The sequence below is a fragment of the Rossellomorea sp. YZS02 genome (genome assembly GCF_033963925.1).
GTDB lineage: Bacteria > Bacillota > Bacilli > Bacillales > Bacillaceae_B > Rossellomorea.
Genome location: NZ_JAXBLY010000012.1, coordinates 115344 through 158212 on the forward strand (window position 1 = coordinate 115344; position 42869 = coordinate 158212).

Annotated in this window: 41 protein-coding genes and 2 riboswitches (1 of these 43 only partly in view); of the genes, 13 read left to right on the plus strand and 28 right to left on the minus strand. The window is 41.3% G+C overall.

Going from position 1 to position 42869, the window contains the following annotated elements; genetic code table 11:
- Positions 1-628, minus strand: partial view of a GntG family PLP-dependent aldolase gene (locus SLH55_RS13295; protein WP_320323627.1) — the 5' portion only. It extends 389 nt beyond the left edge of the window; the window shows 628 of its 1017 coding nt (coding positions 1-628); it begins with the start codon at positions 626-628; its stop codon lies off the left edge, out of view.
- Between the two features lie 226 nt (positions 629-854).
- On the opposite strand from SLH55_RS13295, the gene SLH55_RS13300 reads away from it, so the two are divergent.
- Positions 855-2111: a helix-turn-helix transcriptional regulator gene (locus tag SLH55_RS13300; protein WP_320323628.1), complete on the plus strand. Its 1257-nt coding sequence runs from the start codon at positions 855-857 to the stop codon at positions 2109-2111.
- Positions 2112-2328: 217 nt separating this feature from the next.
- Here SLH55_RS13300 and SLH55_RS13305 read toward each other — a convergent pair whose 3' ends face one another.
- Complete coding sequence (locus SLH55_RS13305; RefSeq protein WP_219169856.1) at positions 2329-2964, minus strand: DUF421 domain-containing protein; 636 nt, start codon at positions 2962-2964, stop codon at positions 2329-2331.
- A gap of 121 nt (positions 2965-3085) precedes the next feature.
- On the opposite strand from SLH55_RS13305, the gene SLH55_RS13310 reads away from it, so the two are divergent.
- The 6 genes from SLH55_RS13310 (at position 3086) to SLH55_RS13335 (ending at position 10224) form a co-directional block, all read left to right on the plus strand.
- Entirely contained in the window at positions 3086-4318 is a 1233-nt protein-coding gene (locus SLH55_RS13310; RefSeq protein WP_219169854.1) for an aminopeptidase, read from the plus strand.
- Between the two features lie 226 nt (positions 4319-4544).
- Positions 4545-5381, plus strand: a complete 837-nt coding sequence (locus SLH55_RS13315; protein ID WP_219169852.1) for an alpha/beta hydrolase — start codon at positions 4545-4547, stop codon at positions 5379-5381.
- A 122-nt stretch (positions 5382-5503) separates the two neighbouring features.
- Entirely contained in the window at positions 5504-6697 is a 1194-nt protein-coding gene (locus SLH55_RS13320) for a class I SAM-dependent rRNA methyltransferase (protein WP_219169850.1), read from the plus strand.
- Between the two features lie 178 nt (positions 6698-6875).
- On the plus strand, positions 6876-7403 hold the full coding sequence (locus SLH55_RS13325; protein WP_219169848.1) for a D-glycero-alpha-D-manno-heptose-1,7-bisphosphate 7-phosphatase: 528 nt from the start codon (positions 6876-6878) through the stop codon (positions 7401-7403).
- Positions 7404-7561: 158 nt separating this feature from the next.
- The gene (locus SLH55_RS13330) at positions 7562-9478 is read left to right on the plus strand and encodes a DUF294 nucleotidyltransferase-like domain-containing protein (protein ID WP_219169846.1); all 1917 of its coding nucleotides are present in this window, start codon (positions 7562-7564) and stop codon (positions 9476-9478) included.
- On the plus strand, positions 9478-10224 hold the full coding sequence (locus tag SLH55_RS13335) for a PolC-type DNA polymerase III (RefSeq protein WP_219169844.1): 747 nt from the start codon (positions 9478-9480) through the stop codon (positions 10222-10224). Before SLH55_RS13330 ends, SLH55_RS13335 begins: the two co-directional genes overlap by 1 nt.
- A 66-nt stretch (positions 10225-10290) precedes the next feature.
- Here SLH55_RS13335 and SLH55_RS13340 read toward each other — a convergent pair whose 3' ends face one another.
- The 14 genes from SLH55_RS13340 to SLH55_RS13405 all read right to left on the minus strand — a co-directional run bounded on the left by SLH55_RS13340 (position 10291) and on the right by SLH55_RS13405 (position 22881).
- A complete protein-coding gene (locus tag SLH55_RS13340; RefSeq protein WP_219169842.1) occupies positions 10291-11553 on the minus strand; it encodes a glutamate-5-semialdehyde dehydrogenase in 1263 nt (420 codons plus the stop codon).
- An 86-nt stretch (positions 11554-11639) separates the two neighbouring features.
- Positions 11640-12755, minus strand: a complete 1116-nt coding sequence (gene proB / locus SLH55_RS13345; RefSeq protein WP_219169840.1) for a glutamate 5-kinase — start codon at positions 12753-12755, stop codon at positions 11640-11642.
- A gap of 117 nt (positions 12756-12872) precedes the next feature.
- Positions 12873-13718 carry a pyrroline-5-carboxylate reductase gene (proC, locus tag SLH55_RS13350; RefSeq protein WP_219169838.1) on the minus strand — a complete coding sequence of 282 codons (846 nt, stop codon included), beginning with the start codon at positions 13716-13718 and terminating at the stop codon, positions 12873-12875.
- Between the two features lie 454 nt (positions 13719-14172).
- Positions 14173-15126 carry an LCP family protein gene (locus SLH55_RS13355; RefSeq protein ID WP_320323629.1) on the minus strand — a complete coding sequence of 318 codons (954 nt, stop codon included), beginning with the start codon at positions 15124-15126 and terminating at the stop codon, positions 14173-14175.
- A 172-nt stretch (positions 15127-15298) separates the two neighbouring features.
- Complete coding sequence (locus SLH55_RS13360) at positions 15299-16018, minus strand: ATP-binding protein (protein WP_320323630.1); 720 nt, start codon at positions 16016-16018, stop codon at positions 15299-15301.
- Positions 16015-16500 carry an ECF transporter S component gene (locus SLH55_RS13365; protein WP_320323631.1) on the minus strand — a complete coding sequence of 162 codons (486 nt, stop codon included), beginning with the start codon at positions 16498-16500 and terminating at the stop codon, positions 16015-16017. The genes SLH55_RS13360 and SLH55_RS13365 overlap by 4 nt, the downstream gene beginning before the upstream one ends.
- Positions 16490-17080, minus strand: coding sequence for a cob(I)yrinic acid a,c-diamide adenosyltransferase (locus SLH55_RS13370; protein WP_219169833.1), 591 nt, complete (start codon positions 17078-17080; stop codon positions 16490-16492). Before SLH55_RS13370 ends, SLH55_RS13365 begins: the two co-directional genes overlap by 11 nt.
- A 15-nt stretch (positions 17081-17095) precedes the next feature.
- Positions 17096-17524 carry a bifunctional adenosylcobinamide kinase/adenosylcobinamide-phosphate guanylyltransferase gene (locus SLH55_RS13375; RefSeq protein WP_219169831.1) on the minus strand — a complete coding sequence of 143 codons (429 nt, stop codon included), beginning with the start codon at positions 17522-17524 and terminating at the stop codon, positions 17096-17098.
- Positions 17476-18105 (minus strand): histidine phosphatase family protein, encoded by a 630-nt coding sequence (locus SLH55_RS13380; protein WP_219169829.1) that lies wholly within the window; start codon positions 18103-18105, stop codon positions 17476-17478. The genes SLH55_RS13375 and SLH55_RS13380 overlap by 49 nt, the downstream gene beginning before the upstream one ends.
- Complete coding sequence (locus SLH55_RS13385) at positions 18063-18851, minus strand: adenosylcobinamide-GDP ribazoletransferase (RefSeq protein ID WP_320323632.1); 789 nt, start codon at positions 18849-18851, stop codon at positions 18063-18065. The genes SLH55_RS13380 and SLH55_RS13385 overlap by 43 nt, the downstream gene beginning before the upstream one ends.
- The gene (locus tag SLH55_RS13390) at positions 18848-19402 is read right to left on the minus strand and encodes a bifunctional adenosylcobinamide kinase/adenosylcobinamide-phosphate guanylyltransferase (protein WP_219169825.1); all 555 of its coding nucleotides are present in this window, start codon (positions 19400-19402) and stop codon (positions 18848-18850) included. Before SLH55_RS13390 ends, SLH55_RS13385 begins: the two co-directional genes overlap by 4 nt.
- A 35-nt stretch (positions 19403-19437) precedes the next feature.
- A complete protein-coding gene (locus tag SLH55_RS13395) occupies positions 19438-20898 on the minus strand; it encodes an adenosylcobinamide amidohydrolase (RefSeq protein ID WP_320323633.1) in 1461 nt (486 codons plus the stop codon).
- Positions 20895-21953: a FecCD family ABC transporter permease gene (locus SLH55_RS13400; protein WP_219169822.1), complete on the minus strand. Its 1059-nt coding sequence runs from the start codon at positions 21951-21953 to the stop codon at positions 20895-20897. The genes SLH55_RS13395 and SLH55_RS13400 overlap by 4 nt, the downstream gene beginning before the upstream one ends.
- Positions 21916-22881 carry an ABC transporter substrate-binding protein gene (locus SLH55_RS13405; protein ID WP_219169821.1) on the minus strand — a complete coding sequence of 322 codons (966 nt, stop codon included), beginning with the start codon at positions 22879-22881 and terminating at the stop codon, positions 21916-21918. The genes SLH55_RS13400 and SLH55_RS13405 overlap by 38 nt, the downstream gene beginning before the upstream one ends.
- Before the next feature lie 136 nt (positions 22882-23017).
- A riboswitch (cobalamin riboswitch) is annotated at positions 23018-23218 on the minus strand.
- A 208-nt stretch (positions 23219-23426) separates the two neighbouring features.
- On the opposite strand from SLH55_RS13405, the gene msrA reads away from it, so the two are divergent.
- On the plus strand, positions 23427-23960 hold the full coding sequence (msrA, locus tag SLH55_RS13410) for a peptide-methionine (S)-S-oxide reductase MsrA (RefSeq protein WP_320323634.1): 534 nt from the start codon (positions 23427-23429) through the stop codon (positions 23958-23960).
- Positions 23961-24015: 55 nt separating this feature from the next.
- Positions 24016-24171, plus strand: a complete 156-nt coding sequence (locus SLH55_RS13415) for a hypothetical protein (RefSeq protein ID WP_320323635.1) — start codon at positions 24016-24018, stop codon at positions 24169-24171.
- A 281-nt stretch (positions 24172-24452) separates the two neighbouring features.
- Here the strand turns inward: SLH55_RS13415 and SLH55_RS13420 are convergent, their stop codons facing one another.
- Complete coding sequence (locus SLH55_RS13420; protein WP_320323636.1) at positions 24453-25508, minus strand: C45 family peptidase; 1056 nt, start codon at positions 25506-25508, stop codon at positions 24453-24455.
- Positions 25509-25737: 229 nt separating this feature from the next.
- Between SLH55_RS13420 and SLH55_RS13425 the strand changes: the two genes are divergently transcribed.
- Positions 25738-26961, plus strand: coding sequence for an MFS transporter (locus SLH55_RS13425; RefSeq protein WP_320323637.1), 1224 nt, complete (start codon positions 25738-25740; stop codon positions 26959-26961).
- A 48-nt stretch (positions 26962-27009) separates the two neighbouring features.
- On the opposite strand, the gene SLH55_RS13430 is transcribed toward SLH55_RS13425, so the two are convergent.
- On the minus strand, positions 27010-27867 hold the full coding sequence (locus SLH55_RS13430) for a S1 RNA-binding domain-containing protein (RefSeq protein WP_219169813.1): 858 nt from the start codon (positions 27865-27867) through the stop codon (positions 27010-27012).
- Between the two features lie 202 nt (positions 27868-28069).
- A riboswitch (purine riboswitch) is annotated at positions 28070-28170 on the plus strand.
- 81 nt (positions 28171-28251) lie between these two features.
- On the opposite strand from SLH55_RS13430, the gene SLH55_RS13435 reads away from it, so the two are divergent.
- The gene (locus SLH55_RS13435) at positions 28252-29544 is read left to right on the plus strand and encodes an NCS2 family permease (protein WP_219169811.1); all 1293 of its coding nucleotides are present in this window, start codon (positions 28252-28254) and stop codon (positions 29542-29544) included.
- A 60-nt stretch (positions 29545-29604) separates the two neighbouring features.
- Here the strand turns inward: SLH55_RS13435 and SLH55_RS13440 are convergent, their stop codons facing one another.
- Both SLH55_RS13440 and SLH55_RS13445 read right to left on the minus strand, forming a co-directional pair.
- A complete protein-coding gene (locus tag SLH55_RS13440) occupies positions 29605-30819 on the minus strand; it encodes an MFS transporter (RefSeq protein ID WP_257475182.1) in 1215 nt (404 codons plus the stop codon).
- Positions 30820-30938: 119 nt separating this feature from the next.
- Positions 30939-31454, minus strand: a complete 516-nt coding sequence (locus SLH55_RS13445) for a YhcN/YlaJ family sporulation lipoprotein (RefSeq protein WP_219169808.1) — start codon at positions 31452-31454, stop codon at positions 30939-30941.
- Between the two features lie 136 nt (positions 31455-31590).
- On the opposite strand from SLH55_RS13445, the gene SLH55_RS13450 reads away from it, so the two are divergent.
- A complete protein-coding gene (locus SLH55_RS13450) occupies positions 31591-32319 on the plus strand; it encodes a ZIP family metal transporter (protein ID WP_219169807.1) in 729 nt (242 codons plus the stop codon).
- A 45-nt stretch (positions 32320-32364) separates the two neighbouring features.
- On the opposite strand, the gene SLH55_RS13455 is transcribed toward SLH55_RS13450, so the two are convergent.
- From SLH55_RS13455 to SLH55_RS13465, 3 genes are all read right to left on the minus strand, one after another.
- The gene (locus SLH55_RS13455; RefSeq protein WP_320323638.1) at positions 32365-34296 is read right to left on the minus strand and encodes an endonuclease MutS2; all 1932 of its coding nucleotides are present in this window, start codon (positions 34294-34296) and stop codon (positions 32365-32367) included.
- A 427-nt stretch (positions 34297-34723) separates the two neighbouring features.
- Positions 34724-35152 (minus strand): DUF4395 domain-containing protein, encoded by a 429-nt coding sequence (locus SLH55_RS13460; RefSeq protein WP_219169805.1) that lies wholly within the window; start codon positions 35150-35152, stop codon positions 34724-34726.
- 151 nt (positions 35153-35303) lie between these two features.
- Positions 35304-35489 (minus strand): YkvA family protein, encoded by a 186-nt coding sequence (locus tag SLH55_RS13465; protein WP_308807582.1) that lies wholly within the window; start codon positions 35487-35489, stop codon positions 35304-35306.
- Positions 35490-36014: 525 nt separating this feature from the next.
- Between SLH55_RS13465 and abc-f the strand changes: the two genes are divergently transcribed.
- The gene (gene abc-f, locus SLH55_RS13470) at positions 36015-37616 is read left to right on the plus strand and encodes a ribosomal protection-like ABC-F family protein (RefSeq protein WP_320323639.1); all 1602 of its coding nucleotides are present in this window, start codon (positions 36015-36017) and stop codon (positions 37614-37616) included.
- Positions 37617-37669: 53 nt separating this feature from the next.
- Here the strand turns inward: abc-f and recQ are convergent, their stop codons facing one another.
- From recQ to SLH55_RS13495, 5 genes are all read right to left on the minus strand, one after another.
- A complete protein-coding gene (recQ, locus tag SLH55_RS13475) occupies positions 37670-39799 on the minus strand; it encodes a DNA helicase RecQ (protein ID WP_219169799.1) in 2130 nt (709 codons plus the stop codon).
- A gap of 126 nt (positions 39800-39925) precedes the next feature.
- Complete coding sequence (locus tag SLH55_RS13480; RefSeq protein WP_320323640.1) at positions 39926-41527, minus strand: amidohydrolase; 1602 nt, start codon at positions 41525-41527, stop codon at positions 39926-39928.
- A 118-nt stretch (positions 41528-41645) separates the two neighbouring features.
- Entirely contained in the window at positions 41646-41780 is a 135-nt protein-coding gene (locus tag SLH55_RS13485; RefSeq protein ID WP_320323641.1) for a hypothetical protein, read from the minus strand.
- A 155-nt stretch (positions 41781-41935) separates the two neighbouring features.
- Complete coding sequence (locus SLH55_RS13490) at positions 41936-42151, minus strand: cold-inducible protein YdjO-related protein (protein ID WP_034758928.1); 216 nt, start codon at positions 42149-42151, stop codon at positions 41936-41938.
- A gap of 218 nt (positions 42152-42369) precedes the next feature.
- The gene (locus SLH55_RS13495; RefSeq protein ID WP_219169797.1) at positions 42370-42501 is read right to left on the minus strand and encodes a YuzL family protein; all 132 of its coding nucleotides are present in this window, start codon (positions 42499-42501) and stop codon (positions 42370-42372) included.
- Between the last annotated feature and the right edge of the window lie 368 nt (positions 42502-42869).

Here is a 42869-nt window from a genome sequence, read left to right on the forward strand (position 1 = left end):
CAATGATTGAACCTATAGGGGCGCCCAATCCTTTAGTTAAGCAAATTTGAATGGTATCACAATGATCCGTGAATTCCCTGACATCTCTGCCACTTGAAGCCACTGCGTTAAAGAGTCGTGCACCATCAACATGTACAGGAATGGAGTGTTTCCTCGCAATGGCATGAATGGCTTTCATATTTTCAGGTGAAACAATGGCCCCTCCTGCACGATTATGTGAATTCTCCAGGCATATTAAACCTGTTTCCGGAAAATGTTGATCTTCCGTTCGAATAGCAGTTTCAATTTCTTTAGGATCCATTTCTCCATTGATTCCTTCAATTGTCCTGGTTTGAACACCTGCTAAAGCTGCAACCGCACCTGATTCATAATAGAAAATATGTGAATTTGTTTCTAATAGAATTTCATTTCCCGGCCGTGTATGGGTTAAAACGGCAATTTGGTTCCCTTGTGTACCACTTGTGACAAATAAAGCCTCCTCCTTACCCAGTATCCTGGCGGCTTCCTTTTCTAGCTTTAGGACGGTAGGATCCTCACCGTATACATCATCCCCGACTTCAGCCTCGTATGCTGCCCTTCTCATTTCTTCCGTTGGCTTTGTAACTGTATCACTTCGTAAATCAATCATTGTGAGACTCCTCCTCTAATACGTTTGTTACATTCATTATACCAAAGGGAATGGATTGGCGATGGTCTCGATTTGACCATCACCATGAACATAACACCATACCAATTACCTACAAAAAATTATAATTATAGGAATATTCAAAACTTTTATCCTTTTTTTATGTTACTATTTTAATAATCTGTTCCATAACACAGTGTCTAATGTCTAGTTAGAGGAGAAGACTCAAATGACGATCGGTTCAAAAATCCGTTTTCACAGACATAAAAGGAAGTTAACCCAAGAAGATTTAGCAAAAGGAATCATTTCCATATCTTACCTTTCCAAACTGGAAAATAATCAAGTGACCCCGTCAAATGACATCATCAACTTGCTTTGTGAGCGGTTGGGTGTGAATAATCTGCTAGACCGTCCGAATCATTTGAACAATCTTCTCGAAAAATGGAACCACGAATTACTATGGAACAATACCGCTAAAGCCGATTCCACTCAAAGACTCATCATGAAAGATCTTGATGAGACCGATGACTTGATGACGCATTTATTTTATAGAATCCTATGCTTCCGCGTACAACTAATAAAAGGAAACCTTGAAGAAGCTCTGAAACACATGGTCCATGTTCAATCTAATTATAAAGAACTTACGGATACTTTGAGATTTTATTACCACAAATATAAAGGGAATTATTATTACCTTTTGGAAGAGTACAAAAAAGCCCAAGGAGAATTAAAAGAGGCGGAAACTTTTTATGTGCTCGGTAATGTCGTAAATGAAGAAGAACGAGCAGATTTATACTATTTGTACAGTCTGGTTCTGGCCCGTTTGAACATGTACCGTTTAGCCATTTATTATGGGGAAAAATCGCTTTCCATTTTTCAGGGAGTATATTATCAGAAAAGATGCGCCGAGGTACATCTCCTATTAGGTATCTGTTATCGGAGAATTCGCTATAGTGAGGAAGCTTTAAAGCATTATGAATGGGCGAATTTCATTTCTCACTCCATTCAATATACCTCCTTACTTTCAAAAGTTGAGCAAAACCTGGGGTACCTAAAATCTTTTATGAAAAAAAGTGACGAAGCAATCCAGCATTACTTGAAAAGCATAGAATTAAAAGAATCCGACGAAGAAGGGAAACTCTACTCTATTCTCTCACTCGTCAAAGAATATTATAAGATGAATCAATTTTCCAATGTTCATTTCTGGTTGCCTAAAGGGTTGGGACTTTGTTCCAAAGATAAGTACCCGGATAAATACTATCAGTTCTCTTATTATCAATTTGCATTAAATGATTTCCCTCCTGGATTCGAGATGTTTATGAAAGAGTACGCTCTCCCCTTCTTCAAGAAGAATGGTTCCCATTTATTATACGCGGAGTATTCTACGTTTTTCGGACAGTATTACCAGGGGGTCAGAAAATATAAGCTTGCTGCATTTCATCTAAATGAAGCTAATATCATTTATGAAGAAATGTTGACTTTATAGGAGGTGAAGACAATTGAAAGAACTAAGAAAATTAGTGATCATCATTAGCCTTACGGCGATGGCCCTTGCCGGAGTTGTAGTAGTCAATTCTAATGAAGAAGAGTTCCCACCATTTTCAAGTAAATTATAAGATTTAAAAGGGCTGGCATCTGTATAGGGCCAGTCCTATATTCTAGCTAAAGTATAAGTGCATTAAACCGAGACACCTCTATGTACCCTACTTCAATTCTTCAGGTGGCTCTATGGAATGGTACCCTGTGCTCACTTCATCAAACAAATCGTTTGCGGCATTTAATGGTTGGGATTGCGTACGCGATACTTGGCAGCCGGTTTGAGTCGGCCTCAATAATAGGGTAAGCGCCTGTATTTCCTGTTTCAATAAATTTATTTCTTCTTTCGTTGCAGGTTGTTTATTTTGTTTTAGGATAAACCCCAATTGTCCACTGGGTTCGAGAGTGGCTTCTTCTACGTCTGAAATGGAACGAATTTGATTTTGTCGCAATTTCATTTCCAGCTGATCCACGGTTAATCTGAGTTTTTTTAACGTATCCCTCTGCAGTTCACCATCCTTTATCACGAGTTTAGATCTTCCCGTGATCAGTTTTTCCAATCCATCAATTTTGATTTGTGCATACTCCATTACAACAAGAGACAGAACCAGAACCAACCCCACCATTAATGTAGACCAAACTCCTTCACCTGCAATCGGCTGGACGAGCAAAGAGCCGATTCCGATCATGATGACTACTTGAGCCAGACTCATTTGTGAAATCGACTTCCTGCCTGCTATTCTTAATAAGAGTGTACCTCCTACAACAAGAATGACCGCCTGCCATAAAAGATTGAAATCCATTCCTTCACATCCTTTTTAAAGCTAGCATTAGCTTTTGATTAAAAATCTATATTATTCAATGAAATTTTCTGACAAAAGAGATATAGTTATTGATGAATACATATTTAAGGGGGATAACCAAATGGAACATTCATTTGAGAAAAACTTAGAAAGATATGCAGATTTAATCGTGCAGGTCGGATTGAACCTGCAAAAGGATCAGGAACTGCTGATATCAGCACCCATCACCTCATACGAGTTTGTTCGACTGGTTACCGAGAAAGCGTATGAAGCCGGTGCCGTCAACGTATTGACCGACTTCTATGATGAAGAGCTGAAAAAAATCCGCTTGGAGAAATCCTCTGAAAAAGGGTTGAAAACGTTTCCTGATTGGAAGGCAAAAGGATATATCGAAATGGCAGAAAACAATGTCGCTTTACTAAACTTAGCAGCCCCGAACCCTTCTCTCCTAAGAGATACAGATCCTACACGGGTTGCCTTGTTGAACAGGACTTCAGCCGAGGCTATGAAAGACTTTTCAGCTTATATCGGCGGGGGGAAAATAAGCTGGTTAATCGCAGCCATCCCAACAACTGAATGGGCTCAGACCGTTTTCCCCGAACTTCCAAAAGAAGAGGCTTTCAATAAACTATGGGAAAATATCTTTTATACAACCAGAACAGATCAAGAAAATACCGTGAAACTCTGGGAGGCCCATATCCATAACCTGAATAAAAAAGCAAACCGTCTAAATGAAGGAAAATATAATAAACTTCATTACAAAGGTCCGGGTACAGATCTGACCATCGAATTCCACCCGCAAACCAAATGGATCAGTGCTCAATTCACCAATGATAAAGGCATCCCGTTTGTGCCGAATCTCCCAACGGAAGAAGTGTTTACAATTCCAGTCAGATATGGAGTAAACGGTGTAGTTTCAAGCACAAAGCCGCTTAATTACAGCGGTACGCTTATAAAGGATTTTTCATTAACCTTCAAGGAGGGTAAAGTGATTGAATACTCAGCTGAAGAAGGCTATGAAACCCTAAAGAACCTTCTTGAAACGGATGAAGGAGCATCATACTTGGGCGAAGTCGCGCTAGTACCTCATGACTCCCCTATTTCAAACACAAACATCATTTTTAATAATACGCTTTTTGATGAAAATGCATCCTGTCATTTAGCCCTTGGCAGAGCCCTTTCCGTATGTGTCGAAGATGGTAAGTCCATGACAGCTGAACAACTAAAGGAAATCGGCTACAATGAAAGTATGATTCATGTTGATTTTATGATCGGATCTGCTCAATTGAATATTGACGGTGAAAAAGCAGACGGTACAATCGAGCCAATCTTTAGAGCTGGTGACTGGGTTTAAAATTTGCTTTCTATGGCAGAATAACGTTAAAGGCTTAAATGTTGCACATTTAAGCCTTTTTCTTATGGAATCCTCTTCCCTCTCCAATTATTTCGCCGATAAAAGAACACAGTACCAATAATGGAAAAAGTTACATAGAATATGACAAATAAATTTCTTTTTTAACATATTCAATACTTCACGTATCCATTACAATGGAAGTATAACATTTTAAGGAGCGATTTTCTTGTCAGTAAAATATAAACGATCCTTTCTTTGGAGCGGGCTATTCATTATTGCCTTCCTCATTTTATATACAATCTTTCGTACTACAAATGTACAATCCCGTGAAAAACCGTTAACCGCAGAGGAAAGATACCCTACAGTATTTGTGCACGGTTATAAAGGTACATATAATTCATTCAGAACAATGCTGGACCGTTTTGAAAATCAGCACGGCTGGGGGCAAAAAACGTTGGAAATCACGGTGTCCGATTCTGGGAGTGTCAGATACAAAGGTTCTATACCTGACAACCCCACTTCCCCACCACTTGTTCAAGTCATTTTTGAAAATAATCGGGCTTCACTTGATAAACAAGGGATTTGGCTGGAAAATGCCTTGAAACTTCTGCATCATCAATTTAATGTGTCCAACGTCAATATTGTTGCACATTCAATGGGAGGACTTGCTTCAACGAAATATCTTGAAGATACAACCGATAGCCCGTTTGTTCCGAAGACCCATAAATTCATTACGATCGCAACTCCTTTCCAGGGTGTCACTAAGGACTCATATGATCAAATCAATACTGGTGCTGCCGTGATTGATTTAAAACCTGAATCACGAGCATTGAAGGAATTATTCATCAATCGAAATATGATCCCTTCAGATATCGAGGTATTCTCCATAGCAGGGTCTGGAGATGACGTAGTAAATGTACAGAGTGCATTAGGAAGTGAATTTATTTTCGAGAAGAACACCTTCCAGTCTCAAATTGTTTATGATCCATCCATTTCCCATAGTGGCTTACACGAGACCGTCAAAGTCGACCGGCTTGTAGGAGATTACTTATGGAGTGAATAATCAAGTACTGCTTCCCTCTAAGGAAAGAAATCATCCTTAGGGGGATTTTCTTATGCAGTTGCGTAAATCACCTTTACGTTCTATACTACACAAGACTAAACCAATAGGTTAGGATGAGTTGAATGACAAAAGAAATAATAGTGAAATCACACCCTAAGTACATATCACAGTTCCAAAAAGGGTTTCCCCTATTAAATAAAGAAAATGTGACAACGTCTATACAGGATTTACAAGATGGAGATATTATCAGACTTGTCGACAACAACAATCATTTCATTGCGAAAGGTTATGCCGGGATCCAGAATAAAGGAATCGGCTGGCTTTTAACCTGGAAAGAACATGAAGACATCGATAAAGATTTCATATGTAAGAAGCTTCAAGCTGCCATCAATCAACGTCTTCACTTCTACTATAGCGAGGATACGACTGCATTCAGAATATTTAATGGAGAAGGGGATGGTTTCGGTGGCTTGACTATAGATTACTTTGATGGATATTATCTCATTCAATGGTACTCAGAAGGAGCCTATTCTTTTCATGAAGAAGTAATGGAAGCGTTAAGGGAATTGACAGATTTTAAAGGTGTGTATCAGAAAAAAAGATTCGCACAAGAAGGGAAATACGTTGAAGAGGATGACTTCGTTGAAGGAACACGCCCAACTTTCCCACTCCTCGTTAAAGAAAATGGTGTGAAATTTGCGATCTATTTAAATGATGGAGCAATGGTTGGTGTATTCCTTGATCAAAGGGAAGTTCGAAAGAAAATACGTGACGCGTACTCTGAAGGTAAAAGGGTTTTAAATACATTCTCCTATACCGGTGCCTTTTCTGTTTTCGCTGCTCTCGGTGGCGCCATTGAAACAACAAGCGTTGACTTGGCAAATCGCAGCTTAAGTAAAACAATCGAACAGTTCAGCATCAATGACATCGATTATGAAGCTCAGAATATCATTGTTGAAGATGTCTTTAAATACTTCAAATATGCTATAAAAAAAGAACTGTCTTTCGATTTGGTCATATTAGATCCACCAAGCTTTGCACGTTCAAAGAAACATACATTCAGTGCTGCAAAGGACTATAAAAATTTATTGAAGGAAGCGATTGCCATCACTGAAAAGGGCGGCACCATCGTGGCTTCCACAAACTGCAGTACCTTCAATATGAAGAAGTTCAAAGGCTTTATCCAGACAGCATTTAAAGAAACAAATGGGAAATATGAAATCCTCGAAGAATATACGCTTCCAGAGGATTTTAAAACACTGAGGCAATACAAGCAAAGCGATTATCTAAAGGTCGCTTTTATCCGCAAATTATAAAGGATGTGATCCGGAGTCAGCACCGGATCACCTTCTGATTTTATAATAAGGAAATGCATGAATGAAATGTTATATAAACAAATGACAGAATACTCTGTTATTATTTCCTCGGAAACCGCAAAAACCGACAGGGAACACAAACTTCCTGATGAATTTTATCGAACTAGGGGGATTAATGATGAAGAAAGCGATTTTTCTTGACCGTGATGGTGTTATCAATGAGGTAAAAACCGATAGAGTGAAGTTCGTCAATACTCCAGAGCAATTTTATTTCCTCGAAGGAGTTCAGGAAGCCGTGAAATTATTATCAGATTCAGGCTTCCTCCTTTTTGTCGTGACCAATCAAGGTGGCGTTGGCCTAGGGTTTCTTTCTCATGATGATCTACAATTAATTCATGCTCATATGGTAAATGAATTGGAAAAAGCGGATGGATTTATTCAGGAAGTTTCCTGTTGTACCCATAAACCTAACGCGGGATGTCTATGCAGAAAGCCTGAACCCGGGATGATACTCAAACTGGCTGAAAAATATGACCTCGATCTTAGGAAATCCTATATGGTCGGTGATCGTGAAGTAGACATAGAAGCCGGAAAGAAAGCAGGATGCACGACCATTTTGCTTAACAAGATCCCTTCTCCTACAGATGCTGATTATATATTTCCTGATTTATTAAGTGCTTCTGAATTCATTGTGAAGGATCATTAAATGATTTGCCCCCTGCCTATCCTCCCACCGCCCTTTATCACCTTGTACCAGAAATTTTTAAGATGTTTTCATATTTGAATAGAACTCGTTTTTTCATTTCAAAATAGGGAATTCTATGATAAAGTACTATGGAATCAGATCGAACGGGAGGTTTTCGGGTGAACCAGCAGGAATTACTACAAATTATACGGGATCACTATCCCTTTGATGTGCTGTCTCTTGAACAGTTAAATTATATTATTACCGGCTCCACATACACGACCTTCAAGAAAGGTGAATTTCTATTTCATGAAGATGAAACGGTTGAAGAGCTTGATATATACTTTCTCGTCTCTGGTCTTGCGAAGAATGTGCTTCATAGGTCAAGCGGGAAACAATACTCACTCCGGTTTTATTACCCGGGTGACTTGATCGGAATCATGATCATGCTCACGAGTGGGCAGATGACTTTTTCGGTACAGGCAATCGAAGACTGCACGGTTTTCCGTATTCAAAAAGACCGGATTTTAGACATTATGACTAAAAACAACGATTTTTCAAAGATTATCTTTGAAAGCATCGGCAATCGAATGAAGACTCTTTACGATGAAATAAAAGTTAAATCTGCCACAGAAACCGACGATGAAAACATCAACCTTTTCAGGACCAAGGTACATACTCTGATGGATAGCCCTATTTTCATGGATGGGAATGCCACCGTAATTCAAGCTGCTCAAACGATGAAAAAACATGATACATACGGCTTGGTAGTGGTGAACCAAGATAAAAAAATGGAAGGTATCCTTACCCAGCGGGAAATTCTTTCATATATTACTAATCCAGGTGTCTCTGATAAAATAAAGGACTGGATGAAGGAAAAACCTTTCTGGATCAGGGATGAATCCTTTGCTTATGAAGCCCTTTCCTACTTCAAGCATGAGGAAGTGGATTTTGTCCCCATCATTCGCAATGATGTCGTCGTTGGTGTGCTTACCAGTACGTCTTTCCTCAATATTCAGGATTCAAATTATCTTGATCTTTCATATAAGATTCAAAAGGCTGTTACAAATGATGAATTGGTTGAACTTGCTACAGTAAAGAGTGAGACCTTTCAACAATTCATCCAAGACTTATTGATTCAAGACAGTTTTGGTTTTGATATCTGTGAAGTCATTTCAAACTATAATGATCGTCTTCACCGGAAAATCATTCAATTGAGTGAAAAAGAAATGAGGCAGGAAGGGTATGGTTCCGCTCCTATCAATTATTGTTTCATCGTGATGGGCAGCCAGGGTCGGAGTGAGCAGGGATTCCATACCGATCAGGACAATGGCATCATTCTTGATGACTATAATCATTTATCTGACTTAAAGAAGGTAGATCACTATTTTCAAGCGTTTACGGAGAAGTTAAATCAAAAGCTTGCTGCTTGTGGTTTTCCTGAATGCACGGGGGGAATTATGGCTAAGGAGCAAAAGTGGAAAAGATCCTATACAGATTGGAAAAAAGCAATCGATGAGTGGCTTCAGGAAATGGACGCACAGGAAATCCAGAATATCACGATGTTTTATGACTTCCGTCCAATCTACGGCGACTACTCCATTGCTGAGGAAATACGAAATTACCTGACAGAAAAGTCAAAACGATCCCTTAATATGCAACAACTATTACGAAAAGATGCCCTAAGATTCAAGCTTCCGGTCGGACCGTTGGGACGTGTCAATCTTAAGCCTAAAAATCATTTATTCAACATTAAGAAGTCCGGCCTTTTGCAAATTGTGAATATGATTCGAATCCATTCTGTCAAATATGGTATTAAAGAAGTCAATACGATCAAAAGGGTACAGTCATTAAAAAAATTACAAGCCTTTCACCCAAGAGATGCAGAAAATGTAAAAACAGCCATGCACATCCTCCTTTCCTTAAGGACAAAACAGAATCTTTTGGAACTTAGTGAAGGAAAACCATTGAGCAATGATATAGATGTCCGGACCCTTTCGAAAGAAGACCGTCAAAAATTAAAGGAATCTATCCAGATTGCCAATCGACTCCAGCAGGTAATGGAAATCAGTTTTAACAGGAACCGGGTGGTTTAATGGATGATATAGGCATTAATGTAGGCTATCGTATACTTAAGTATTATTTATGGCAGCAATTTTTCTTTCGTTATCAAGTAAAGAAGGAAAAAGAAAAGCTATCCTATCATAAGCTGTCACGTGCCCTTAAACAATTTGAAGAAGAAAAGCCGACGCTACAGAAGAAGCACTTATTTCATTGCACCTTTACCATATTTGACCTTGAAACCACTGGTTTCTTTCCTGAGGTGGGAGATGAAATCATTTCCATAGGGGCTGTTAAGGTGGAAGAAGGGAAAATCCAGAAAGATCATACTTTTTACCAGGTGATCGATCCCCTTCAGACCGTATCGCGAGAAACGAAACGATTCACAGGGCTAAGACGAAAAGATTTCTTAAACGGTGTGACCCTGCCGATAGGATTGGAGCGGTTTTTAGAGTTCAGTAAGGGGACGATTCTCGTCGCTCACCCTGCAAGCTTTGACATTAATTTTCTTCAAAAAAGGATCAGTAAGTGGGAACTACCATCGTTTGATCCCGAATTTGTCGATTCATTTGCACTTGCCAATAGCTTACTTGACAGAGATGACTGCTACTTGGATGTATTAGTGAAGACATTCAATATTCAGGACAGAACCAGGCATCATGCTCTAAATGATGCCATCATGACAGCAGAAATCTTCGAAAAGCTCCTGAACATCTGCTATCAAAAAGAGGTTCATACGATACGGGGGCTACATGAATTCCTTCTAGACGAATCGGGCTAAGTATGAATAATGTTCAACACTAAAAAAACCGCATGAGGAAATCCTCATGCGGTCTTTTCTGTTTGATTATCGAATTTGTCCTGTTCCATGCATCATATACTTTACTGTTGTTAGAGCCGGCAGCCCCATTGGACCTCTCGCATGAAGTTTCTGTGTAGAAATTCCGATCTCGGCACCGAATCCTAATGCTCCACCATCTGTGAAACGAGTGGAAGCATTATGGTACAGAGCTGCTGCATCCACAAGCATCATGAATTTCTTCGCAGTTTCACTGTTTTCAGTGACGATGGCTTCAGAATGCTTCGTTCCATATTGTTCAATATGTTCAACAGCTTCATCCAATGCAGTCACAATTTTAACGGCAATATCCAAGCTTAAATATTCGTTCGCCCAGTCCTCTTCACCTGCAAGCGTTGCATCTGAAATTGCCTCTACCACTTTATCATCTCCGTGAATAGAGACATGATGTTCTTTTAGTTTTTCCACAAAAGCATCTCTATTCTTATTGAACCATTCTTCGTGCAGGATGACGGTTTCCGCTGCGTTACAGACTGCCGGACGATCTGTTTTCGCATTAATGATGATATTTAATGCCTTTTCGACATCAGCTTCACTGTCAATATAAATGTGACAATTCCCTACTCCCGTCTCAAGAACAGGAACCGTAGCATTGTTGACAACCGCATTGATTAAGGCTCCGCCTCCACGGGGAATTAATACATCAATATGTTCTTTCATTGTGAATAATTCACTGGTTGCACCGCGGTCTGTCGTATTGATGAATTGAACGGCACCTCTTGGAATATCGGTTTGTTCCAACGCCTCATGCATGACGTCCACAATGGCTTTATTTGACGTGATGGCATTTGAGCCACCCTTTAATACGATGGCATTACCGGATTTTAGTGCAAGACCAGTAGCGTCCACCGTCACGTTCGGGCGGGCTTCATAGATCATCCCGATGACACCAAGGGGCACAGTCACTTTTTGCACTTGCAGCTGATTTTCAAGAGTCCAATCTGAAACCACTTTCCCTGTTGGATCATCGAGGTCGGCTACTTGGCGAAGACCGTTTGCAAAGTCTTCAATCCGTTCTTTTGAAAGGGACAGACGATCCATAAAGGCAGCTTCAAACCCTTTTTCCCTTCCTCTCTCAAGGTCCAATTCGTTTTGCTTTAGAATGTATTCGTAGTTGGACTCCAAATGGTCGGCCAGGATATGAAGTGCCTTATTTTTTTGCTCAGTTGAGAGCATACTAAGTGTTTTAGAAGCTTTTTTAGCCAGTATCGCTTGTTTTTTTACATCGGTTTTTTCTACAGTTAAAGTCATCAAATACCTCCTGTTTATTTTAAAACAACGCTTTTCGTTTGCATTCGTGATTGTCAGGGTTTCTTGATTCGTCCCGTATCGATAATTTATACCCCTACTGGAATAGGCACTTCTACATGACAGACAAGTTGATCTATTTCCACAACAATTTCATCTGCTTTAATATTTTCGGGGTTCTTTAGCTTTCCTGAACGATAGTTGACGATTCCAAGCCCGACTTCCTCATGGCGATTATCGAGAATTCGCACGACGGCACCTTTATCGAACCGTCCCTTTACAGTATAAATGTCTTCAATGGTCAAGCTTTCCTTCTGTTCTAATATGCGGTCTTTGGCGTCAGCATCAATGGTGATTTCACCTTCTGGTCCTGAATTGAACGCAATCCATTGCTTTTTAGAGTCAAGGTTGACGGAATCTTCCGTCGATTCGAAATAGGTTCCTTTCGCCGTGTGCTGAACAGCATCATAGATGACGTTGGCGTTCCCAGATTTACCGAGGAATGCAGGGATGCCGGAAGCCATTGTAATCTTAAAGGCATCAATCTTGGATCTCATGCCTCCAGTACCGACGGCGCTGCCAGGTTCTCCTGCCATCTCTTCAATATCTTCTGTAATTTCAGTCACACTCTCAAGTAGTTCAGCATCTGGATTTTTGCGTGGATCTGAATCATATAATCCATCAATGTCCGATAGAATGATAAGTTGATCAGCATCAACAAGTGCTGCGACTTTCGCAGATAATGTATCATTATCTCCAAACTTCAAACGGTCGATCGTTACGGTATCATTTTCATTCACAATAGGAATGATACCTCTTTCAAGTAGAACATTGATCGTATTTCTGGCATTGTTATATCTATCTTCATCAGAGAAATCACTACGAGTGATCAGAATTTGAGAAGCAACGTATCCGTTTGAAATTAACAGATCGGAATATGCTTCTATTAATAGTCCTTGACCGATTGCAGCTGCAGCTTGCTTCTCAGGTAACGAACTTGGACGTGTCAAACATCCCAACTTACGGTACCCCGCAGCGACTGCTCCTGATGAAACCAACAATACTTCATGACCGTCGTCCTTTAAACGGACAACTTCATCAACAAGGCGCTCAAGCTTTCTGCGGCTCATTTCTCCATGTAAGCTTGTCAATGAACTACTTCCAATCTTAATGACGATACGTTTCTTCTGGTTATCTTGGGACATTCAATCACTCCTAGTAAAAAGGTCCGTCCCTAAGCCCCTCTTTATGCAGGGACGGACCTGTATTTCTGGTTTTGCTGGTATTATTTTAAATGAGGTGTCAGTGTTTCGATGTTTAAATTAGCTTGTTACTAATTGTTTGGACTGTAAGGAAGAGCTGATTTCTTTTGATCGCTTTTCCGCTCCCTTGACAGCTTCTGAGATAGCCTTACCTCCACCGAACTGTGCCAGTGCATCAAGTCCCGCAGCTGTAGTACCATTAGGGGATGTAACATTTTCTCTTAGTTGAGTTGGTGACTCTTCCCGTTCGAGCATCATCTTGGCTGCACCGAAAATGGTTTGAGCACCGATCTTTCGTGCCAGTGAAGGATCCAGTCCTGCTTCGGCACCCGTTTTTTCAATATGTTCCATTAGATAATAGAAGTAAGCTGGACCGCTTCCTGCAATTCCTGTGAAGATGTCCATTTGCTTCTCCTCTATGACGAATACTTCGCCGATACTTGATAATAATTCTTCTGCATTTTCCATATCTTCTCTTGAAGTGAACCGCCCTGCACTGATTGCTGTGGCAGACTCCTTCAACATACTTGATGTATTCGGCATGACGCGGATGACAGGCTGACCGGCAGGTAATTGATCTTCCATATGAGATGTAGTGATACCTGCAAGTACAGACATGATGACCGTATCATTTCTTACGAGATGATTAATGGAATCTAATGCTTTGTCAATATCTTTCGGCTTCATTGCAAGAATAAGGATATCTATTTCATCAAAGGGCAGATCATCCTTTGTTAAAGCAGTGATATCATATTTCGCTTTCATTTCCTGAAGTCTGCCCTGATTGCTTCGATTGGAAACAATAATTTGTTCTGCCGGGATCTTACCACTTTGTACAGTTCCTGAAATCATTGCCTCTGCCATGTTACCTGCACCTAAAAAAGCAATCGTCTTATTTTTTAACAATCATATCCACTCCCGTTCCTTATTTATGTCAGTTTTTCAAAACACATTTTTTGTTTTTAATAGAACATTTAATGTAATGTTTAGGTTTCAATTTTTAATAAATGGTTGCTTCATGACGCCGAATCCCTTGATTGGCGCGTGTTTTGTTCACAACGTTTATTATCGTAACATGCTGAAGAATGATATCAAGTGCAATAAAGGAAGTAGTTAGGATTCTGCCGAAATAGCTAGTGGAAGCGTTATCATTACCATTTATGTTATTCAGATTCCTTCTGAGGGCCTTTAATTGGCTGAGAAAGCGTATAATCAGAATTTTTAATTTTGACATTCGAATCAAAATGACTAAATATCACGTTCATCATCCCAGTGGAACAGGCCCTAGCCCGTCTCAAAACAACCTTGCTCTTCAAAAAAGAAAATCCCGGTGGGCCTTGGCCCACCGGGATTTATTTCATTATTCTGTTGCAGCTTCATCCTGACTTTTACCACTCAGGAAATCTTTTAGTGCTTGGATATTTTCTTCGAAGTCAATTTCAAGAACGGAACCGACTCCGCTGTAACTTTCATTTGTGTATGAATCTTTCACAGGAATCGTCAGTTTGTCCATGTCACTGCTGTTACTAAGAAGAATATCCTTCGCAATGGAGATTTGGTCCAACCTATTCATATTCGTCTGAATATAAGGTTGTATGGACCCTGCCATTTTCGGAAGCTTTGTTACACCTCCGATGGATAGAACTTCGTCTTTTAAAGCAGCTATCACCTTTTGCTGTCTTTCAACACGACCAAAGTCACCTTGTTCATCATGACGGAATCTCGCATAACCCAGTAATTCCTTCCCATTCAGGTTCTGGACACCAGGCTCGAGGGAAACACCAATATTCTCTGACATGGCTTTCTCAACGTCCATTTCAATTCCATCAGGAGCCAAAATATCAACAGATTTTTCAAAACCTTTAAAGTCAATAATCATGTAATACTGGATATCCAGATCGAAATTCTGCTTGATGGTTTTCCGCAGCAATTCAGGACCACCTAAATAAAATGCGGTATTAAGCTTATAATTTTGATAACCAGGGATTTCTGCATATATATCTCTCATAAAAGAAACGAGTTTGGTTTCATTCGTTTTCGGATCGATCTGCGCGAGCATCATCGTATCTGTCCTTGACTTCTCCTCGCCTCTGCTATCGACTCCCAATAACAAAATGTTTACCTTACCGTTTTCGTCTTTTACACCATTAAATTTATAATCTTCCTGCATCTGGTCTTCACCAGCCATTTTATAACCGCTGTAAAATTGAAACGCAGCATAACCGAGTAAACTAAAAATAAGGAGTAATAATATCAAAATCACTTTTCTTCCGCGTTTTTTCTTCTTGGTCTTTCGATCTAACCGTGACTCCATTTCTTCACCTACTTTTATGACATTCATGAAATAACCGATGATAGTATGAAATGGTACTCTAAACCATTATAAATGACAATCGCAGAATAATGGATAAACTAACACTTTTCTCCATACTATGACACCTGGAAATATATTTTACCACAAATATCCTTGAAAGTATTTAGTTGTTCTAGTAATAAAGCTGAAGAGGTTGGTAGTACCCTGCCGTCATTTCCTTAATGACCGTTTCGTCTTTTGCTTCAAATGAGATGATAAATGAAGTAGCCGGGCCGCTGGATTTTTCTAAGTCCTGAAATGAGTGAACATCTTCTTTACTCAACGTCTTTCCTGTCAGGACAGAAAGTTCGTGACGCACACCTTTAGAACCCACGGGTAAAATATGGACGATGGCAGGATGAAGGATACACTCCTTAAATAAAGATAATGGGGCAATATATGATTGAGATCTCAACACTTCATCCCCGACTAAAGGGGTACCGATTAGTGCATACGAAATCCCCTTTTTGGAGGTTTGATCCCTCTTCTTCTTTCTCATTCCAATACAGGTAACGCCAAGAGCGGATTGCTTTAAATTGATATTGGATTCGGAACTTCCGGTCAGGGGGACACCCTCCATCCCAAGTTCTTTCAGGCCCATTCGAACACCTTGTGTATACTTATCCCACACGTTATCCGATGTAAAATTAAATAGTTGAACAGCTACGAGCCTTGCACCCACTGCCAAGCATTCCATCACAGCTACCCGAAAACTGAAATACCCAACAACCTCTGGATCAGCCTGGACCTCGTCAGCATTTTTTCTGCCGATCCCTCCGCTGCAATCAGAGGCGAGTATCAGTTCTTCTTCTTCATTGATGGAGATTGATAACACATCACGATTACTGATCATACCCTTACCCCTTCCGGTAATTTAGCTGCCAGTGGAGGATAAAGAAAGTGAGCCATTGTTAAATTTATGAGGGTCCCTGCTATCAGGGAAGGAATTATTGCCACGTAAAAAGACGGACTCAGGATAAAAATAAATGGGACTGCGGCTATTACACCGTTCCCTATTAAAAAAAGAGCTGCAGCCAATACACGCTTCCCTTTGGAGAATACATAGCCGAACATCCAGACAAAGAGCGCCATTTCTGCAGCAACCAGGATGTGGAAAGGTCCAAGTGGAAATCCTGCATACAGACTCGAGAGTAAATGTCCTCCCCCGGCAACAACTGCCCCTTTCCTTCCATTGAATAAAGAAGCAACTAAAATAGCAGGCATACTGTCCAAGGCAATCGTCCCGATGACAGCCGGGACTTTCACCATTCCTCCAATGGCAGATATAGCCAGGAATAATGACATCAGCAGAAGCGTTTTAAGCTTACTTTCCATCATTGTTCTGCACTTTACCAGAAGAAAATACATTGGCACTCCGGATATATTCAACGTCTTTTACATGGCTGCGATGATTGATCACACGGGAGAGCGCAAAGAAGTAGTCCGATAACCGGTTGATATATTGTAACGTGATGACAGGAAATTCCTCGTCGTTCTTTGAAAGGGATACCATGCATCTCTCTGCCCTTCTGGCAACAGTCCTTGCAATATGAATACTGGCAGAGGCTTTCACTCCACCTGGAAGGATAAACCTTTCAAGGGGAGGAGCTTCCTTTGTCAATTCGTCAATCTTTTCTTCTAAGTAAAAAACCGACTCAGCCTGAAGCTTGCTCTTTCTTTTTTTTGAGATATTGGATAGGTCCCCTCCGCAATCAAACAATTCATGTTGAATTTTCTCAAGATCAATCAATATATCATTATAACGCTCATGATCCAATTCAGATATCGCTTGACCAACGAAGCAATTCACCTCATCCAAGGTACCGTATGCTTCAACACGGATATCGTCCTTATCGACCCTGCCGCCTATTAAACTCGTCCGGCCCTTGTCCCCTGTTCTTGTATAAAGTTGCATATAACCATCTCTCCTTTACCCTTTTAATGATGTTGCCATGCCATACCAGACCAGCCACACTCTTTGTGATTCTTCGGCAAGATCCTGATAAACCCAACCTGTCATATCTCTCCACTCTCTGGAGGATTGATCGCTGGGAACAATTCCTTTCCCTATTTCAGAACCAATCCAGATCACCTTTCTATCTGGGCTTTCTTCTTCCCACTTCCTTAATGATTGCATCCAATTTCTAAAAGCCGCTCTTATATCACCATCCTTTTGTAAAAGGGCTCCGCGGACCGCATACTCAATCCCCTCTAATACGATGATAGACATTTTCGGATAAATCGCTTTCCAATCTCCATCAAATAATGAAACCCACTCTGCATCAGAATTCGTTAAACGAAAGTGATTCCTTACCCATCGTCCCTTTCCGTTAAAGGAACCGCCCGTAATGAAGTACAAATCTGATTCCTCCAATCCTCTTCTCTTTCCCAAATCATTTCATACCCTTTTCCGTGGTTAATCTCCCATTCCCAAAATGCCTTTGTATCATTTTCAGGAGATAGAGTTGTCAATAAATGCCGAATAACCCCACCGTGGGTAATGATTGCAAATCGATTTCCATTATGGACTTCGATTTGTGCTATGATCTCTCTCCATGCAAGTTCCACCCTCTTGCTGAACTGAACGATATTTTCGCCTTCTGGAGGAGAAACACATGGGTTGGTTAACCATTCCTTATAAACTCGATCTTCCTTCAAGAGCTCGTATGTCAGTCCTTCCCACTTTCCAAAATGTAATTCTCTCAGCATTGGCGACGAAATCACGGGAACGTCAGGAAACAGAAAATGAGCTGTTTCCAAACATCGGTTAAGATCGCTGGAAAAACACACTTCGTATTCATCGAAGTTTCTCTTCCGCCCCTTAAGCATATCAATCCCATTGTGGGATAAACTCGAGTTCGTCCAGCCTATATATTTTCCCTTCTCATTATCTTCTGTTAAACCATGTCGGATAAAGGCAATAACCATAAAGTCATCCACAACATCCACTCCATCCCTTCTACACTGGCACCAACCGTATCTCCAGTCATTCCTCCAAACCATTTGATGGACTTTACATAAACGAATAAGAAAAACCCAATTGTGACTATACTGAATGTGATATAAAGATAAAATCCACCCTGTAAGAAGCTGCATATTCCTCCCACTAAAAAATATGCTGGAAGAAAGAAAAGTTCATTTCTGGTCATGTATTTACTGAAGCTAAACCCCATACCTGATTTTTGTGCCGGTGCAATAAGAATGAGACTTGCTCCCATAACTATGCGGCTGAAAAAAGGTATCCACATAAGGACCATCGTGATCACTGCAGAATCAGTGTAAAGGACAGTTTCGTAAATGAAGACAAAACGGGAGGAAAGCATAACCAATAAAGAAAGCACTCCAAAAGCACCGACACGTGGATCCTTCATAATCTCTAATCGCTTCTCTTTATCCCTATAGGAAAAAAAGGCGTCACTTGCATCCATATAACCATCCAGATGAAGTCCGCCGGTAAGAATGATAGGCAACACCCAAATATAAAACGATAATGCCAATGGGCTCATTTGGGTAAACGAATCCAGTACTAAATATCCGATTGAGAGAAATATGCCAATACTGAAGCCTACCAATGGAAATGTGCGGACCATCCACTTTATCTCATATTTCCCAACTAAAAATTCTATACGGATTGGTAAAACGGTGAAAAACTGTATATTCAACAGCACGCTTTTCAATAGAATCATACCGGTGGCATTCCCTTCTTTATAACAGGAATTCCTACCGACATGTCTATCGCCGTCATCGACTCCTCTACCATCCTTTTATGTAATGATCCGAGCGTCCTTTGGAATCGGAGTATGTCGCCAGATGCTAAAGGAAGGTCGAAAAACACTTCATTACTAACGACTATCAACACCTGTGCTTTATCGAGGACCGCAATGATAGATTGAAAGATTTTCTTCTCTACTCTTCTGTCGTCCATCTTTTCCACAGCGAACATCTCATTTGTCAGAAGAGTGGTAAGGCAGTCTAATAGAACGATTGCATGATGTGGAATGGAATCTAAGGCATCACCGATCGATCTTGGGCATTCCATCGTGATCCAGTTTTCAGAAGCGGAAGCACGATCTTCTTGATGTTTCAGAATCCTTCGTTCCATCTCCTGATCGGTATTGACCCCACACGCCAGATAAACCAATTCTTCCTTCCCTTTCCTTAATCCTGCTGCAAGTCCTTCAGCATAAGAGCTTTTACCGCTTCTCACACCACCGGTTATAAATATCAATTTACCCACAGTACTGCCTCTTTTCTATAATAGGACCACATCCCCTATTCCTTTTTCTCCAAATAACGAGCGATAGCTTTCTTGGTTACTTCATAGACTCCCCTCCCGATCAATTTCCCTATTGAAGTAATCGGTCCAGCAAAGGGCTCGTGGTCGCCTTTTTGACTGGAGGCAATCAGAATGCTGTCTGTAGGTGTGCCCGTCGCCAGATTCCCTGTTCTCCTGTCCCGTATATTCATATCATGCAAAGCTCTCACCTTTGCTTCAGTGGATGTGACGAGTGCTTCAATATACGCTTCGTCTGATAAATTCCCATTGATGAATACCCAAGTATTAATCGTACCGGGCTTTGTTTCCATATCATATTGGTAACTTGTCGATACGTCCATGGCATTTCCAACGCCTGCAGTCACCACGACGAAAACCGATTTTCCTTCGGTTTCAAAACGATCATACACCATATTGGTCAAATCGAGAGCCGTCATCATCCCAACGGTTAAGGTTGGGTCCAAGTCCTTTTGAACAAGGTACTTTCTCATATCTCCCTGATAATCCGAACAATCATAATCCCCTGGTACTCTTCGATTGATAAAGTGGCTGTACCACCCGATTCCTGCCCCAATGATTCCAGAGGACATACATTTCAACGGATATGGAGCAGAGAAATGGATACATTCTTCACTTAAGGTCAGGTACCTTTCATCCAGGATGAAATTCTCACTTTCATTCCCCTCTGGAACGATCACCATCTGCGGCTTGGCCACCAGAGGATGAGCTTGCTTTTGAACCTTTGTATGATATACCTCTTCTATATGCTCTTCTTTCAAAACCTCTTCCGGATGATGAAGGAGTTTTGTTCTTCCACGATCTAATAGAAGTAAGCGATCACAGTAAAGGCTTGCTAAATTCAAATCATGAAAAATGGATATGACCGTTAATTTTTCTTCGATTGTCTGTGCTTTGATTAAATCCAATAACGATTTTTGGTAGGACAGATCCAGATGATTAGTGGGTTCATCAAGCAAAAGGATCTGGGGTTCTTGCGCGAGTGCCTGAGCAAGAAACACACGTTGACGTTCCCCACCGGACAGTTCATGGAGGAAGCGGTCTTGAAAAGAAGAAATACCCGTTTGGTCCATCACTTTGTCAACCACTTCACGATCCCTCTCCGTTGCCCCTTTTATAAAACCTTTCTGATGAGCATATCGACCAAGCATGACCGTCTCTTTCACTTCATAAGAAAAAGTTTCAGTCGATATTTGAGGCAGAACAGCTACATGCTTAGCTAATTCCTTCGAAGAATATTGTGTAAGCGGCCTTCCTTTCAATTCAATCGTCCCAGCCATTAACGGAAGAAGACCGGTAAGTGCCTTTAATAGCGTCGTCTTCCCACTGCCATTTGGCCCGAGAATGCCAAAAAACTCTCCTTGATTCACATGAAAATTCATGTCATCAACGATTTTATGATTGTTATATCCCACTGAGACGCTGTTAACAGCGATCATGATGAAGAACCCCTTTTCTTTAAGAGAATATAAGCGAACATCGGAGCACCGATCAAAGCCGTAATCACTCCAATTGGAAGTTCAGTCGGGGCGATGATGGTTCTTGAGAGTAAATCAGCGAGAACGAGAAATCCTCCTCCTGTGATGATGGAAAGGGGAAGAAGATGCTTATGATCATGTCCGACGATTCTTCTTAGAAAATGAGGGATGACAAGACCGACGAACCCGATTGTTCCAGAGACAGCGACGGCTGATCCCGTTAAGATACTCCCGGCAATGAGAATGATAAGCTTTCTCTGATGTACGGATATGCCTATATGGCGGGCTTGTTCTTCACCGAAGCTCATTCCATTCAACTCTTTGCCGTTCAGGATGAGTACTATTGTCCCTATAAGGAAGAAAGGAAAGATGATAGTGATATAATCCCACCCTCTCATAGAAACGCTCCCAAGAAGCCAGCCGATGATTTGCCTCAATTCTTCGCCTGTGAGTGCGATCATCAGGGAAATCAAAGATCCTAAAAACGAGCTGAAGATGATCCCTGTCAAGATGATGGTTTCAACCTTCATGGTCCTCTCGACTTTTTGTGCGAACCATAGTACTAGAAATACAGTGATGATGGAGCAAATAATGCTGAAAAAGGGAAGCGTAAACTTCCCAATGAACGGAATACTCCAATGAAAAAATAAAGTGATGACTGCACCGACAGATGCCCCTGATGAGACACCCAATGTATATGGATCGGCCAGCGGGTTACGCAATAATCCTTGGAAAGAAGCTCCGGCAACGGCTAAAGAGCTCCCCACCAGTAAAGCTAACAGTACTCTTGGTAACCTGATGGTATACACGATGTTCGAATACATGGGATCGACCGTCTCAGGTAAATCAAAGCCAAACCACTTAGAACCGATGATTGTAACGATATCCAATGGCGGGATCGATATGGTCCCGATTGAAATGGCTGCAAGAACCGCCGCTAATAAAAATAGGCCAGCCAATCCGTATGTAACCCCTATTCTATTTTGCAAATACCTCTGGATAGATCGACTTTGCAATTTCCTCTACTCCTTCAACCAATCTTGGACCCGTACGTGTGACTAAATCTGAATGAACATCGTAAACATGCCCATTCTTCACGGCATTGACATCTTTCCATCCATCTCTCTTCATTACTTGTTCTTTCGGGTTTTCGCTATAATAACCATACGTTGTGATGATCACGTCAGGATTCGAAGAAATGACAGATTCCTGATTTACCTTCACCCATCCTTCTTGTTCGCTCATGACATTATCAGCATTGACCATTGAAAGCATTTGATTGATGAACGTGTTCTTTCCTGTTGAATAAATGTCCGGTGAAGGAGAAACTTCCACATACACACGCTTCTTATTTGATACTTCATTTGCCTTTTTCTCAATCTCTTCCAAATCTGATTTCATGTCAGACACAATAGAAGCTGCCTTGTCTTTTTTCCCTACAAGAACACCAATATCATTGATGGTGGTGTACACTTCTTCAAAACTTTTTGCATCCTCTACGATGAATACATTGATCCCAGCATCTTTCAACTGATTCAACCCTTCTTCCGCTGATTTGGCAGTGGATTCATGGGCAAGGACCAGATCGGGTTCTAAGCTGACAATTTTCTCGACGTTAAATTCCATTCCACCGATCTTCTCTTTATCCGCGGCTTCTTTCGGATAGTTATCAAAATCTGAAACACCGACGATTTCCCTGTTTAATCCAAGTTCGAATAAAATTTCCGTATTACTTGGAATTAGTGAAACGATATGCTTAGGTTGTTCCTCCAGTGTAACTTTATGATTCAATGCGTCATTTAAAGACAAAGGAAATTCTGATGAATCCCCACTTACCTCTGCATTTTCTTTATTCTTTGATTGATCACCATCATTGGTTCCGCATGCTGAAAGGAACCCAACGGCCAAAAATAATGAGAGTATTACCTTAAATGTGTGTTTCATTTCCTTATTCCCCCTGTGAATGTAGATTGTAGACAGAAAAAAACATCTCTAGTGGACCAGAGATGTTGTGTAAGATGCATATATAGGGTTCAAAACAATAAACCATGCACATTACACCTCTCTATCCGCGTAGATTTGGTGCGAAAAAAACTCAGGCAGGTCTCCTGGCTCATGGTCATTGTTTGCTGATACCTTCCCATGCACGCTTCGCACAGTGGCATACTTTCAGCAAACTACCATTTACAGTGGCGGGACCGCGTTGGAATTACACCAACTTCCCTATTAAGAAGCTAAGAAGAAACATGCCTTCCGCTTCACCTGAATTCTTACCATATGTAATTGTTCCGTTCAAAAGAATTATACACAAATTATGACGGATGGGAAATGAAATTTCATAAAATTGCAGAAAACTTGCAGATTTACATTTTTTCATGTAAGTGCATAAGTTTAATACATTGTGGCGATGAACCATTCGTGGTAGAATCTGTTCAAGCAATTACTTTACTGCTTTAGAGGAGTACATATGGTACAGGAGGTTTGCTAGTATGAATGTTAAGAGAGAAATTGCCACCTTTGCAGGTGGATGTTTTTGGTGCATGGTAAAGCCGTTTGATGAGCTGCCCGGGATTATCGACGTGATTTCAGGATATGCTGGAGGGCACCTGGAAGACCCCTCTTATGAGGATATCAAAGGGGGTAACACCGGACATTATGAAGTCGTCCAAATCACTTTTGATCCGGACCTCTTTCCTTACGAGCAGCTATTAGAACTATACTGGCCCCAAATTGACCCTACTGATGACGGAGGTCAGTTCCACGATCGCGGTGACCAGTACCGTACAGCTATTTTCTATCACAATGAACAACAAAAGCTATCGGCGGAAAAGACAAAGAAAGCAATAGAAGACAGCGGCCGATTCAATAAACCGATCGTCACTAAGATTCTTCCTGCATCACCTTTTTACCCTGCAGAGGATTACCATCAAAAATACTATAAAAAGAATCCTGATGAATATAAACAGGACCGCGAAAAGTCAGGCCGAGATGATTTCATTGAAGATCATTGGAAAAACAATTAAAGGCATGAAAATAAACTCCTTTCACCAAACTAATGGGTAGAAAGGAGTTTTTCATTTGAATAAAGAAAAGAGTAAAAGTGATCTAGAACAGGTTACCGGATTTGATGGACCTGGTAAGATCGTTAATTTCTTCGATCCCTATCCCGATGAAGATGAAGCCAATGTAAACAACTCGGACACGGTGGATAATCATTCATCGGAACGAAGATAAAGCATGGTGAGGGCTGCTAATATTCGAGCCCTCCCCCTCTTTTCCTGATGGGGCAGGATGGATTCGAGCCAGGGGTAGAGAGGGATGCGATTGATTGAACATTCTTTTACATCCAAGAACATGCAAGCACGAAACCATCCAAGGCATCTAATTTTCAAGAATGATACAAATTGTACATAAATTTATACCGCGATGTAAACGTTAAAAGTAAGAACCGAGGAAGTCCTCCACTTAGTTAAGCCGTTAATCCCTTGATTTGCTCGGTTCCCTCCCCTTTGTCCCTATTCCTCATCCATAAATAAGAATCGGACGTCAGTGTCGAAATGTCCGGTTATCGTCCGAATGGGGATGTCATCTCCCTCCATCCAGTCCTGAAAGTCTATCTTTACTCCTTTTGCACTTTCACCGAATCCGATTAAGCATTGCAACGTTTCACAATAAAATACACATGTATGAATGGTCCCAGCCCAAGAATCATAGGCCTTCTTGAAAACAGGGCCCTCGCCATCATTAAACAGATTTAGGGCCCTTTCCATGGTCAACCTCTCTTTTTGTTCGGATTGCAGTACGCTCAGCCTTTTCAGAGAATCCTTTAAATAATGACGATTATCCTTCTTCATATGATTCATTTGAAAATGATTGGTACAACCAAGAGTTGATGAATGATAAACCCCAATGCCTCTTGGAGACGCCTCCACCACAGCTGCCTTTCCACTTCGATCATACAAAGAGTAGTTAAAGCTATGGCGGTGAGGGAGCTTGCGCAAAACATCAATGGCCTCGTCAGAATCTTTACAGGTATCAAGGATGATCCGGGCGATTGTCGTACATATGAAGCCTTCTCCAGGTTTTAAGCGATTTACAAAGTGAAAGCCAACTGCCAATCCTTTTTCATTCAACCCGTCAATCCGACCGATCCCTCTGCCGGAGAAACCTATAGAAGCATACCCTCCTGAAGGCTTTACTAATAGAAGCCTTCCCTCATACGTTTTGGGATGGTAATCATAATTTCTTACATAAACACCATCTTTCGCCAGAGATGAACAACCGGACTCTATCCACTCCTGCTGAAAGCCTGAATATTCATGAACAGTTTCCTCCATGGACCATTGCAATCCTTTAGATAAACCCTGTAATTCATCCCACAAGCCGGGTGCATACTGAAGAATGAATCTCTTCGCTTCCATGATATCCACTTTGTAGTTTCGCAGTGACTTCCTACGGCGCTCCAGATGATGGGTGTAAAGGGGGGATTTCCGAAGTTCATGTCCTAGCTGAAGGCCGATTTCATAGTAAGTCCCTCTTGACTGCAATACATCTAATACAACTTTTTTCATTCATCTATAACCCTTTCTGCACACTTAATATAATGTCGAATAAATACCTTATCCCTTTAACGCCTGTTATGCTACACTTAATTCATCAAATTGTAGGAGGAAATATCATGCAAAAAACTCAAAAAACACTTTCACTAATTCAAGAAGGAGTGAACGTTCTGAGTTTGTAACAGGAAACGGCGCTCCTTCTTCCAGAGTATAAATTAAATCAGGAAGCAGGAGACATTTTATGATGAAACAAACGCTCGCATCCCATAATATCCGGATGCTATTTTGGATTTCTTTTTTTGGTACAATCAGCTTTCTTCAACCCGTTTTAACATTATTCTATTTCGAAAGAGGATTAACCTCCTCCGATATATTGCTCGTTCTGATGTTTTGGAGCGGGGCCGTATTACTCGGAGAGGTTCCAACTGGAATATTTGCCGATCGTTTCGGGGCAAAATATTCTTTTTTACTCGGTTCGTTTCTTAAGTTCATTAGTATCGTTCTTCTTCTATTTGCCTATGAACCTTGGATGTTTTTCCTTTACAGCTTCATCAATGGGTTCAGTGTTACCTTCTTCTCAGGGGCAGATGAGGCCTTGATCTATGATTCACTCAAGGAGTCAAATGAAGAAAATCGAATGGATCATGCAATGGGGAAAATCCAGTCAGCTTCGTTCATTAGTATGCTAATTGCCGTTTTGGTCGGTTCATATTTAGCAAAGGATTTAGCTGATAATCAATTCACCCTACTCATTATTCTCGGCTTGGTCTTTCATTTGATTGAATTGTTCTTGATTCTGCGTGTCAAACAGCCTGTTGCTGATTCATTCCAGAAAGAAAATCCATTCTCTCAAATTAAGAGTGGTTTCAAAGTCATACAGCAAGCACCACAGTTATTGCTGATGTTTCTGAATGTCACATTGGTTTTCATCCCGGCCGGTGCCGTTTACCAATACTTTGACCAGCCGCTTCTAAAGGATGCAGGGGTTCCCGTGTATATGATTGGTTTCTTTTATGCCGTTTCTGCCATCTTTGGCTATATAGCTTCGAATTCAATCGGCTGGATGACTGCTCGTTTTTCCAGGATATTGCTGATGAACCTATCTGGATTGACAGCGGTAGTCGGGTTACTTCTTTCGGGCTTGTTCGGTTCCTCTTTATGGATCGTGTTAGGTGCATTCTTTCTGTTAAGGCTTGTGCGGGCAATCCGGTATCCCATCTACTCCCAGTTAAGTAATGATTTAATACCTTCCGGGATTAGGGCTACGACGATTTCATTGCTTTCCATCGTGGATTCTTGCTTAGATCTTGTCGTGTTCGGATTATTATCCACCATAGCTTTGAAAGGATATTCCACTGTTCTCATAGGATGCTCGTTCATCGCATTATTGGGAACCTTATTACCGCTTACACCTGTTAGAGCAAAAAAGGCAGAGCTAAAAGTCGAAAGAGACCGCCTTCTCTAAATGTAAACAAAGAGTGCTGACAATGTGTCAGCACTCTTTTGTAATGAGTTATTTCTTTAAGTACGTCCAGCCTTCCTCCTGATACACCTGATTTTCTTTCATCAGTTTACCGAGGGCACGTTTAAAGGAAGCCTTACTCATATTGAAGCGGTCTTTGATTTCGTCAGGCTGACTTTTATCCCAGTAAGGGATCGCACCATTTCGTTGTGCCAAGTACTCAAGAATAACCTCCGCATCATCCTGCATTTTATCCTGCTTTAAAGGTAAGAATGAAACATTCACGTTTCCATCATCCTTCACGTCGATGACTCTTCCTTCAACAAGCTCCCCGAGTCTTGGCTCTTGCTTTCGTTCATTCATGTGAACGAAACAGCGATACCCTTGCTCAGATAAGAAGAAGGTCCCGACTCGGAGCAGTCGATATACCCGTCCCTGCACTTTTGCATTCATCATTTCATTAGAAGCTCTCCTGGACACCTGTTCAATGATATTTTCAGTTGCCAATCTTCCGTATAGACGATCTTGCTTATCCCGATTCAGGGTTAAGAACAGCTGGTCACCGGGATTTGGCCACAGCTCCAGAAACTTCGGAAGGTCATCCGATGAGACCAGAATATCCTTAGGTAGTCCGATATTAACAAAGACACCTAAATCTTCCCTTTTGTCCACAACTTCTGCCCACCCGTATGCACCGACTTGTACTTTAGGGATACGCATAGTCGCTGTCAGACGAACGTCCTTGTCATGATAAAGAAATACTTTCACCGTATCTCCTTCTTGAATTTCTTCTGTTATTTCAGAGTGATGCAGCAATACACGATCCTCATCATTCGTTAAAAAGAAACCATATGGTACTTCATGATCAACGAATAAATCCACTACCGTACCTGGCTTTAAAGAAGACATTATATTATTTCCTCCTATATAAATTAACTTAAAACATTTCTCTACGTTTGTATTCACTAAATATAGCTTTTTTCACTTGTGTTGTATAGTGCGTATGAGGTTTTTTACAATAAATCATCAATTTAGAAAATAATGAATTCATGAACTTTTACCGGTCCCATTGACCTGTTAAAAGTGAGTTGTTATGATTCTTCTAATTCAATTATAACAAACACATACACCTTGTATAAGTTCAAGAATATGGCTTGAACGTTTCTACCAGCTACCTTAAATGGCTTGTCTACAAGATAAAGTAATGCCTATGGAATTATTTTATCCTGTAGATGACACTCTGGTTGATTTTCACCAGAGTTTTTTTATTTTATCTACCGGGAGGATTACCTAATGAAAAGATTCTTTCAATTTGCTGAAAGAGAGACAACTTATAGAAAAGAAACATTAGCAGGAGTGACTACCTTCCTTTCGATGGCCTACATTCTTGTCGTTAATCCTATTATTCTCAGTCAGGCAGGAATGGATAAAGGTGCCTTATTCACGGCTACCGCCCTATCTGCGATAGTAGGGTCCCTATTAATCGGGATTCTTGCAAATTTCCCAATAGGGATAGCCCCAAGTATGGGCCTGAACTCATTCTTTACCTTTTCAGTATGCATCGGTATGGGAGTCCCTTGGGAAATAGCACTAACCGGGGTATTCATTGCCGGGATCATATTCATGATCTTAAGCATAATGAAAATCCGGGAGAAAATCATTAACGTCATCCCACAGGATCTGAAATTCGCCATTGCAGGAGGAATTGGATTCTTCGTTGCCTTCATTGGTTTTAAGAACGCAGGGCTCGTTGTTTCCAATCCGGAAACATTCGTTTCGATCGGGGATCTATCTTCCCCTGCCACATTGCTTGCTGTATTCGGATTCATCATTACGTTGATGATGTTAGTGAAAGGAATTAAAGGCGGAATATTCTACGGGATGGTTGCAACCACCGTCATCGGTATGATTGTAGGCAAAATTGACGTGCCCCACTCTGTTATCGGAAAGGTCCCTAGTCTGGACCCGACATTCGGTGTAGTATTTACACATTTGGGCGATATTTTCACCCTTGAAATCATGGCCGTTATCTTCACTTTCCTATTCGTCGCTTTCTTTGATACTGCAGGTGCATTGATTGCCGTAGCCAGTCAGGCAGGAATCATGAAGGATAATCAAATTCCGAATGCAGGCAGAGCCCTTCTCGCTGACTCTGCCTCAGGGGTGGCAGGTGCGATTTTCGGTACTTCAACGACTGCATCTTTTGTGGAATCTTCTGCAGGGGTTGCCGTAGGAGGCAGAACAGGATTCACATCGGTTGTGATTGCCATTTGTTTCACGATTGCGCTGTTCTTCTCACCCGTTTTGTCTGTCATAACGCCTGAGGTGACGGCTCCGGCACTCATTATTGTAGGAGCTTTAATGGCTACGGAAGTAAGGCATATCAATTGGAATCGACTCGAAGTTGTCATTCCGTCCTTTGTCACGATCATTATGATGCCTTTAACCTTTAGTGTCGCAACCGGGATTGCCTTAGGATTCATTCTCTATCCATTTGCCATGATTTCACTAAAGAAATGGAAAGAGGTTCATCCCATAATATATATCCTTTGCGGATTATTCATACTTTATTTTGCATTTTCTTAATGCTAAAGCAAAAAGGGGAGATGCCTTCGAAAACTTCAAGGCATCTTCCCTTCTTTATCGTTACTTATGAAAGCTTCGAACGGTTTTGTCAGAGGGTAGGAAGAAAGTCATCATACCGAGCAGGGGAAGGAAGCTGCATAGGATCATCACAAATCGAATGGTGAATAAATCGGCAAGACCCCCAAATAAGACGGCTCCAACCGCTCCCATTCCAAACGCCAGGCCAACGGTCAAACCTGACACCATCCCAATCTTACTTGGCAAAAGTTCCTGGGCATACACGACAATGACACTGAAGCTTGATGACAATATAAGCCCTATACAAAAAATGAATGGATAAACCATGTCCAAAGACAAGTAAGGTAATGCGAGGGTCAATGGTGCGGCACCAATCATGGAAAAAAAGATGATATTTCTTTTTCCAAAACGATCAGCTAACGGTCCTCCTAAGAAGGTCCCCAGTACCCCGGCAAACATAAAAACAAATATGTACGCTTGTGCTTCTTTAATGGAAAGACCATAGTCTTCAATCAAATAAAACTGATAGTAATTTGAAATCCCGGCACCGTACCATGATCTTGAAAATACAAGAAAAACCACGAATACCATGGCCCACTTCACTTTTGGATGAATCGACATTTTTGTTGAAGCAGGTTTCTTCCTATAATCCATTCTCTCATTCGAACGGAGTCTCTCTGAATACCAGGCAGACACACGAAGTAACACTAACACGCCTATGATTGCCACGATGGTGAACCACAACGCTCCTTTTTGTCCAAAAGGAACAAAAATAAAGGCTGTTATCAACGGCGCCAGTGATTGACCGGTATTTCCTCCGACCTGATAAATCGATTGTGCAAGCCCCCTTCGGTTTCCCGCTGCCAAGTAGGCTACCCGTGACCCTTCCGGATGGAAAATGGCAGATCCAAACCCGATAAACAATACGGATACGATAATCCAAATAAAATGACCGGATAATGCAAAGCCTATCAATCCCGTTAAGCTCGACAACATCCCTAATGGCAGTAAATAAGGTCTCGCTCGAATATCGGCATAGTAACCAAATACGGGTTGTAATAAAGAGGATGTCATATTGAGCGCAAATGCGATCCAGCCAATTTGCGTGTAACTAAGCTGCAATGATTCTTCAATGATTGGAAACATAGCCGGCACCACAGCCTGAAGGGTATCGTTAATAAAATGACCCGAACTGATCGCTAAGAGAATGCCATAAATAGTAGGATTTACTGCTGGCTTTGTCAGTGTTTGTGCCAAGCTGTCCTCCCCTTTCAAAATTATTTCGCTCCTCTAAATAGTATACTGAAAAACCCATTCATTTCCTATGGAAAATAAAAAAAGCCGAACCAAAGTTCGACTTTTTCCCCAATCAATTATTAGCCTCTATTCGGGAATACCCGCTTTACCATATCAGCTATTTCTTCACCAAATCCTTCGATTGGTTTCCCATTTTCCGCTTTATCGGCATAGTCCCTCATCCGGTCAATGAAATCAGGATTAGTTGAAACATACACATTATTAATACTTCCATTTGCATTCTTCACTTGATCTGAGATTTTTTTCTCCAATTCCTTCGATACATTTCCATTCCTCTTATCTTCAAGTACAGCAGCTACATATGCATTTTGATCAGTTGTAAGCACATATGCGCTTTTTACTTCTTTAAGTTCAGCTACTTTATCCGCTTCTTTGTCAGCAAGAGAATAGTTTTCCCTCATCGTACCGTCATTCATATAATCACGGTTCGCCTGATCATTCTTATAATTGACCCTCTCCAGATTCCGGTTGTTCATCTGCTGTCCTTCTTCGTTCATGTTATTGCTCGTACCACAACCTGAAGCCAAAGTCATGAACACCAATCCCATAAGGGAAATCAATAGATATTTTTTCATTCGAATGCCTCCTAAATTTGATTCACCCTTACTATCCCCACACCAATTTAAATCTATTCAGGATTTATTACGTGTTTAATTCTTTATTCAATTAGGGAAAACTCACAATGAATGATTTATCAGGGAGGTGTGAGAGATGTTTCAGGCAGCTTTATGGGGAGGCGCAGCCAGTCTATCTTTATTAATCGGGGCCTTTATGGGAATTTATCTACATATTCCGAAGCGGGTTGTAGCGTTTATTATGGCCTTAGGAACGGGATTGATCATCGGTTCCGCTACCTTTGATCTCTTAAGTGAGGCAGAAGGAAGAGCAAATCTACTTTATTTAATATCCATGTTTCTGTTAGGTGCCCTTATCTTTACATTATTCGAAATTTTCATCTCTAAAAAAGGTGGAAGCGAAAGGAAGCGTTCTAAGAAAAACCCTCACAATCATTCAGGGCTGGCCATCTATGTAGGAACGATAATGGATGCCATTCCTGAATCCATCATTATCGGCGTAAGCTTTATTGAAAGTCAATCCATGCCATGGGTATTCATCACCGCTATCTTCATCAGTAATTTACCCGAATCATTATCAAGCAGTATCGGGTTGAAGCTCGATCAGTACAGTACGAGGAAAATTCTATTTCTATGGGGAAGTGTGGTCATGCTTTCCTCTCTCAGTTCTTTACTCGGTTATGTATTTTTGGAGAATGCACCTGAAAGCACTTCCTACCTGATTGGAGCCTTCGGTGCCGGTGGCTTGCTCGCAATGGTTTCCTCCACCATGATGCCTGAAGCATATGAAGAAGGTGGTCCCATTGTCGGCTTCCTTTCCTCCTTAGGGATTATTCTCTCCTTTATTTTGACCCATTTGTCATAGGATTCATGGAGCGAATAAAAAAAAACGCACCTGGGTGCGTTTTTTTTATTCTTCATGGTTGATGGTCAATCCGTCTATAAATCTTTTACCCATGAGTTTATCTTTTTTCCGATTTTCCTTGCTGTTAAAGATGATATCGAAGTCATAATTCTCAGGATATAACTCCTTGGCAGGCACATAGAGCCGGAGTCGTTTATGATTCACGATTATTTTCATCCCTTTCACCTGCACCGTGTAATTCCCTTTATCATCAGGACCCTCGAATACAATTCCGAACTCTCCATCGGGTGAAATCTTGACATTATCACCTTTAGAAAAAAGCGTGATTCCGTGGTTTTCTTTCTTGGTCTTCCTTTTCACCCTTGTACTGTGTTTATTTACGATGACCTGCTTATCCATTTCCTTTCTCAGATGAAAGTCAACATCATTCAAACTGTATTCTCTACTCTCCTTATAGGTGATTTCATGGGCTTTCTCAATGATCTCCGGATGCATCCCCAACTTCAAAGCAATAGAGAATGCCTGACTTTCTCCCCCTTGACCGACGACAAGCTTATACGTCGGCTGCAAAGTATCGATGTTAAACTCCATACTGCCATTCATAAAGCCCTCATGTTCTTCTGCGAAATATTTGATCTCACTATAGTGGGTAGTGGCAAGAATTGTAGCCCCCTTTTCATACAATTGATTCAAAATGGCTGTGGCGAGACCCATTCCTTCTAAAGGATCAGTACCGGAGCCGAGCTCATCCAACAGAACGAGGGAACGGTCGTTGGTATCCGATAAAATGCCGATTACATTTTTGATATGTGAGCTGAATGTACTTAAGTTCTGCTGCAGACTTTGCCCATCCCCGATATCCAGGAGGATTTGCTGGTACAAGCTGATTTCACTCCCTTCCCCTGCCGGAATGTGAAGACCGCACTGGGTCATGAGGGTTAGCAGACCTACCGTTTTGATGGTGACGGTTTTCCCTCCCGTATTGGGTCCAGTGATGACCAATGCATGAAAGCCTTCCCCCATCTTGATGGAAAGGGGGACAGCCTGTTTCCCCAATAGAGGATGTACGGCATTTATCAAGTGTATTCGTTGGTCTTCATTCAGGATTGCCTTCACTCCATCATAAGAACGGCTATATTTCGCTTTGGCAAACAATACATCGTAATGGACCATCGTTTCAATCGCGAGTTTTAATTGCGGTTCGAATGTTTGAACCATTCCCGTCAATGTCCATAGAATATTTTCAACTTCACGATCTTCTTCGAATTTAATAGTGAGAAGCTGGTCCTGTTGTGTACTTAATTCTTCCGGTTCAATATAAAGGGTTGAACCGGAAGCTGAAGAATCCAAGACCGTCCCTTTCAACTTCCCCCTGAATTCTTTCTTGATCGGGATGACATATCTGCCGTTTCGCTGACTCACGATCGATTCTTGAAGGAAGGATTTATATTTTGCCGATTTTACGATCGATTGTATTTTATCCTTCAATCGATCTTCTTGAATCCCCAATTGCTTTCGAATCCTCAGTAATTCTTTACTTGCATAATCGTCCACTCTGCCATTTCGGATGCATCGATTGATTTCCTCTCCAAGATCTGGAATGTCTTCAATGGAATAAACGTATGATGAAACCCTCGGTGCCAGCCATTGTTTGTCATCCATGTATTTCTTAAGCTTTTTACATGCATCCAGAAAATAATACAACCCCATGAGCTGATCGGGTCTAAGCGGTACTCCTTTGTTCAGGCTTGCCATTATGTTCTCTACACCATCTAATGCATGGATCGGTACACTGGCACTTTTCTCGAGTATGTGTACGGCTTCCGTCACCTCATCCAGCAGCATGTCAACCTGGCGGATATTGGTCGACGGCCGTAAGTTCATCAATTTCTTTTTCCCTTCTTCTGTAAGGGCAAACCCCATCAAATTTTCTTTCACTGAGTTGAATTCCAGTGTTTGAAACGTCTTTTCATTCATTTTATTTTCCTCCATATAAACAAAAATAGACCACAACGAACAATGTCCATTGTGGTCTTCCTTCACTCGTATACAATCCACCCTATCATTTAATGATCGCCGATTTGCAAGCACGTATATCCTTCAACTCCAAACGGTTGAAAAAACGAGGTGACTTGCGAAATTGCGCACAAAAAGAGCTGTGCACAAAGACACAGCTCTCCTGATAAAAGGTTGAGTATGCTATGACCATTGTTCTTAACTACATTTTGAAGGCACAGTTAAATAAGCTTCATCAATAGCCCATTTTCTAAGCCATTGCCTGCAAAATGTCCGTATTCATTTCACGGTTAGTTAAGAACGACACCTAACATATAACATACTCCCTTTGTATACACTATTTCATTCATGTTTAGTTTACGTTGTATTCCATCTATTTGTCAATAGGTTACTGTAAAGATCGCTTGTATTGGAACCTTTTCCATTGAAAACGGATGAAACAGCCAATGCAAAAACCTGCAAGAGCAACGGATGCGGCCATGAAGACCATTCCCGAAAAGATATAGTAAGCTGTGCTCCATCCTGCCGTGGAACTTAAGATGGCAGCTCCTAAGCAACTCACCGCAATGATATTATTAAACTGCTGTTGATCGGCATCTTCCTGGTGGTAAGCGGAAGGTTCTTTCTTTAAGAACAACTTCCCGGTCTTGATGACTGGATTGTAATTGAATAGTAATGCCGATATCCCCACTATGAATGGAAGCAATAAGAAATACTCTATTTGAATCACCCATGAAATGGCAACAGTTGAAACGATAAATCCTTGATTGAGTTGAACTAATGGTCTTGGTATTGAATTTATTCTACCTGAACCCATTCTAATTCATACCTTTCTTATTGGAATTATAGTAATTACAGTGTAGTGCATATACGAAAAAAAATCAAAAGAAAAAACCGGGAACAGCTGCCCATTTTTCGGCTGCTCCCGGTTTTCTATATCATATTAATAGAACCGTATTCTCTTTTCCTCATTTCGTTGTTAACTCATATCTCCTTTGTAACTCCTCTGGAGCCATCTTCACAATCATCTGAAGGATGAAGGTAAACACTGCCAGATCATCAACTATTCCCAATAAGACAAAAACATCCGGAATCAGATCCAGAGGCAGCCAAAAATAAAAGGCGACCACCCCCACCGATAAACCCTTCTTCACAGGCGAAACATCCCGGGACCGAAAAAAATCCACCAAAAAAGGAACCGACCTCCGAACATTAAAAAGAAACCTCACCCGCTTCACAATCCTTATCATACCTCATCACCTGTCTGTTTGTTTATAACGTTATCATAGCACACAAATAAAAATGGAGAGAATCTGCTATCAACGAGCATGGATTTTTGGCTCATTTCCCCAAGTGGAACAGAGACCCGGGCACAAATGCATTTGTGCCCGGGTCTCTGTTCCACTTGGGGCCCTTTCAGCTTTGCTGAAAGGCGAGGGAAACATCCGTTTCCCTCGAATGAGCCAAAAATCACTCCCATACGAAGCTATCTCCCTTTGCTTCTATATATAATTTCCATTACCCATCCTTCTTTTCACACCTGATGAGCCTCCATGGTAAGACCCTCTCCCTAATGTAAACACCCCGTAAATTTATCACTGTTCCTGCCAACACTCTATCTTTTTAGCTTACTCGCGTGTTATAATCTTTTAGATTGAGTATTAGGAGGTATATCATATATGATTCAGGTTTCAGATGTAAGCTTACGTTTCGGTGATAGAAAATTATTCGAAGACGTGAATATAAAGTTTAATCCAGGGAATTGCTACGGTCTTATCGGAGCAAACGGTGCTGGTAAATCAACATTCTTAAAGATTCTTTCAGGAGAAATCGAAGCGCAGACCGGCCATGTATCGATGGGATCAGGTGAGCGCCTTGCTGTCTTAAAGCAGGATCACTTTGAATATGAAGAATATGAAGTGCTAAAAGTCGTCATCATGGGGCATACCCGTTTATATGAAGTCATGCAGGACAAAGATGCCATCTACATGAAAGAAGATTTTTCTGACGAAGACGGCATGAGAGCGGCAGAATTAGAAGGTGAATTCGCCGAGCTGAACGGTTGGGAAGCTGAATCCGAAGCTGCCATCCTATTAAAAGGCTTGGGGATCAATGAAGATCTTCACTCGAAACAAATGTCCGAACTGACCGGTGGAGAAAAAGTAAAAGTATTATTAGCACAGGCACTATTCGGAAAACCCGATGTCCTGTTACTGGATGAGCCTACCAACCACTTGGACATCCAAGCAATTCAATGGCTTGAAGACTTCTTAATCAACTTTGAGAACACGGTCATCGTCGTATCCCATGACCGTCATTTCTTAAACAAGGTATGTACACATATTGCCGACCTTGATTTCGGAAAAATTCAAGTATATGTAGGGAACTACGATTTCTGGTATGAGTCAAGCCAATTAGCACTGAAAATGGCTCAGGACCAAAATAAGAAAAAAGAAGAAAAAATCAAGGAGCTTCAGGCTTTCGTTGCCAGATTTAGTGCAAACGCATCTAAATCCAAACAAGCCACTTCCCGGAAGAAATCCTTGGAAAAAATATCATTGGATGACATCAAGCCAAGCTCCCGTCGTTATCCATACGTACAATTCAAGCCGGAACGTGAAATCGGAAACGATGTTCTTCGTGTGGAAGGTCTCACAAAAACGGTTGACGGTGTAAAGGTCTTAAACAATGTTTCTTTCATCATGAATAAAGAAGACAAAATTGCCCTGGTCGGCACTAATGAAATCGCCAAATCCACCCTTTTCAAAATCCTTGCCGGAGAAATGGAACCGGACAGCGGCACGTTCAAATGGGGTGTAACAACTTCACAAGCTTACTTCCCAAATGACAACTCCAAGTACTTTGAAGGTAGTGAACCTTCCCTTGTCGATTGGTTACGTCAATACTCACCGGAAGATGAGAGTGAAACATTCCTTCGCGGATTCTTAGGCCGCATGCTCTTCTCAGGGGAAGAAGTATTGAAGAAGCCGAGTGTTCTATCCGGTGGGGAAAAAGTCCGCTGTATGTTATCCAAGATGATGTTGAGCGGATCAAATGTTCTACTATTGGATGAACCGACGAACCACTTGGATTTGGAATCCATCACCGCATTGAATAATGGGTTGATCAATTTCAAGGGTGCTATGATCTTCGCATCCCATGACCATCAGTTCATTCAAACGATCGCCAATCGTATTATCGAGATCACAGAAGAAGGTGTCATCGATAAAGAAACGACATATGATGAATTCCTGGAAATGAAAGCTGCAATGAAAGCTTAATACTGACAAGAAAAAGCAGGCTGCCTGAAGGGCGCCTGCTTTTTTTCATTTTCTTACTGATGCTGTCCGTGTTTAACCAAGTATCCTTTAATTTGGAAATAGCTTATATGTTTAGGCAATTCTTCTTTAATGGGTTTCAGGAGGTCCGTCCCTGCTTTCGAGACCGCCTCTTCAATCAGAGCTTCTTCTTCTTCTGTAAAAAGAATGGTCCAGTCGTCCGTAATGCCTTCTTGATAAGAACGGATGATGTGATTTTCTATCGTTGCCGTCGTCATCCCACGCTCTTTCGCAATGGCTTTTAAGTTCATGTTATTGTTAAACAACTCATAACTGATTAAATGGGACGCTGTATCGGACTGACTCGTCTTCCGTGGTCGTGAAGGCTTGACAACCTCGACTTCATGTTCAGGATTCTCACGTAAAAAAGCGGAGATTTCTTTTAAGAAAATTTCCCCATACCGATTCAGCTTGTTTTCACCGACCCCGCTGACATGCATGAATTCCTCTGATGTTCTCGGTTTCTTCACACACATGTCCTGAAGCGACTTATCAGAGAAAATGACGAAAGGTGGCACTTCTTCTGAATCCGCAATCGATTTACGGAGTGTCCGCAACGTCTGGAACAATTCATCTTCTCTGGTAATGATGGCTGTAACTGTAGGCTGTACCTTTCTCGTAACGCTTCTTTCCCCCATCAATACCTCTTTGCCTCTAGAGGAAACCCTGAGGATAGGAAAGCTCCCCCCTTCTACTTGAATGACACCCTCTGAAATCAGATAATCGATGAACAGGCCGACTTCCTTCTGGGATTGTTCTTTCATCAATCCATATGTGGATAACCGGTCGAACCCCCAATCCAGGATCTTTTTATTCTTAGAACCCGTGAGTACTCCGCTGATGAGTGAGGTACCGAACCTTTCATTCATCCGCATCATGCACGATAAAACCATTTGTGCCTCTCTCGTTACATCCTCAGATTCCCTATCATCCAGACAGTTGCTGCAATGGCCGCATGCTTCGTCTATCTGTTCTCCGAAATACGCTAAAATATAGTTTTGCAGACACGCTTCTGTATGGACAAAGTCAATCATATCCCGCAGTTTCTGCATCTCATTATCATGCTGCTCCTGATTTACAATGTTCTGGTCGATGATGTACCTCTGAGTTTGAATATCCTGAGGTGAAAATAATAAGATACATTCACTGTCTACTCCATCACGGCCAGCCCTGCCCGCTTCCTGATAATATCCCTCCATATTCTTAGGGATTTGATAGTGAATACAAAAGCGAACGTTCGATTTATTGATCCCCATCCCGAATGCATTAGTAGCAATCATGATCGTGTTAGAATCATTCAGGAAGGCTTCCTGTTGTTCCTGCCTTACTGCATCAGACAGGCCTCCATGATATTTCCCGACAGAGAAACCCTTTTTCTCAAGATGCATAAAAAGATTTTCAACTTCCTTGCGTGTAGCACAGTAAATGATGCCGGAATGCTGATGATTCTTCTTTACATACCTTTCCACCCATCGCTTTCGGTCTTCCCCCTTCACTACCTGAAAGAACAAGTTCGTCCTCTGAAATCCAGTTAACACTTTATATTGATCCGGAATATGTAGGTGATGAAGGATATCCTCCTGAACTTGAGGAGTAGCGGTTGCTGTGAGTGCAAGGATTGTGGGGGTTGAATGAAGCTGGCTCACTGCCTTGTAGATGCCTAAGTAGCTTGGTCTAAAATCATGGCCCCATTGAGATAAACAGTGTGCTTCATCTACAGCCACAAGGGGGATGGGCAATGTATTGAGAAAACGGACGAATCCATATGATTCTAATCTCTCAGGAGCGATATAAACGAGCTTGTATTCCCCTAAAGAAATCTCTTCCATTCTATTCTCTACTTCACTGGTTGATAACGTGCTATTAATATAGGTAGCCGGAATCCCTTGGTGTATTAATGAATCAACCTGGTCTTTCATCAGGGATATGAGAGGGGAGATCACTAGGGTTACACCATCAAGCATCAGTGCCGGGATTTGATAACATAGAGACTTCCCCCCACCCGTCGGCATGATACCGACCGTGTTTTTCCCGTCTATTATGTATTGAATAATACGTTCCTGACCGTTCCTAAATTCATCATAACCAAAGTACTGCTTTAATACCTGTTTTGCTTCTGCAATCACGAGCTTCCCTCCATAAATAACATTCTTATCCCTATATTTTATTAAAGATAAGTGGACGTGCCAATAGGAAGTCGATAAGTTTCCAGAAAAAAAGCCCCCTGAAACCAGTGAGGCTTTGACATTTGCTTATACGGAATACACCTTCTTACCATCATGCCAGGTTTCCACCACCCTGATGTTGTTCAGATCATCACTTGCAACTTCCAAAGGATGTCGATCCAGCAAGATGAAGTCGGCGCGTTCCCCCGCGGAGATAGATCCTGAATTATGAGGTTCATTTAATTCAATAAGGGTAGGCATGGACGTGTATCCGCGATATGCCTCATTTACCGTCAGCTTCTCCTGAGGCTGCCATCCTCCTTCAGGTCTACCGGAGAGATCGGTCCTGTTGACGGCTGCAAACATACCTTCGAACGGATCAATTGAGCCGATAGGCAAGTCAGAGCTTAATGTGTAAGGGATATCATGATTGATGATGCTTTTGAACGCATCGCAATAGGGAGCCAAATCTTCACCGACCCATTTCTCCTTTTGATCCCATTCTCCCATTAAGAAAGAAGGCTGGGTTTCAATAGTGGGTTTAATTTTTCCCAGACGGTACAGCAAGTCCTCACCTAATGTCTGGGCATGAATAATTCTGTGGTGATAGGTATTGGTCCGGGCTTCATCCTGTTCCAATGCCGTAATGGCCTGTTCTACGGCTTTATCACCGATGGCATGCATGGCCACCTGCATTCGATTTTCGCTTGCCAGCCTGATCAGTTCATTTAACTCTTCTTGAGAATAAATCAAATTACCGGTTGTATCAGGCTGGTCCTTATATGGAATCCTCATGGCAGAAGTATGAAGGCGCTGAGTCCCATCCAGGAAGATTTTCACTGCGCCTACCTTAACATGATCACTCCCTTCACCCGTGCGGTGAGGATGACGTTCAAGAAAATCCTGCAGATGTTCTTTCTTAAAGATGTAATGATGCAAATAAACTCTTATTGGCAACTCTCCCTCTTTCTCCAACCCGCTATAGGCTGTCCATAGCCGGTCATAGGACCCGATGAAATTCAAGTCATCCGTGTGTATGGTTGTGATTCCGTGTTTAAGCATGTGGGGGATCCCCTGTTTAATTGCCTCCTTGGCATCATCAGAACTTCGGCCACGGAAATGATGCTTGATGTAATGAACGGCACTGTCTTTAAACCGCCCTGTCCATTCCCCATGATCGTCTGTTTCTTTGAAAGCATCAGGAATGTCCTTAAATTCATCTTCTTCCTTTAGTAAATCCAGCACTTTATGATTCACGACGCACTCATGACCGTCTTGATGAAGAAAAAACATGTACGTATGTAAATGCAGTTCATCCAGGTCCTTTCCTGTCAGCAGGTCTTGTCGATCTTTAAAGTTGCTATCATCATGACCCCTTCCAACAACCCAGTCCCCTTCTTCCATTTTTGGGTAATATTCGTGCACTTCATTTTTCATTTCTTCCCAGCTTTCTACATGCCTGAGATCCAATTCTCTCTTCATTAATCCATACCGTAAAAAATGCATATGTGAATCATGAAATGCAGGGGACAAAACCCTTTCCATCCCATCGACTACGTCTTCCGTTTTACTTGGTAGTTCTCCTTCAATGACTTCACCTATTCGACCCTCTTCAATCGTTACACTGTATTTTTTAGTGGGATCTTTATACACCAAACCGTCATACAATCGAACATTCGTTAATTTCAATGGATACTTCCTCCTTAAAGTGGATAATGGGATAGTTTTCCTTTACCTCATTAAGATGGGATTAAACATAAAAAAACTGTACATATGATATTCATTCACATGTACAGTCTTCATCATATTAGAACCACTTGACTGTTTTTTCTTCCTTATTTGTTTCAACAGGTTTAGACAGCTTCCAAAAGCCGTCCCACACAGTTTCTTTACGGTCATTTTCAACGGATGGACTTTTCACTTCTTTCTCTTTCTTGGACATGGTGCTCCCTCCTTTAATACATAAATACATTACATACTATTCAAATGTAAAAAAAGAGTTTAATAAATTTAAAGTATTTATTTGATGCAACGGTAATCATATATGCAACAAAGATGTAAAAAGAACCAATCGATTGATTGGTTCTTTAGGATTAATCATGATGATTTCATTGTGGGATGGGGATTATCCACCACTTGCAACACTTTTGTGGAAGTCACCATATCTTCTTTACAAAGCGGACACTTAGGTGTATCTTCACTTTTAAAATTATCTCTCATCCAGCCCTTACAATCTTCAGCGGAACAAGCCCAAATCTTTGTTTCCTCTGTTTTGATTTCTTCCTCAACTTGATTTCTACGACCAAAAGCCATTGAACGTCCTCCTTTAAGGTAAGTAGGATTTTCTTGCTAAGCTTTCTAACAGGAAAATATGATTGTGGTAATTTATGCTGCAGATAATATGTGGTCAATAATAGTTAATTAATCGGATTACATGCATCGATTATTTCCATTATACCATACTTGACACCATTTTAATATATCCACGCTGAAGTTAGATCATTATGTAAATGTTCAGAAGAGAAAATGCTTCATTTTTTCTGTTTAGACCTTGAAGAAGATACTTTCACTCCACCCGGCATTTCCTTACTGGTCGTTCCCTGTCCTTCTACTTGAGAAGAACCCAGAGCCGCTTTTGATGCATCCTTTTTTCTATTGCTCATTTGATTCACCTCCTCTACTATCTTTCCCGGTATTCATCCATATTATGTACATTTGTTTATTAAAGGCTGTTTTCGTAAACATTGTTGCTTTTGGATGTAGCGAGTGGCGGTTGATTTCCGCTACAGGTGCTCGCTTTCCGCGGGGCTGGCGGTGAGCCTCCTCGGCTGCGCCTGCGGGGTCTCACCTGTCCAGCTACGGCGGCTAGCCCCTCGAGGTCATAAGCTAAATGGCCCAAGAAGGCAAAAGAACGCCTTCTTCGTCCGTTCAACTTATGCTTGTCGGGGCTGAACGAGTCGCCTTCGCATTTCGTGCTGTCCAGCGTTTCCCGCAGGAGTCGAGCACCTGCAGCGAGAATCAACTGACGAAA

Excerpts from the sequence above, each read along its gene's own strand:
- SLH55_RS13495 (WP_219169797.1), bottom strand. The coding sequence starts at position 42,501 with ATGAGCAATAGAAAAAAGGATGCATCAAAAGCGGCTCTGGGTTCTTCT.
- SLH55_RS13405 (WP_219169821.1), bottom strand. The coding sequence starts at position 22,881 with ATGAAACACACATTTAAGGTAATACTCTCATTATTTTTGGCCGTTGGG.
- SLH55_RS13340 (WP_219169842.1), bottom strand. The coding sequence starts at position 11,553 with ATGACTTTAACTGTAGAAAAAACCGATGTAAAAAAACAAGCGATACTG.
- SLH55_RS13365 (WP_320323631.1), bottom strand. The coding sequence starts at position 16,500 with ATGGAAAGTAAGCTTAAAACGCTTCTGCTGATGTCATTATTCCTGGCT.
- SLH55_RS13370 (WP_219169833.1), bottom strand. The coding sequence starts at position 17,080 with ATGCAACTTTATACAAGAACAGGGGACAAGGGCCGGACGAGTTTAATA.
- proB (WP_219169840.1), bottom strand. The coding sequence starts at position 12,755 with ATGTCCCAAGATAACCAGAAGAAACGTATCGTCATTAAGATTGGAAGT.
- SLH55_RS13430 (WP_219169813.1), bottom strand. The coding sequence starts at position 27,867 with ATGTCTTCTTTAAAGCCAGGTACGGTAGTGGATTTATTCGTTGATCAT.
- SLH55_RS13490 (WP_034758928.1), bottom strand. The coding sequence starts at position 42,151 with ATGGCTTTTGGTCGTAGAAATCAAGTTGAGGAAGAAATCAAAACAGAG.
- SLH55_RS13395 (WP_320323633.1), bottom strand. The coding sequence starts at position 20,898 with ATGATCGCTGTTAACAGCGTCTCAGTGGGATATAACAATCATAAAATC.
- msrA (WP_320323634.1), top strand. The coding sequence starts at position 23,427 with ATGAATGTTAAGAGAGAAATTGCCACCTTTGCAGGTGGATGTTTTTGG.
- SLH55_RS13425 (WP_320323637.1), top strand. The coding sequence starts at position 25,738 with ATGATGAAACAAACGCTCGCATCCCATAATATCCGGATGCTATTTTGG.
- SLH55_RS13455 (WP_320323638.1), bottom strand. The coding sequence starts at position 34,296 with ATGAATGAAAAGACGTTTCAAACACTGGAATTCAACTCAGTGAAAGAA.
- SLH55_RS13300 (WP_320323628.1), top strand. The coding sequence starts at position 855 with ATGACGATCGGTTCAAAAATCCGTTTTCACAGACATAAAAGGAAGTTA.
- SLH55_RS13385 (WP_320323632.1), bottom strand. The coding sequence starts at position 18,851 with ATGATTCTATTGAAAAGCGTGCTGTTGAATATACAGTTTTTCACCGTT.
- SLH55_RS13310 (WP_219169854.1), top strand. The coding sequence starts at position 3,086 with ATGGAACATTCATTTGAGAAAAACTTAGAAAGATATGCAGATTTAATC.
- SLH55_RS13460 (WP_219169805.1), bottom strand. The coding sequence starts at position 35,152 with ATGGGTTCAGGTAGAATAAATTCAATACCAAGACCATTAGTTCAACTC.
- SLH55_RS13335 (WP_219169844.1), top strand. The coding sequence starts at position 9,478 with ATGGATGATATAGGCATTAATGTAGGCTATCGTATACTTAAGTATTAT.
- SLH55_RS13445 (WP_219169808.1), bottom strand. The coding sequence starts at position 31,454 with ATGAAAAAATATCTATTGATTTCCCTTATGGGATTGGTGTTCATGACT.
- SLH55_RS13420 (WP_320323636.1), bottom strand. The coding sequence starts at position 25,508 with ATGAAAAAAGTTGTATTAGATGTATTGCAGTCAAGAGGGACTTACTAT.
- SLH55_RS13325 (WP_219169848.1), top strand. The coding sequence starts at position 6,876 with ATGAAGAAAGCGATTTTTCTTGACCGTGATGGTGTTATCAATGAGGTA.
- abc-f (WP_320323639.1), top strand. The coding sequence starts at position 36,015 with ATGATTCAGGTTTCAGATGTAAGCTTACGTTTCGGTGATAGAAAATTA.
- SLH55_RS13305 (WP_219169856.1), bottom strand. The coding sequence starts at position 2,964 with ATGGATTTCAATCTTTTATGGCAGGCGGTCATTCTTGTTGTAGGAGGT.
- SLH55_RS13360 (WP_320323630.1), bottom strand. The coding sequence starts at position 16,018 with ATGATCAGTAATCGTGATGTGTTATCAATCTCCATCAATGAAGAAGAA.
- SLH55_RS13355 (WP_320323629.1), bottom strand. The coding sequence starts at position 15,126 with ATGGAGTCACGGTTAGATCGAAAGACCAAGAAGAAAAAACGCGGAAGA.
- SLH55_RS13435 (WP_219169811.1), top strand. The coding sequence starts at position 28,252 with ATGAAAAGATTCTTTCAATTTGCTGAAAGAGAGACAACTTATAGAAAA.
- SLH55_RS13320 (WP_219169850.1), top strand. The coding sequence starts at position 5,504 with ATGACAAAAGAAATAATAGTGAAATCACACCCTAAGTACATATCACAG.
- SLH55_RS13450 (WP_219169807.1), top strand. The coding sequence starts at position 31,591 with ATGTTTCAGGCAGCTTTATGGGGAGGCGCAGCCAGTCTATCTTTATTA.
- SLH55_RS13485 (WP_320323641.1), bottom strand. The coding sequence starts at position 41,780 with ATGTCCAAGAAAGAGAAAGAAGTGAAAAGTCCATCCGTTGAAAATGAC.